Below are 56,941 nucleotides of genomic sequence, written 5' to 3'. Positions count from 1 at the left end.
TGGCGTACCTGGCCTTCAAGTCGTACGACTTCGAGCTGTTCGCCCGGCCCTGGGAGCGGTTGCGAGGTGTCGTCGCATGCGGCGGTGACCTGCACCTCGACTACCCGGTCACACCGGCGTTGCTGCCGCTGACCAAGGTGACCGCCGTGGGGGCGCGGCTGGAGCAGGTGCTTCTCTCGCCCTCCGGGGACACGCTCAAGGTGTCCGGGCACATGGTGATCAACGGGCTGCCGATGCGGGCCCCGCTGGCCACGCCGCTCGGGCTGCGGGTGCGGGGCAGCAACCTGACCGCGCCGGTCACCGTCGAGAGACGGGCCGACCTCAAGGCGGGCGACGACAACCGGGAGTGGAGCGGCTTCTCGGCCGAGCTCCCGGTGGACAAGCTCCGCAGGGGGCAGCACCACCTCCGGCTCGTGTTCCTGACCGAGACCGGCCAGGCCTCCCGGCAGTGCCTGATCTCCGCCGCCTTCCTGCGTGACGCCACGACGAAGGTGGCTGGCGACACCCGGATCCTGCCCACCTTCACCGGGCGGGAGAACGCGGCGCTGCTGGTGCAGCGGGGAGGCGGGACCGCGGGGCGGCGGCGGTGGCGGCGACTCATGGCGCGCAAGGACCTGCGGCACATCGCCTCGCGGGCCCCCTTCTGGAAGCAGCGCCTGCTCCGCCTGCTCACGGCTCCGCTGATGAGCCGGCGCGACGTATGGCTGATCGGCGAGCGCAGGGACACGGCGCAGGACAACTCCGCGCACCTGTTCCGGCACCTCCGCCAGGTGGAGCGCAGGCGGAACGTCTACTACCTGCTGGCGAAGGAGAGCGCTGACCGTCAGCGGCTGCGAGGGCTGGGCAACGTCGTCACCCACGGCTCCTTCCGGCACAAGTTCCTGATGCTGCACGCCACCAAGCTGATCAACTCGTATGACATCGACGCCTACATGTTGCCGGAGCGTTGGGAGCGGTCGCCGTTCCTGAAGCACCTGAACTGGCGGATCGCCTCGTCCCGGGTCTTCCTCCAGCACGGCGTGACCGAGAAGGACGTGAGCGCCGGTCTGCACCGGGGCCGGGGTTCGTTCGACCTCTTCGTGGCCTCGGCGCACCGGGAGGCCGAGTACGTGGCGAAGGAGCTCGACTACGGGGACATGGTGAAGACCACCGGCATGCCCCGGTTCGACGCGCTGGTACCGGACCGGGGCAGGCGGAGGATCCTGTTCATGCCCACCTGGCGCACGTACCTGGTGACCCCGTCGTACAACAGCTCCGCCCGACCTCGGGTCGCCTTCGACGGATCGGCCTACCAGGTCTTCATCGCCGAGCTGTTCGGCAGCGAGCGGCTGCGGCAGGCGCTGCGCCGGCACGGCTACGTGCTGGAGTTCCTTCCGCACTACGAGATGCGCTCGCTGCTGACCGATGTCGTCCCGGCAGACGACTGCTTCGCCATGGCGGACCAGACGACCCGCACGGTGCAGGACGCGCTGCGCCAGTGTGACCTGTTCATCACGGACTACTCGTCCACCGCCTTCGACGTCGCCTACCTCGGCACCCCGCTGATCTACGCGCAGTTCGACGAGGAGGAGTTCTTCACCGTCGGCGGTTACAAGAAGGGCTACTTCGAGGCCCGGGAGGACGGGTTCGGCCCGGTCTGCGAGACCGCGGAGGAGACCGTGAACGCGATCATCAGGTACCTGGAGAACGGGTGCGTCCGCGAGGAGGAGTACTCGCGCCGGGCGGCCGATTTCTTCGCCGTCCAGGACCGCAACAACTGCCAACGGGTCGCCGACGCCATCGCCGCGCTGCCCGGGCCCCAGCAGTGATCCGGCGACACGTCCCCGTACGGCGGTCGGCGGCCGGGGCGGGCGGACCAGGAGGACACCCGTGACCGAGCCCGGGCCGAGGCCGTCCGAGACCCCGCCGGCGCTCGCGGAGCCGTCGGGGCTCGTCGACGTGTACCGCCGGGTGCTGAGCCCGCAGACACGCCGCGCCATCGCGACCAAGGTGAGTCCGCGGACCCGGCACCAGTTGAAGCAGTGGGTCGCCCGAGCGTCGGGCAAGGGCGTGGCCCCCGGACGCCGGGGCGAACGGATCGCGAGGCGGCAGCCGCAGTTGCTGGCCGAAGGCGACCGGGCGGTCGTCACCGCCGACCGCGCACCCCGCATCGCCCAGGTCGACGCCGCCCTCACCCCGCTGCGCGCCCGGGAGGGGAACCTGACCGCCGTCACGGCGGCCCTCGACGAGGCAGGCGTGGCCTACTTCCGGGTCCGCGGCAGGACCGACCGCGCATCGGTGGTCGCCGTCGACGACGCGGACCGGGAACGGGCGTACGCCGCGCTCGCCGCCGCCTGCGCCCGGGTGCCCGGCTACGTCACCGTGCCGCGGGCCCACGCGGAGCGACCTCCGTCGGCCGGCTTCGAGTCGCGCACCTGGGACCGCCTGACCGACGCCCCGGTCATCCGGCTCACCTGGTACCGGACCGACCCCCGGCGCCGGCTCGTGCTCGGCCAGGCCCACGGGTGCGAGGTCGAGTTCTGGACCCGGCAGGACGACGAGCTCGTCGCCCCCCGTCCGAACCAGGTGGCCGAGCGGGTCCAGGTGTCGGCGCCGCCGGTGTTGACGTCCGAGTCGCTCTTCACCGGCCTGGTGCCGTACACCGGCGCGACGACCGCGCGCACCCGGCAGGAGTTCGCCGGACGGCAGCCCGAAGACGTCGCCTTTCCGGTCGACGTCGTCTACACCTGGGTGGACGGTGCGGACCCGGAGTGGCTGCGCCGCCGCGCCGAGATCGCCGGCGTCCCGTACCACGCCGAGGCGGCGAGCGCGGCGCGCTTCCTCAGCCGCGACGAACTGCGTTACTCGCTGCGGTCGCTGCACCAGTTCGCGCCCTGGGTACGCCAGGTCTACCTGGTGACCGACGACCAGGTGCCGGAGTGGTTGGACCGGTCGGCGCCGGGGATCCGGGTGGTCAGCCACCGGGAGATCTTCGCCGACCCGTCCGTGCTACCGACCTACAACTCGCACGCCATCGAGAGCCAGCTGCACCACATCGACGGGCTCTCCGAGCACTTCCTCTACCTGAACGACGACGTCTTCTTCGGCACCGAGGTGCTGCCCCGGGACTTCTTCCTGGCCAACGGCATCTCCCGGTTCTTTCCGTCGCCGGCTCTGGTGCCGCCGGGTGCCCCGACCGCGGAGGACATCCCCTCCTCGGCGGCCGGGAAGAACAACCGTGCCCTGATCGCCGAGCGCTTCGGCACGGTGCTCACCCGGAAGATGAAGCACATGCCCCACGCGCTGCGACGCAGCGTGCTGTACGAGATCGAGGAAACCTTCGCGGCCTCGCACCGGGTCACCGCCGGCAGCCGTTTCCGCAGCATGTCGGACATCTCGATCGCCTCGTCACTGCACCACTACTATGCGTTCCACACGGGCCGGGCGGTGCCGGGGGACCTGCGCTACACCATCGCTGAGTTGTCCCACCCCGACACGCCGGCACGCCTGGCGCACCTGCTCGCCCGCCGGGACCGGCACGTCTTCTGTCTGAACGACGCGTTCTCCACCGAGGAAGACCTGGCGGCCCAGCTTTCGGTCCTCACGCCCTTCCTGGACACCTACTTCCCGGTGCCCAGCCCGTGGGAGAAGGGCTGACCCTGCGTACGCGCAGCGGCGCCGGCCCGCCTCCGGGCGGGCGCCGTTGCGGGCTCTGCGGATCGTGGCGCGCACCCGCAGCAGTCGTTCCAGGTGGAACGGTGATCCCTCACTCCGAGGAGTCCAGGCCTACCTCCGGGAGCGCCTCGACTCGATCCTGCAGCAATCGTCTGGGGCCGTCGAGGTCATGCCGGTCCGGTCCGGATCGGCTTGCGGAGGTCAGGCGCCGGTCGGGTTGGGGTAGAGGTGGTAGCGCGCCGCCAGCAACCGGTGGTCGGAGAGCGGCGCCTGGATCGCATCGCAGCCGAGCGGCTTGAGGCCGGGTCCGGAGAACAGGTAGTCGATCTTGACCTTGCCGAACGTCGCCTGCATCCTGCCCAGGTCGCAGTCGACGCTCTGGTCGTACAGCGGTTGCAGGACGAGCTGGCGCCTGCCGGTCACCGTCGCGGCCGGGGTGGTGTTGAAGTCGCCGCCCACGATGGTCAGATATCCCTGTGCGCGGCCGCGGCGCGCCTCGGCGGCGAGCCGCGCGGCCTGCGCGGCCCGAATCCCACCGTCGGGATCCTGCTCCGGCGTTGACAGGTGGGTGCCACAGACCTGGAGCCGGGGCACGCGCAACCGGACGCACACCGCGAACCGCTGCTCCATCCACCTGCTGTTCCTGGGTTTGGGTGACGGGAGCTGAACCAGCCACGACGCCTGGACGGGCGATGCCGCACGGGCGCCCCGCTCGACCGCCGCCCGCACCGCCACCGCCTGGCCGTACCGGTCTCCGTTGGCCCCGCAGGTGGTCGGTCGGCTGACCCTCGTGCCGCGCTTGACTGCGGCCGTCGTGGCCTGGCGGAACTGCACCGTCCAGTCAGTGCCGAGGCTGCTCCCCAGCGCGGGCAGCAGGTCGGCGCACATCTCCTGCAGCAGCACCACGTCGGCCGAGCGATTCCGTGCCGCCTGACCAATGGCGGCGGCGAGCTGCCGGTGCCGGCTGGCGGCGGGACAGCGCTGTTTGGCGTTGGCGCACGCGTTCCAGGTGAGCACCGTCAACGGAACCAGCGCGGGCGGTGCGGGAGCCGGCGAGGTGGACTGGGTGGGTGCCGCGATCGCGGGGCGGTCGTCGTCCACGGGCCACCGCGCGGCTGCCGTCGCGCCGATGGCGCCGATGAGGGAGCAGGCCAGCGCGAGCACCACCGGCAGGGGTGTTCGGCTCCGCTTCGGCGCCATGCCGCCCCTCTTCCCCGGATATCGGCGGTGCCGTGCTGTCGACCGTGGACAACCATGTCGCAGCCGCCGCTGGGCTGCCAGATTAGCGGTCGGCGGGCCCGGTGGCGGAGGCAGGGGCCATGCCGGACGAGAGGTGCTACCGGTACGACGGCGTACATGACGATGGCCGGCCGCGCCCTCCCCGGCTGCGACCGGCCACCGTGTCCGAGTGGCGGCGGGAGATCAGTACGAGTAGCCGGAGCCGCCCGCGTCCGCGCCGCCCGAGTCGCCGGCCGCCGGCGGAGCGACCGCCTTCGGGGTGCCGGTCGGCAGGCAGGTCAGGTTCTTCTTGCCGTTCGGGTCCACCACGAACCAGGTGCCGCCGACGCCCTGGCCCTTCCACTGGCCCGGCTTCTTGTCACCGATGTAGCGGTAGACCGGCCAGCCCCCGATGGTGATCTGCCGGGTGCCGTCCTGGCGGGTGACGGTGCCGACCTTGTCGTCGGAGACGCCCTGCAGCTGCGGGTTGCCGTCGGTCAGCGCGGGCGGCCACACCTGGGCGCACTTGTCCACGCAGTTCGACGACGGCGGATCGTCGGAGTCCTTGTCGAAGCGGTAGAGGATCCAGCCGTCCTGGTCGGTGACCACGTTGCCCATCCGGGCGACCTTCTTGCCGACCAACTCGTCGGTCAGGCGCACGTCGGCGGGGGGCGGCGCCTGCTCGGCGGCGGGCGCCTCGGCGGAGGCGGAGGCCTCCGGTTCGACCGCCGCGGTGGGCTCGGCCGCGGCGACGGCGACCGGCTCGGCAGCGCTGGAGTTCGCCCCGTCGTAACCCGCGGGAGCGCAGGCCGTAAGTGCGACCATCGCGCTCGCGACGATGACGGTTCGCTTCATCTGTGCCACGTGCCCTCCTCATTCTTGGCAGTTCACCAAGTAGTACGGAGGGTCCACTGTCAAGGTTGAACGATTGACAGTGGGCAATTTCACTCAAGCCCGTTGAACCGTTCCGGGTCCCCGTACGTGTGCAGGCACGTCGGCGTCGCCGCGGCCAAAGCCGAAACGGCGCCGGCCCATGCGGGCCGGCGCCGATCGGGAGTTCGCCGGTCAGGGAACGACGGTCACCAGCGGGCTGGCCACCCCGTTCGCGTCGACCGACTGCACCTGGACCTTGGCGATGTCGCTGGGCGACGCCGAGGTGGACGCCTCCAGCTGGAGGTCCTGCGGGTTCAGGTTGGTGCCGTAGCCGGTGCCCGGCACCGACCAGGTGGAGACCACCTCGGTGGTGGAGTTCTTGCGGAGCACCACCAGCCGGCAGGTGCGCGGACCGGGCAGCCGGGTCAGGTTGAACCCGATCCAGGTGCCGTACTCCTTGCGGGCCAGCCACATGGTGGCCTTCACCCCGGTGCTCGGGTCGGTGGCGTCGTGCTGCTCGCCCTCGATCTCGTTGCCGCCGACGGCCGGCCCGGAGCGGGTCGGCTGCGGGCTCGCCGGCCCGTCCACCGTCGCGGTCACCGTCGGCTCGGCGATCACCTGGTCGCCGCCGCCGTTGCCGTCGAGGACGGCCACCCCCAGGCCGCTCAGCGCGCCGACCGCCACCACCGCGGCGGCGGTGGCGAAGACCCGCCGCAACTGGGCGCGACGCCGGTGGGTGCGGACCGCGACCAACGTACGGTCCAGCAGGGCCGGGTCGGTGGCGGTGTGCTCCATCGCCATCATCGTCTCGCCGTCGATGTCGGAGAGCAGCCCCACCACCGGGACCATCGTCTCCAGCTCCGCGGCGCAGGCCCAGCACGTGGCGAGGTGCTCCTCGAACCGTTCGGTGTCCTGCTCGTCCAGCACGCCGAGCGCGTACGCGGCAACGTCCATGTGGTCTGCCCGGCTCATTCCGTCACCCCCCTCTCCTGCAGAGCCGTGCGCAGCGCGCGCAGCGCGTAGTAGACCCGCGACTTGGCGGTGCCGAGCGGAAGGCCCAGCTCCTCGGCCGCCTCCGGCACAGTGCGACCCCGGAAGTACGTGGCCACCAGGATCTCCCGGTGCGACTGGCTCAGCGTACGCAGCGCGTCGGCCACGGTCATGGTGCGCAGCACCCGGTCGGTGCTGTCCGCCTCGGCGAACGCGGTCAGGTCCCGGTCGTACGTCTCCGCCGGCCGGGCCTGCTCACTGCGGTGCTCGTCGATGGCGATCCTCCGGGCCACGGTCACCAACCAGGGCCGAAGCGAACCCTGGCCCTGCACGCCGAGGCGGTGCGCGTTGCGCCAGGCCCGCAGCAGGGTCTCCTGCACGATGTCCTCGGCGCGCTGCCGGTCACCGCCGGTCAGCCGCATCACGAACATCAGCAGCGGCCCGGCGTGCTCGGCGTAGAGCAGCCGGACGAGCTGGTCGGAATGGCTGGCCTCGGGGGACGCCGCCTGGTGGCGTCCGGGCGCCGGTCGCGGCGTCACCGGGCCATTCTGGCGATCGGCGGGGCCCGCGTCGACCCCCCGGCCCGACCTCGAGGCACGGGACTGGGGCTGGGCCCGGGCGAACATCCACCCTGGCCTGGCCATCTCGCCGTGCAAGCCGGCCGCGACCGCGTGCATGCAGACCTCCTGGTGTCCAACGACATCAGCCGGCCCACGGGGAGGGCCGCCCCGTGATACGTGCGGGTCGGCCCGGCGGATCAACGACGTACCGAAAAAATTCCCGGCGGCGGCGGGGTGGAGTCGGTCGCGTCGGCGTCGCACACCACCGGCGCGCCCCCGGCGAACCGGTCGAGTTCCGCGCCGGCCACCACCCGCCCGGGGAACCAGTCCCCGGCGGCGCGCCGGGTCAGCTCCGGCACCGGCGGCTCGACCCGGCCCGCGACCAGCACCAGGTTGCCGTAGCGGCGCCCGCGCAGCACCGCCGCGTCGCCGACCAGGCAGGCCCGGGGCAGCACCGTGCGGACCGTGGCCACCTGGGCCCGGGCGTGCCGCAGCGGCGGACCGTCGGCGAGATTGGCCAGGTACCAGCCGGACGGGGCCAGCACCCGGGCCACCTCGGCGGCGTACTCGACCGAGGTGAGGTGCGCCGGGGTACGCGCGCCGGCGAAGACGTCGGCCACCACCACGTCGTACGCGGCGTCCCGGGTGGACGCGAGGGTCGCGCGGGCGTCGGCGACCCGCACCTTCAGCCGGGGGTCGGCGGGCCAGGGCAGCGCCCGCCGCACCAGCTCGACGAGCGCGGCGTCCACCTCGGACACCCGTTGGGTGGAGCCGGGGCGGGTGGCCTGCACGTAGCGGGGCAGGGTCAGCGCGCCGCCGCCCAGGTGCAGCACCCGCAGCGGCGCGCCGGCCGGGGCGAGCAGGTCGAGCGCCGCGCCGATCCGGCGGACGTACTCGAACTCCAGGTGGGTCGGGTCGGCCAGGTCCACGTGCGACTGCGGGGCGCCGTCGAGCAGCAGGGTCCACGAGCGGGGCCGGTCCGGGTCCGGCACCAGCTCGACCTCGCCGGTGTCGACCGGCGCCACGACCCGGTCGTCGCCACGGCGGCGCCCCATCAGCGGCCCGCCACGCCGGCCCGGGTGGCCATGGTCAGCGCCCGGTGCAGCAGTCGGGCGTCGCCGAGCAGCCCGCGCAGCCGCCGCTCCAGCCCGGCGATCGGCACCAGGTTCTGCGGGGCGCGCGGATCCTTGTACGGCGAGGAGGCGAACCGGGGCAGCGTCACCAGCGACAGGTCGGCCAGCGCGATCGCCTCCTCCGGTGGCAGCTCCGCCGAGCACTCCATTCGAACGATGCCGGCCCAGGGCGCGCCGAGCGCCACCGGCAGCCGCAGGTACCAGGACCAGCCGCCCCAGGCGGTGCCGAGCCGGAACACCGGGGACCGCTCGCCCGGCGCGAGCCCGGTGACCACCGCGGTGAGCCGGGCGTCGAGGTACTGGCTGTGCTGCGTCTTGATGTAGCCCAGGGTGCGCGGCAGCTGCCGCCGGCTGCGCAGCGGCCCGTCCACCACCAGCAGGTCGCCGTCCACCCGCGCGGCGTCGGAGACCGCCACCTCCAGCGCGGTCAGTGGCGCCTGCACCGCCGCGGGGAGCTTGCTCAGCTCGCCCGTGCCGCCCACCCGGTGCACCGGGTAGCGGACCCGCCCGCAGACCACCTCCTGCGCCGACGGGCTGGCGGTGAACAGCCCGCGCCCGACCTGCGCGCCGGCCAGCTCCGCCGCGCCCCGCTCCAGGTCGCAGCGGACCACCCCGGCCGCGTACGAGGCGGCGATGCCGGGGAACGAGGCGCCGTCGTCCTCGGCCGTCCAGACGCTGGCGTCGATCCGGCGTACCCCGTCGACGAGCAGCACCACGTCCGGCGCGCGCAGGCCCGGGCGGGGGCCGATCGCCCGCCAGTCCACGGCCGGCAGCTCGACGTCCGCCTCGACCTGGGCGCTGCTCTGCGCCGCCGGCCCACCCACCGAGGCCTCGAAGGAGGCCCCGTACGACGGGTCCCAGGCGTCGACGAAGAGCCGCGGCCCGGTCACGCCACGCACCTCGCGCTCACAGGCCGGTCCGTTCGACGCGGGCCGTGCGGGCGTCCTTGCGGACCTCGTAGCGCACCGGGATCCGCTCGGCCAGCGCCGGCACGTGGGTCACCACGCCGACCATCCGGTCGCCCCGGGCGGCCAGGCTCTCCAGGGTGGCGGCCACCGTGTCCAGGGTCGCCGCGTCGAGGGTGCCGAAGCCCTCGTCCAGCACGATCGACTCCAGGCTGGCCGCGGTGGTGGACATCCCGGCGAGCTGCTCGGACAGCGCCAGCGCCAGGGCCAGCGACGCCTGGAACGTCTCCCCGCCGGAGAGGGTGCGCACGCCCCGGCGCAGCCCCGCGTCGTGGTGGTCGACCACGGCGAACTCGCCCTTGTCGTGGACCAGGTCGTACTGGCCGTTGGAGAGGTCGCGCAGGATCCGGGAGGCGCCGTCGACCAGCAGGTCGAGCGCCTCGGCGAGCAGCCACCGCTCGAAGTTGTTGGCCCGCAGGTGACCGGCGAGCGCCCGCGCGACACGGGCCTGCCGCTCGTGCTCGTCCCGCTGCCGGCGCAGCTCACCGGCCTGCTCGCGGCGTTCCTCGATCCGGCGCCGGTCCGCCTCGGCCCGCTCGGCGGCGACCGCGACCGCGTGGACCGGGTCGTCGGCGGGCGGCAGCCCGGCGGCCGACAGCAAAGCGGCCAGCCGTTCCTCCACGGCCTCGGCCGCCGCCTGTGCCTCGGTCACCGCCTCGGCCAGCCCGACCCGTTCCGCCCGCCGCCGCTGCGCCTGCCCGGCCGCCCAGTCGACCAGGGTGGCCCAGGCGGCGGCGACGTCGTCCCGGTCGGTGGCCGGTGGCCCGAAGGGGGCCAGCCCGTCCCGCGCGGCGTCGAAGCCGCGCCAGGCGGCGCGCAGCCGCTCCTGCGCCGCGTCCAGCGCGCCACGGGCCCGCCGGGCGGCGTCCCGGCCGGCGCGTACCGCCCCCGCCGCCTCGTCGAGGGCCCGGCGCAGCCGGGCGTGCTCGTCCAGCGCCGCGCGCAGTGCCGTCGGCGTCGCCGCGTCGGCGAGCTGGACGTCCAGTTCGGACAGTCGGGCCGCGAGCTGGTCGTGCCGGGCGCGGGCGTGCACCAGCACCCGCTCCAGGTCGCGGGCCGCCGCGTCGCGATCCTGCACCAGCGCCTGGGCCGCCTTGCTGGCCGCCCGCGCCGCCTTGCCGGCGGCGGTGGCCGCGGCCACCGCCGAGCCGGCCGGCACCGCCGGCACCCGGGCCACGGTCTGCTCGCACACCGGGCAGGTGCCGCCGTCGGCCAGGTGCGCCCGCAGGGCGACCGCCTGGTCGGTGGCCTTGGCCTCCTCGTGGGCGCGGAACGCCGCCTCCAGCTCGGCCTCGGCCCGGGTCGACGCGTCCCGCGCCGCGGTCAGGGCCGCCACCGCCGCGTCGTGCTCCCGCTGCGCCTCGGCGACCGCCGCGCGGACCGTCTCGGCCTCGCCGGTCAGCCGTTCCCGATCGGTGTACGCCCGCAGCAGCAGCCGCAGCGTGCTCTCGTCGCCGGCCCCGGCCAGCTCGCCGCGCAGCTTCTCCTCGCGCTCCTCGGCCAGCGTCACCGCGGCCGCCGCCTCGTCGGCCGCCGCCCGGGCGGTGGTCACGGCCCGGGCCACCTCGGCCACCCCGTCCGGCGCCCGCACCCCGCTCAGCCCGGCCAGATCCGCGTCGAGGTCGGCCAGCGCCGCCGTCGCCGCCCGGGCCGCCGCCCGCGCGCTCTCCCGCTCGGGTACGGCCGACCCGACCGCCTGAGACAGCTCGCGCATCCGGTCGACCTGCGCGGTCGCGGCGGCCAGCGCCGCGTCGTCGACGTCGGTCAGCCCGGCGAGCACCTTGTCCACCGCGGCCAACCCCGCCTCGGCCTGGCCGGCCCGTTCGGTGGCGCGTTTCTGCACCTCCTCGTAGACGCCGAGGCCGAGCAGGTTGACCAGGATCTGCTGCCGGGTGGCCGGCTTGGCGTGCAGGAAGTCGGCGAACTGCCCCTGCGGCAGCAGCACGCAGGAGGTGAACTGCTCGTACGGCAGCCCGACCGCCGCCAGCACCGCCTGCTCCATCTCGGCCGGCGTCCCGGCGACCACCTCGCCCAGGTCCTCCGGGCTCAGCCCGGTGTCCAGCTTGGTGACGTCGAAGCCGGCCGGCATGAGCTGCAACCCGGCGTTGGCCGTCTTGACGTTGCCCCGGCCGTCCCGGCGGACCACCCGGGTGGCCACGTAGCGGGAACCGGCGGACTCGAAGACCAGCCGGACCCGCGCCTCGGTGGCCGACGGGGCGAGCGCGTTCGCCAGGCCCCGCGTGCCGCCCCAGCGGGGCACCGTGCCGTAGAGGGCGAAGCAGATCGCGTCCAGCACCGTCGACTTGCCCGAGCCGGTCGGGCCGACCAGCGCGAAGAAGTCGGCGTCGGTGAAGTCGACCGTGGTCTCGTCCCGGAAGACGGTGAAGCCCGCCATGTCCAGCCGCATCGGACGCATCAGCGGTCGACCTCCTCGAAGAGCTCGTCGAAGAGCTCCCGCACGCCGTCGTCGTCGTGGCCCCGGCTGTCCAGGTAGTCGGCGAACAGCTCCCGGGGGGAGCGGCCGGCCCGCTGGGCGACCCGGGTGCCGCTGCCCGGGGCCGGGACCAGCTCCGGGTCGATCCGGATCTCCAGCGCCCGGGGGAGCAGTTCCTGCACCTCCTCGCGCAGGCCGGCCCGCGGCTGCTCGCGGACGAACACCCGCAGCCAGCCCTCGGGCGGGGTCAGCTCGGCCAGTTGGGCGAGGGTGCCCCGCACCGTGCGCAGCGGCACCGCCGCCGGCACCGGCACCTCGCGGACCTGCGCGGCGGTCTGCGCGGTGACCTCCACCAGCGTCACCGAGGCGACGTTCTCCTGCTCGCCGAAGTCGACCGCCAGCGGGCTGCCGCTGTAGCGGATCGGGCAGGGCCCGATCACCCGCTGCGAGCGGTGCAGGTGGCCCAGCGCCACGTAGTGGGCGTTGCCGGGGAAGACCGTCGCCGGCACGGCGTAGCCGAGCACGGTGTGCGCGTCCCGCTCGCCGCCGCCGGTGGTCGCGCCGACCACGGTGACGTGGGCGGTGACCAGGTGCACCCGGTCCGGCTCGGTGAAGCCCTCGGTGAGTCGGGCGAGGACCCGGCCCAGGTGGTCGGCGTACGTCTGGGTGGCCTCGGCGGCGGTCAGCTCGTACATCTCCACCGCGCGGACGGCGTACCGCTGGGAGAGGAAGGGCAGCGCGGCGAGCTGCCAGCGCTCGCCGTCACGGGTGGTGCCCTCGATCACGTGCTCGGCCGGGTTCTCCCGGACGCCGCCGCGCAGCGTGATGCCGGCCGCCTCGGCCCACGGGCGCAGCGCGTCCAGGGCCTGGCCGTTGTCGTGGTTGCCGCCGATCGCCACCACGTCGGCGCCGGTGCGCCGCAGCGCGGTCAGCGCCCGGGTGACCAGTCGGGTCGCCTCCGGGCTGGGAGCGGCGGTGTCGTAGAGGTCGCCGGCGACGATCACCAGGTCGGGGCGCTCGTCGCGGGCGATCTCGATGACCCCGGCGAGCACCTGCTTGTGCTCGTCGGCGCGGGACTGCCCCTTGAGCACCTTGCCGACGTGCCAGTCCGAGGTGTGCAGGATCTTCATGGGTGCGCGCTCCCTAGAACGGGATGTCGTCGTCGCCGGCGCCCGAGCCGACCACCGCGAACGGGTCGGCCGACTGGGTGATCGAGCGCAGCGTCTGCGAGGGGGGCCGGCCCGCCTCGGAGACCCGGGTCGCCCAGGCCGGGAAGGGGAACTCCAGGCAGAGCGGGACCGGGATGTCGGGCTGGTTGACGAACATGGTGCCCGGCTTGGCCAGCAGCGCCCGCTGGCGCTGGGCCGGCGGGAGGAAGCCGTACTCGGGGCGGGACGCCTCGGCCGGGTCGAGCCGGCCGACCACCCGGATCGCCGAGTTGGTGACGATCCGCCGTTCCACCTCGCTCGCCGTCTGCTGCGCGCCGATCAGGATCACCCCGAGCGAGCGGCCCCGCTCGGCGATGTCGAGCAGCACCTCCTTGATCGGGGAGGAGCCCTCGCGCGGGGCGTACTTGTTGAGCTCGTCGAGGACGACGAAGAGCAGCGGCTTGGCGGTGCCGGACTTCTCCTTGCGCTCGAACTCGCTCTTGAGCGTCACACCGACCACGAAGCGCTGCGCGCGGTCCGGCAGGTTGTGCAGGTCGACCACGGTGACCTGGGCGCTCTCGGCGGTGTTGATGCTGTGCGGGCGGCGGGTGGCCAGGTCGCCCCGGATCAGCCGGCCCAGGTCCTTCTTGCTGCCGATCAACCGGCGGGCGAAGGCGTTGACCGTGCCGAGGCCGACCGCGCTGCCCGCCCAGTCGCCCCGGGTCTCGTCGTCGTTGAGCTGCTCGACGATGTGGTCGACCAGGTCGCCGTACGAGCCCAGCCGGACCCCGTCGACGCTCACCCCGCCGTCGGCGGGCTGGGCGTACCGGGCCAGGTGGGCGGCGACCGAGTGGACCACCATCGTGTACTGCTGGCGCTCGTCGTCGGCGTCGGCGAAGACGTACGGCAGGAGCCGGTCGGCGCAGAACTCGCTCAGCGTCCAGTAGAAGCTGTCCACGCCGGTGAGCCGGCTGCTCACGTCCGGCGTGCCGGAGGCGTCGCCGACCCGGGGCGGGGCGTAGACCCGCACGTCGGGGAAGGCCCCGGCGTCCAGCCCGAGCTTCGCGTACGCGGCCCGGGTCGGGTCGTCGAGCCGGGCGTTGGGGTGGTCGAGGAAGAGCAGGTCCTCGCCCTTGACGTTGAAGATCAGCGCCTTGGCGTTGACCGCGTCGCCGCCGAGCACCCCGGAGCGGAAGACCGAGTAGAGCAGGAAGGTGGCGAAGCTGGTCTTGGTGGCCACGCCGGAGATGCCGGAGATGGAGACGTGCGCGCCCCGGCTGCCGTCGAGGAAGTCGGCGTTGAGGTAGACCGGCACGCCGTCGCGGCCCATGCCCATCGGGATGCGCCGCTCCATCCGGTCGAAGTGCAGCGCCCGCGCCCGGGCGTCGCCCTCGGCCCGGTAGACCGCCGCGCCCGGCGCGGGCGGCACGTAGAACTCCGGGTCGACCCGGGTCGTGGTGATTTCAGCGGCCTCCTGCACCTGGGCGGGGAGGGTGCCGTCGGCGATGGCGAACACGTCCGAGTCGAACTGGGCGCCCTCGTGCCGGGCCCGGACCTGGGTGACCACCCCGGCGATGGTGACCGGCTCCCGGTCGGGCAGCTCACGGCGGGTGACGACCACGTCGTCGAGCTGGAGGTAGCTGTCGGGGGAGACGGCGGTCCAGAACTGCAGCGGGGTGGCGTCGGCGGTGCCGAGCACCCGGCCGACCGGCTGGCCCGGGCCGTCGAGCAGGTCGTCGGTCATCGGGGGACTCCGGTCAGCTGCTCGTCTGGGTCAGGGCGCACGCCCTGCATCCTGCCCGAGGAGTACGACACGTTGCCACGCGACGCGGCGGACGCCACGCGTCGTCGTCGCGGGCCGTCGCGCTGCGGGACGGCGCGACCACGGTGCGTCCCTCTCGTCCGTGCGATTCCGCCACCGAGGGGCGGGATACGCGAGAGCATCGGAGGGCCGTGAGAGCGAGGAGTGCCGTGGGGACGACACGAGGCCGACTGGTGGGGCTGCTCGGCCTCGCCGCGCTGCCCCCGGTGCTGGAGGAGGCGCTGCTCGTCGGCGTCGGCCTGCACGCCGCCCGGGGCCTGGCCCCGCAGGTCACCGCCGTGTGGCCGTACGACTCGTACCACGACCTGCGCTGGCTGCTGGTCTACCACAACTCCTGGGAGATGTTCCTGGTCGGCCTGCTGCTGCTGACCGTGCTCCGGGGCGTGCTCTCCGCCGGGCTGACCGCGCTGGCCTGGCCCGCCGGGGTGCCCCGGCCCTCCTGGCGCTGGCTGATCCGGCGCAACCTGGAGGTCGCGGTGCTCGCCGCGGTGGTCATCTCGCCGTGGGCCGCGCTCTCCGTCGCCTTCTCGGCGGTGGCGTTGTCGTGGTACCTGTTCGCCTCGCTCGGCCCGATGCTGGTGCTCGCCCCCTTCCTGGTCCGGGCCGGAGTGGTGAGCCGGTGGTGGAAGGGGCTGCCGACCATCGAGCTGTTCGGCTGGGCGTCGCTGAACTTCGTGGTGCTGACCCTGGCCGGCGCGGCGATCTCCACCGCCCCCGGCTGGTGGGCGGTCGTGATGGCCGGCCTGGCCGGCGCGGTGAACGGGCTGCTCTGGCAGCGGACCGTGGCCGCCGCGGCGGCGCCGGTCCGGCGCTGGGGGCGGGTGCCGGTCGGCCCGATCGCGATCGCGCTCACCCTGGCCGGCTCCATCTGGGCCCAGGCGTTCATCGGGTTCGCGGCCGGTGGGGGGCAGGGGCAGTGGCGGCCACCGGTGCTCACCCAGCGGTTGCCCGACCGGGTGCCGCACGCGGTGATCGTCCTGGGCGGGCACAACTCGAGCTGGGACGGGACTCCTGCCGCCGACCCGCGGGTCGAGCGCTTCTCCTACCGTGGCCTGGACGCGCAGGGCCGGCCCCTGCCGTACCCGCCCGAGGCGACCCACCGGTCACTGGACTCCAGCAGCGCCCTGCTCGCCGACCAGGTCGAGTCGGTGCACCGGCGCACCGGACGCCCGGTGGCCCTGGTGGGGCAGAGCGAGGGTTCCATGGTGGCCCGCACCTACCTGGAACGGCTTCCGCGCGGCCCGGTGACCACGGTGGTGATGTTCAGTCCGCTGGTGCAGGCCGGCCGGACCTACTACCCGCCGCCCGGGCACGCCGGCTGGGGAGTGGCGGCCGGTTGGGAGCTGCGCGTCATGTTCTGGCTGGCGAACCTGCCCCTGGCGGTGAAGGACCACCCCGACAGTTCGTTCGTGCGGTCGGTGCTGAGCAACGCGCCGTTCTACCGCAACCGCACCCTCTGCCCGGTACCCGGCGTCCGGATGATCGCCTTCCTGCCGACGATCAGCGCCGCGGAGGCGCCGCCCGGGGAGTACAGCCACGTCCCGGTCTACCAGCAGCCCGCGCTGCACGGCGGCCTAGTGGGCGAGCGGGCGGTGGAGGACCGGGTGGTCGCCTTCCTGGCGGGCGAGCCGGTGGAGATGCCCCGGCGGGAGTACGGCCTGCTCCAACGGCTGGGCGCCGCCTGGCAGGCCCCGCCGCTGGCCCTCATGCTCAATCCGATCTGGTCGGCGACCAGGGAGGGGGATCCGGCGATGACGGGCCGGGTCTGCGAGGCCCGCTGAGCCCATCCGTGACCCGGCCCGTGCGACGGTGTCGCAGCAGCAGTCGCAGGACCGCGGCGTCGAGCCCCACCACCAGCAGCGCGGGGACCGGCGCGTACGGGAACAGCAGCAGGTCGACGGCGGCGCTCACGGTGGCGCAGCCGAGGGCGACCGCCGTCGTGCCCCGGCGTCCGGTGGCCGCGGCCAGGCCGGCGAGCGTGACCGCCGCGCCGATCGCGACGTGCAGCCAGGCCCAGCCGGTGATGTCGACGAGGTACATGCCCCGGGCGGTCTGCACGACGAACGGGTCGTCGGTCGTGTTGGCCCACGAGGACAGCAGGTCCACCAGGCCGCTGGTGGTCAGCAGGGCGCCGGCCAGCAGCGGTGGTCCGGATCGCTGCGCCCGGGCGGTGTCGACCGGCTGCGGAAAGCCCATCTGCCCAGGTTAGGGCCGGCACGTGAGTTCGCCGCCGCGAACGGCAGGGACCCGCGCCCGTCGTCGTGGCCGGGGCGGACTGTCCGCGTACCCCCGTTGGTGGCGGCCGGGGGACGGCCCGGCGCGGCCGGGGCGCGCCCGATGGCCGGCGGACCCGGCAGTTCAGGGCGGCCGCTAGGCGGGCGGGGCGGCTCCGGCGGGCGGCGGCGCGGCGGCGTCCCGGGCGTGGCGCAGCATCAGCACGCCGTCGTCGGCGGCGAGCACGTGCCGCAGCGGCAGCTCCCGGGGCGCGCCCGGGTCGCCGGCGGTGATCCGGCCGGGACCCGCCCCGGCGAGCAGCGGGGCGACGGTCAGGCAGAGCTCGTCGACCAGGTCGGCGGCGGTGAGCGCGCCGAACAGGTGCGGGCCGCCCTCGCAGAGCACCTGGCCCAGCCCCCGCCGGCGCAGCTCGGCCAGGCCGGCGGCGACGTCCACCCGCTCGTCGCCGCAGCGGACCAGCTCGGCGACGTCGGTCAGCCCCGGGGGCGGCGCGGCGCCGGCGTGGGTCAGCACGACGGGTCGCACCGGCGCGTCGGCGAACGCGGCCTGCGCCGGGTCGAGGTCCAGCGACCCGGAGACGACCACCAGGGTGGGGTACTCGGGCAGCCCCCGCTCGCGCCGCCAGGCCCGGCGCGGCTCGCTCAGCCGCACCGCGCGGTAGCCCTCGTGCCGCAGCGTGCCGGCGGCCACCAGCAACCCGTCGCAGAGCATCCGGAGCAGCCCGAAGACCCGCTTGTCGGGCCCGCCCGACAGCCCGGCGGAGTAGCCGTCCAGGGTGACCGCGCCGTCGAGGCTGGCCACGAAGTTGACCCGCAGGTGCGGGCGGTCGGCGCGACCGTAGAGCGCGGTCAGCTCGGCGTCGTTCAGGGGCGGGGTGGCCGGCGTCGGCCAGATCCGGCGGATCGGGATTCCGACGGTCATTCGCCGGCCGGACCGGTGACCGGAGGGATGGGTCCGGGGGTACGGTGCTGGCAGTCGCACCACTTCCGGCCGGGACAGTCGTCGTGCCGCCGCTCCCGGCAGGCTCGGCAGATCATGTCGGCAGCCTATGCGGTGGGAGGAGGGGGCAGCATGCCACGTCAGATCTTCCAGCTGAAGATGTCCCTCGCCGGGGTCCCGCCGGTCTGGCGGCGGGTGCTGGTGCCCGGTGGTTACACCCTGGACCGGCTGCACCGCGTGGTGCAGCACGCGATGGGCTGGCGCGACTGCCACCTGCACTCGTTCGAGATCGACGGGGTGCAGTACGGCGAGCCGGACCCGGACGGCGAGCTGTCGCTCCGCGACGAGCTGGACGTCCGGCTCGACGCGGTCCTCGGCAAGGGCAGCAGGTTCCGCTACACCTACGACTTCGGCGACTGGTGGGAGCACGACCTGGTGGTGGAGGACGCCTTCACCGCCGACCCGGTGGAGCGGTACCCGTCCTGCCTGGACGGCGAGCGCGCCTGCCCGCCGGAGGACGTCGGCGGCCCGTCCGGCTACCTGCTCCTGCTCGCCGCGCTCGCCGACCCGCGGCACCGCGAGCACGCGGCGATGCGGGAGTGGGCGGGCGGCGGCTTCGATCCCACCCGGTTCGACCCGGGGCGGGCCAGCACGCTGCTGCGTCGCCTCTGCTGATCCCCTCCGTCCGCTGAGGACCGGTCGAGGGCATCGGCCGTAACGATATGGGAACGCTCCCATCGGTCTATTGACACCCCTGACACCTCCCGGCAACCTCATGGGAGCGTTCCCAGGGCGTGGCGCGGATCACCCACGTACACCGCCCGGGCCGACCGGTCCGCCGGCCGGCGGGAGCGCGCAGATCACCCCCCCACCACACCCAAACCCAGCCTCACCACTGAAAGAGGGGTCAGGATGAGCGTCACCACGCGGCGTACCCGCCTCGCGGCTGCCGCCCTGGCCGCGGTGACCGCACTCGGCGGTCTCGCGGCCTGCGGCAAGGACGACGACGACGCCACGGCGTCCGGCGGGAAGCCCGCCAAGCTGGTCGTGGACACCTTCGGCGAATTCGGCTACGACGAGATCGTCAAGCAGTACGAGAAGGACACCGGCATCAAGGTCGAGCTGCGCAAGACCGCGCAGCTCAACGAGTACCGGCCGAAGATCGTCCGGGCGCTGGCCACCGGCAAGGGCGCCGCCGACGTGGTCGCCCTGGAGGAGGGCATCCTCAACGAGTTCAAGGCGAACCCGGCGAACTGGGCCGACCTCGGCAAGCTGGTCGCCAAGGACCACAGCGGCGAGTACCTGCCCTGGAAGTGGGAGCTGGGCAAGGCGCCGGACGGCCGGCTGATCGGCCTGCCCACCGACGTCGGCAGCCTCGCCGTCTGCTACCGGCGGGACCTCTTCCAGGCCGCCAAGCTGCCCGTCGAGCGCGACCAGGTCGCGGCCCTCTGGCCGGACTGGAACGCCTTCATCGAGACCGGCAAGAAGTATCGGGCCGCCACCGGCAAGGGCATGCTCGACTCGGTGACCACCGCCTCCAGCGCGGTGATGTTCCAGCAGGGCGGCGACCTGTTCTACGACAAGGACGACAACGTCGTCGCCGACAGCAGCGCCTCGGTGAAGAGCGCCTGGGACACCGCGATCGCGATGGCCGACGCCAACATCACCGCCGAGACAGCCACCTGGTCGCCGGAGTGGTCGGCCGGCTTCAAGCAGGGCACCTTCGCCGCGACCTTCTGCCCGTCCTGGATGCTCGGCATCGTGCAGGAGAACTCCGGCCCGGAGAACAAGGGCAAATGGGACGTGGCGCCGGTCCCCGGCGGCGCGGGCAACTGGGGCGGCTCCTGGCTCGCCGTGCCGACCCAGAGCAAGTACCTCAAGGAGGCGGCGAAGCTCGCCGAGTACCTGACCAACGCGCAGAGCCAGGTGGCGGCCTTCAAGGCCAAGGGCCCGCTGCCGACCAACCTGGAGGCGCTGAAGAACCCGGAGTTCCTCGCCTACACCAACGAGTACTTCAACAACGCCCCGACCGGCAAGATCTTCGGTGACAGCGTCTCCAAGATCCAGCCGCTGCACCTCGGTCCGAAGCACCAGGCCGTGAAGGAGAACGCCTTCGAGCCGGCGCTGCGGTCGTACGAGAGCGGGCAGTCGACCAAGGACAAGGCCTGGGAGCAGTACGTCAAGGACGCCAAGACCCAGGGCGCCTTCTGAGCACTGACCCACCACGGCGGGTGGCGTCCGGGTCTCCCGGGCGCCACCGGCCGCGTCCCGTTGCACGTACCGCCCGCCTCACCGGCCCCGCCGGCGCCGGGAAAGGATCCCGCATGAGCCTGTCGGCCACGACCGCGCCGCCGTCACCCACGGCGTCGCCGCCCCCACCCACCCGGCGCCGCAGCCGGGCGCTGTCGCTCAACCGCCTCGACCTCAAGCTCTCCCCGTACCTCTACATCGCCCCGTTCTTCGTCATCTTCGGCATCTTCGGGTTCTACCCGATGCTGCGCACCGCGTGGATGTCGCTGCACGACTGGAACCTGATCGGCGAGCACAGCTTCATCGGCGTGGACAACTACACCCGGCTGTTCACCGACGAGTACTTCTGGAACGCCACGGTCAACACCTTCGGCATCTTCCTGCTCTCGACGATCCCGCAGCTGCTGCTCGCGCTCTTCCTGGCGACCCTGCTCAACCGCACGTTCCTGCGCGCCCGGACGTTCTTCCGGATGGCCATCTTCATGCCGAACGTGGTGTCGGTCGCCGCCGTGGCGATCGTCTTCGGCATGCTCTTCCAGCGCGACTTCGGGCTGATCAACTGGTTGCTCGGCCTGGTCGGGATCGACGCGGTGGACTGGGACGCGCAGCGGTGGAGCTCCTGGACCGCCATCGCCTCCATGGTCAACTGGCGGTGGACCGGCTACAACACGCTCATCCTGCTGGCCGGCATGCAGGCCATCCCCAAGGACCTCTACGAGGCGGCGGCCATCGACGGCGCCAACCAGTGGAAGCAGTTCTGGCGGATCACCCTGCCGATGCTCACGCCGACCTTCGTCTTCGTGGTCACCCTCTCCACCATCGGCGGGCTCCAGCTCTTCACCGAGCCGCTCGTCTTCGCCAACGGCAACATCATCGGTGGCGACCAGCGCGAGTTCCAGACCCTGGCCATGTACATGTACGAACTGGGTATCGAGAACCTCAACACCGCCGGGTACGGCGCCGCCGTGGCCTGGGCGATGTTCGTGATGATCGCCCTGGTCTCGCTGGTCAACTTCCTGCTCGTCCGCCGTACGGTCAAGTGAGGAGCGACCGAGTGAACTCCGCGTCCCAGCGCCTCTGGCGCACCAGCCCGCTGATGTACGTCGCCCTCGTGCTGGCGGTGCTCTTCTCGATCTACCCCTTCTACTACATGGTCGTCATCGCCACCCGCAGCCTTGACTCGATCAACGACGTGCCGCCGCCGGTCACCCCGGGCGGCTCGTTCGGCGACAACTTCGACCGGGTGCTCGCCAACGACGCGGCGAACTTCCTCACCGGCCTGCTCAACTCGGTGATCGTGTCCGGCGTGGTGACCGTCTCGGTGGTGATCACCGGGTCGCTGGCCGGCTTCGCCTTCGCCAAGCTGCGCTTCCGGGGCCGCAACGTCCTGCTGCTGTCGATCATCGTGACCATGATGATCCCGACCCAGCTGGGCCTCATCCCGCTCTGGGGCATGATCCAGGACCTCGGCTGGTACGACACCCTCTACGCGGTGACCGTGCCCTTCCTGGTCAGCGCCTTCGGCGTGTTCATGATGCGGCAGTACGCCACCCAGGCCATCTCCGACGAGCTGATCGAGGCGGGCCGGGTCGACGGGGCCAGCACCTTCCGGATCTACTGGAACATCGTGCTGCCCGCGCTGCGCCCGGCCGCGGCCGTGCTCGGCCTGCTCACCTTCATGGAGACCTGGAACTCCTACCTGTGGCCGTACGCCGTGCTCACCCCGGAGAATCCGACCCTGCAGGTGTCCCTGGCGTTCCTCTCGTACGCCTACTACACCGACTACTCGCAGGTGTTCGCCGCGACCGCCATCGGTACCGTGCCGTTGGTGCTCGTGTTCGCCCTGTTCGGCCGCCAGATCATTGGCGGGATCATGGAAGGTGCCGTCAAGTCGTGAGCAACCCATACCACCCGCCCGCAGTCGGCGTACTCGACCAGGGGCCGGAACTGATCTTCCCGCCCGGCTTCCTGTGGGGCGCGGCGACCGCCGCGTACCAGATCGAGGGGGCGGCCACCGAGGGTGGCCGGACCCCGTCGATCTGGGACACGTTCAGCCACACCGAGGGGCGGGTGGTCGCCGGGCACACCGGTGACGTGGCCTGCGACCACTACCACCGGATGCCGTCGGACGTCCGGCTGATGGCCGAGCTGGGCCTGAAGTCGTACCGGTTCTCGGTGTCCTGGCCGCGGGTGCAGCCGGGCGGCTCGGGCCCGGCCAACGCCGCGGGCCTGGACTTCTACCGGCGGCTCGTCGACGAGCTGCTGGGGCACGGCATCGAGCCCTGGCTGACCCTCTACCACTGGGACCTGCCCCAGCCGCTGGAGGACGCCGGCGGCTGGCCGGCCCGGGACACCGCCGGGCGGTTCGCCGAATACGCCGAACTCGTCGCGGACGCCCTCGGCGACCGGGTGACGTACTGGACGACGCTGAACGAGCCCTGGTGCTCGGCGTTCCTCGGCTACGGCTCGGGCGTGCACGCGCCCGGCCGCTCCGACGGGGCGGACGCCGTCCGCGCCGGGCACCACCTGATGCTCGGCCACGGGCTGGCGGTGCAGGCGCTGCGGGCGTCCCGGCCGCAGGCCCAGCTCGGCATCACCGTCAACCTCTACCCGGTCACCCCGGCCAGCGACGCGCCCGCCGACGTCGACGCGGCCCGGCGGATCGACGCGCTGGCCAACCGGTTCTTCCTCGACCCGGTGCTGCGCGGGTCGTACCCGACCGACCTCGCCGCCGACCTGCGCGAGGTCACCGACTTCGGGCACGTGCGCGACGGCGACCTCGCGGTCATCTCCACCCCGCTGGACCTGGTCGGCGTCAACTACTACAGCCGGCACGTGGTCGCCGCCCCGGTCGAGGGCGCCGAGCCGGAGCCGTACTGGCGGGCGCCGTCGTGCTGGCCGGGCAGCGAGGACGTCCGGTTCGTCACCCGGGGCGTGCCGGTCACCGACATGAACTGGGAGATCGACGCCCCCGGCCTGACCGAGACGCTGCGCCGGGTCCACGAGGAGTACACCGACCTGCCGCTCTACGTCACCGAGAACGGCTCCGCCTTCGTCGACGCGGTGGTCGACGGGCAGGTCGACGACGTCGACCGGCTGGCGTACTTCGACGCCCACCTGCGGGCGGCGCACGAGGCGATCAACGCCGGGGTGCCCCTGCGCGGCTACTTCGCCTGGTCGCTGATGGATAATTTCGAATGGGCCTGGGGCTACACCAAGCGGTTCGGGATGGTCTGGATCGACTACGACAGCCAGGCCCGTATCCCCAAGTCCAGCGCCAGGTGGTACGCCGAGGTGATCCGACGTAACGGTCTGGCCGCACAATAGGCGAAGGCCAGCCAGTTCTCGGGCGGCTCCGCGCCCACCCGCTCCCCACGGGTGGCGCGGATCCGCCCGACGTCGGAGGAGCAGACGATGACAACGCAGCGCACCCGGTCGCTCGGGCGCCCGACCCTCGACGCGGTCGCCGCCCGCGCGGGCGTCGGGCGCGGCACGGTCTCCCGGGTCGTCAACGGCTCGCCGCAGGTCAGTCCGGAGGCCCGGGCCGCCGTCCAGCAGGCCATCGCGGAACTGGGGTACGTGCCGAACCGGGCCGCCCGGGCGCTGGTCACCCAGCGGACCGACTCGGTGGCCCTGGTGGTCTCCGAGTCCGGCGACCGGGTCTTCACCGAGCCGTTCTTCGCCGGCATCGTCCGGGGCGTCAGCTCCGGGCTGCTGGAGACGCCGTTGCAGCTCTGGCTGGCCATGGTGCAGTCCCCGATCGAGCGGGAACGGGTCGAGCACCACCTGACCAACCAGCACGTGGACGGGGTGCTGCTGCTGTCGCTGCACGACTCCGACCCGCTGCCCACGCTGCTCGAGGAGCGCGAGCTGCCGACCGTGCTCGGCGGCCGGCCCGCGCGGATGCTCCAGCCCGGGGCGCGGCCGTCCTGGTTCGTCGACGTGGACAACGTCGGCGGCGCCCGGCAGGCGGTGGAGCACCTGGCCCAGCGGGGCCGGCGCCGGATCGCCACCATCGCCGGCCCACAGGACATGGGTGCCGGCCTGGCCCGTCTCGCCGGCTACCGGGACGCCGTCCGGGCCGCCGGGGCCGAGGTCGACCCCCGCATGATCGCGTACGGGGACTTCAGCGAGGGCAGCGGCGCGGCGGGGATGCGCCGGCTGCTGGAGGTCTGCCCCGACCTGGACGCGGTCTTCGTCGCCTCCGACCTGATGGCGTTCGGCGCGCTGCGTACCCTGCGCGAGGCGGGGCGTCGGGTGCCCGAGGACGTCGCCGTCATCGGCTTCGACGACGCCCCGATCGCCCGCCAGGCCGACCCGCCGCTGACCACCGTCTTCCAGCCGGTCGAGGAGATGGGCCGCCAGATGGCGCGGCTGCTGGTCGCCCGCATCCGCGGCGATGAGATCCCCGCCCCCCACATCCTCCTCGACACCCAACTCATCCACCGCGCCTCCGCCTGACCCACCCCCGGCGCTCCGCGCCCCCCACCATCCGACCCCGCCCCGTCACCCGCGCGCCGCACTTCCTACCTGCGGGCACTTTCAGAGAAAGCGTGGCTGTTCGGCCGTGAATAGCCACGCTTTCTCTGAAGTTGCAGGCGCGTGGCGCGTGGCGCGTGGCGCTGGCGCGGGGCGCGGGTGACGCGGGGTGGGGGAATGCGGGGCTCCGGTGGCCGAGCTTGCCGCTTGGTGCGGGATGTCCCGGGGGCCTCGTCGGGGCGGTCGTGCAGGCGGAGCTGCGGCCTGGGCCGGCGTCCGGCGGCTCGGCGGGGCGGGCGGCGAACCCGCCGTCGTCACCTCTCGCGGGCTGCGCGTAGGCCGTGCGCTACCAGCGGGGCCACCATGTCGCCGATGCGGTCGAAGCCGGGGCCGAGCGTCTGCCCGAGGGTGTGCCGGTAGTGGATGCCCTCGCAGATCACCGCGAGCTTGAAGCAGCCGAGCGCGACGTGCCAGTGCAGCGGCCCGACGTCGACGTCGCTGCGGCCGGCGTACCGCTCGATCAGCTCGGCGCCGGTGGGGAAGCCGGCGCGCGGGCCGAGGCCGTCGGCGACCGGGTTGCCGGCGGCGAGGTCGCTGTCGCCCAGCACGTCCCAGTAGGTCAGCAGCAGGCCGAGGTCGGCCAGCGGGTCGCCGAGGGTGGCCATCTCCCAGTCGAGCACGGCGCGCACCGACACCGGGTCGACGGTGGCGAGGAGGTTGTCCAGCCGGTAGTCGCCGTGCACGATCCGCCCGGCGTTGGCGCCCTCCGGAACGGTGCCGCCGAGCAGGTCGCGCAGCTCGTCGATGCCGGGCAGCGGACGGCTGCGGGACCGGTCGAGCTGGCCGGCCCAGCGGCGTACCTGCCGGCCGAGGTAGCCCTCGGGGCGGCCGAAGTCGGCCAGCCCGACCGTGGCCGGGTCGACGGTGTGCAGGGCGGCGAGGGTGTCCATCATCGCCAGGGCCAGCTCGCGCCGCTGCTCGGGGCGGAGCGGGTCGGTCTGGGCGCGGCTGCGGAACACCTCGCCGCGGACCCGCTCCATCAGGTAGAACGGCGCGCCGAGCACGTCGGTGTCGGCGCAGTGCAGCAGCGCCGCCGGGACCGGCACGTCGGTGGGCGCGAGGGCGGAGATCACCCGGAACTCGCGGGCCATGTCGTGCGCGGTGGCCAGCACGTGCCCCAGCGGGGGTCGGCGCAGCACCAGCTCCCGCTCGCCGACGCGCAGCAGGTAGGTCAGGTTCGACTTGCCCCCGGCGATCAGGGTGGCCGACAGCGGCGCGTCGGCCAGCTCGGGCCGGTGGGTGGCCAGGTAGCCGGCGAGCCGGTCGAGGTCCAGCCCCCGGGGGGACCCGTTCCGTGCGGCGGCGGTGGGCGGGGTGTCGGGGGCGGCCGGAGAACTTCCCGGCCGGAGCGCGTCGACGGCCGGATCGGTCATCCGAATAGTTGATGGCAGCTCAGCTTTCTTGTCAAGCCGGGGATTTCCCCCTGGGACATGCCGCTGCAACAGGGGCGAAATGGTCAACCGGCAGGCTGGTGCCCAGCCTGCCGGCCGCCACGGTCGGCCCGCCGAGCGGAGGGACAGACATGTTGCTGAGAGTTCGGGTGACCCTGCCGGACCGTCCCGGCACGCTCGGCCAGGTGGCCCGGACGCTCGGCGTCTCCGGCGCCGACATCGTCCAGGTGGTCGTCCTGGAACGGCTCGGCGGGCGGGCGGTGGACGACTTCACCGTGGTCTGGCCGGGCGCCGCCCGGCTGGAGCGGTTGATGGCGGGTCTGGCCGCCATCCCGGGGGTACGGGTGGACGGGGTCTGGCGGGCGATCGGCGCGCCGACCACCACCGGCCAGGACGCCGAGCTGCTGGCCCAGGTCGCCGCGAACCCCGCCGACGGGGTGGCCACCCTGGTCGACGCGGTGCCCGGGCTGCTCGCCGCCGACTGGGCGGTGGCCGCGGTCGTCCCGATGGACTGGGCCTCGCGGGCCGGCGGAGGGACGGCGACGGTGGGGCACGCGAGCTGGCGGGCGCCCCAGCCGCCGCTGCTGCCCGAGGTGACCCCGCTCCGGGCGCGGGCACTGACCGGCGCCGACGGCAGCCACTACGCGATCGCGCCGTTCGGCCGCAACGGCCTGGTGCTGGTGGTCGCGCGCGAGCACACCGAGCCGCTCACCGCGGCCGCCTTCCACTCCACCGAGGTGGACCGGCTGGCCCAGCTGGTCCGGGCCAGCGCGGTGATCCTCGGCGACCGGCTCGACCTGGTCGGGGCGCCCTCGGTGACCAGCGTCACCTGATCACGCGCAACGGTTCCCGGGGTGTCACCGCCGGGCAACGGCGTGGCAACAGCCCTCCGGCAGTCTCATAGGTGGGGAAGGGAGCAGACATGGTGCTGTGGCGGATTCGAGCCACCGTGGACGACCGGCCGGGCTACCTGTCGGTGCTCACGGCGAGTCTCGCGTTGCGGGGGGTCAACATCCTCACCGTGCAGGTGCACACGACCGAGGCCGGGGCGGTCGACGACTTCCTCGTCGACGCGCCGGCCGCGGTGGGCGAGGCGGAGCTGGTGGCCGCCGTGGAACGGGGCCGGGGACGGGACTGCTGGGTGGCGCGCAGCGAGGCGCGGGGCCTGGTGGACCAGCCGACCCGGGTGCTCGGGCTGGCCACCCGGCTGGTCCGGGACCCGGACGCGACCGGGGAGATGCTGCGTGCCCTGCTCGGCGCGGACGAGGTGACCTGGCGACCGGCGCCGGCCGTCCCGCACGGCGGCGTCGGCGCGGCGAGCATGCTGGTGACCGACCCGTGCGGCGGGTCGTACGAGCTGCGCCGACGGGCGCCCAGCTTCACCCCGGCGGAGTACGCCCGGGCGCAGGCGCTGGTCGAGCTGGCGGCCACCGCGGCCCGCCGGGCGGCCGACCGGGTGACCCTGGTGCTGCCCGACGGCGGGGAGCTGGTGGTTCGCCCGGCCACCGTCGACGACCTGGCCGGCGTGGTGGACCTGCACGAGGCGTGCTCGGCGCGCAGCCGCCAGCGCCGCTATCTCGGTGGGGGCGCGTTGCCGTCGCCGAGCCGGATGCGCCGGCTGCTGGAGCCGAGGCGGGGGACCACGCTGGTGGCGACGACCGGCTCCGGTGCGGGGGAGTCGGTGGTCGCGATGGCCAACCTGCTCGGTGAGGGCGACGAGGCCGAGGTGGCCCTGCTGGTGCGCGACGACTGGCAGCACCGTGGCCTCGGGTCGGCGCTGCTGCGCCGGCTGCTCGGGCAGGCCGGCCGGTCCGGGTACGCGGCCGTGGTGCTGCACGTCCAGGCGGAGAACACCCCGATGCTGCGCACCGTACGCCGGCTCGGGCGGCCGACGCCGATCGAGCGGGACGGTGCGCTGCTCACCGTGACGGTGCCGCTGGCCGCCCGCCCCGCGGGGCCGGCGCGGCATGCCCTGCCCCGGCAGGCGGACGCGACCACCCGCCGAGACCGGGCGGGCTGAGACAACGGTCGTGGCCGCGCCGGCCCGGGTGCCAGCACCCGGCGGCGGCGCGGGGCGACCCTCACCGGCGCCGGGTGGCGTACCCACGTCGCCCGGCGCCACCGGGCCGACCTCCGGTGCGGAGGACGGTGAATCGGCAGGGCCCCCGGTGCGGGGGCCCTGCCCATTTCCGGCGGTCGGCGGCGGCCCCGCCACGGCAACCCAGGGACGCCGTCACGGCGGGCCGTACAGGAACTGTCACGGCGGGCCGTACAGGAACCCGTCACGGCGGGCCGCACAGGACGGCCGCTACGGCGAGCCGCGGAGGAACCCGCCACGGCGAGCCGCGGAGGAACCGCCGCGGCGAGCCGCACAGGAACGGCGTCAGGGTCAGCCGAAGAAGAACCCGGCCCGGCGGTGACCCGAGACGCAGAACCGGTTCCCCTCGGTGTCGGCGAGCACGACGTAGGGCAGCTGGCCCGGTTCCGGCTCGGCCGGGTAGTGCCGCCAGTCGACCCGTTGCGCGCCGAGCGCGACCAGCCGCGCCACCTCGTCGTCGAGGTCGCGGTCCCCCGCGTCCAGGTCGAGGTGGACGCGGGGGAAGTCAGCCACCGGGCTGTCGCTGACGTCCATCGCGATCGCCGCGCCGGGGACTCCGGGTGGCGGCTCGACCACGATCCAGTCGTCGCCGTCGTGGCGCGGCGGTCGACGCACGTAGCCCAGGGCCGCGGCCCAGAACCGGCCGGCGCGGCGGTCGTCGGTCACGCCCAGCGAGATCTGCTCGATCCGTGCCATCGACCGAGGCTGGCGCCGCCTCAGGTGGTCGGGTAGCTGCTGTAGTCCGGGAAGTTGCCGTAGAGCCGGCCGTCGCCGCCCTGGGTGACCGCCTGCACCAGCAGGTCGCCGCCGACGAAGGCGCCCTTCCAGGAGGCGCCCCGGCCGCCGAACGGCTCCTCCCGGTCGCCCCGGGACCGCGGCTTGTTGATGCCCACCTTGAACGCCTGGAGGTCCACCGCGAGCTTGCCGGCCAGTTCCTCGTCGTCGCAGGCCAGCGAGGCCACCAGCGCGCCGTTGGAGGCGTTCATGGCGGCCAGCAGCTCGTCGGTGGTATCCACCACGACGATGGTGTCGACCGGGCCGAAGGGCTCGGCGTGCATCAGCCGGGACCGGCCGGGCGGGGCGAGCAGCACCGCCGGCGCCACGTACGCGGAGGTGTCCTGCCCGTCGAGGAAGGGCGCGCCGTCGAGCTTGCCGCGGTGCAGCGGCACGGCGCCGCCGCGTACCGCCTCGTCGACCTTGCGGCGCAGCTCGTCAGCCTTGGCGCCGCTGATCAGCGGGCCGAAGTCCAGCTCCGGCAGCGGGTCGCCGGCCTGCCAGGTCTCGTCCACCGCGAGCGGGTGTCCGAACCGGACGGAGCGGACCACCGGCAGGTACATGTCGAGGAACTCGTCGACCAGGTCACGCTGGACCACGAACCGCGGGTACGCGGTGCAGCGCTGCTTGCCGTACTCGAAGCCCTTCTTCAGGTGCGCGGCGAGCAGGTCCCACTGGGAGAAGTTCCAGACGCCCCAGGCGTTGAGTCCCTCCTGCTCGATGAAGTGCCGCTTGTCGGTGTCGAGCAGCGCGGCGGCCACCTTGCCGCCGTTGGACCGCCCGCCGACGAACGCGACGGCGCCGATCTCGGGCGCCCGGACGAGCACCTCGGAGAGTTCCTCGCCGCTGCCGGAGAGGAGGGTGGCGGGGAGCCCGGCGCGGCGCATCAGCGCGTGCGCCACGGTCAGGCAGACCGCGCCGCCCTGCGACGGGGTCTTGGCGATGACCGCGTTGCCGGCGAGCAGCTGTACCAGCTCCGCGTGGACCAGCACGCTCATCGGGTAGTTCCAGGAGGCGATGTTGCTGACCGGGCCGGGCAGCGGCTCACGGCCGCCGGCCAGCATCCGGTCGATCTCCTCGACGTACCAGCGGACGCCGTCCAGGGCGCGGTCGACGTCGGCGCAGGCGAGCCGCCAGGGCTTGCCGATCTCCCAGACCAGCAGCATGGCCAGCAGGTCGCGGTGCGCGGTGAGGGCGTCGACCGCCTCGCCGACCCGCGCCTTGCGCTCGGCGAGCGGGGTCGCCGCCCAGTCGCGGTGCGCGGTGGCGGCGTGGGCGACCGCCGCGCGCGCGGTGTCGGCGTCCAACCGGGGCAGGTTGACCAGCACGGTGTTGTCGACCGGCGTGCGTACGGCGCTCGGCGTACCCACCGCCTGCCACTGCCCGGAGACCAGGTTGTGCAGGGTGGTGACGCCGTCGACCTCGGGCCCGAAGGCCTCCGGTGCGGCGGCTGCCGCGCGGGCGAGCGTGTCGGACCAGGCGGTTCCGTCGGCGAGTCGTAGAGCCATCGCATTCTCCTCAGGGTCGACCGGGGGAGCGGCGGCGTCGACGGCACCGCTGGTGTGGCGTACTGTCCCGCGCCGGAAAGCGGCGCGGCAACAGTACGTTCGTATGGCGGAACGCGAGGCCCGCGCCGGACCGGTCCTGACGCGACCGTCCGGCCCGCGCAGCGGGCCTTGACCTGCGCGTACGCGGACAATGCATTCACATGTCTCGATGATGTGATGAATCTCCGGGCGACGTCGACCGGGTTACCCGTCAGTACGCGCGGACGCCTCGGACGGATCAACGCCCGGCGGAACCGGTGCGTAAACGGCGACCGGCCGCCGGACGAGGAGTCCGGCGGCCGGTCGGGCGCTGAATGAGATCAGCTGGTGAAGGTGATGTTGTCGCGTCGGCGGCGCAGCATCAGCAGCACGCCGCCACCGATCAGGACGAGGCCGCCCAGCGCGATGCTGCCGGTGGCCACGCCGGTCATCGGCAGGCTGCCCCCGTTGCTGCCGCCGCTGCCGCCCGTGCCCTCCGACGGGGAGCCGGAGGTCGACGGCGAGCCCGACTCCGACGGGGAGCCCGACTCCGTCGGGGTGACCGAGCTGGTCGGCGAGGTCGACTCCGACGGCGAGCCCGACGGCTGCGGCGACTCGGAGGTCGTCGGCGAGGGGCTCGGCGACTGCGTCGGGGCGGTGCCGGCGCAGGCGTGGCTCAGGTTGAACTGGTCGGCCTCGCCGCTGATCGTGGCGCTGCCGTCGACCAGCGTCCACCCGGCCGGGGTGAAGAGGTAGGCGTGGATCATCCGGTCGGTGTTCCCGGCCGGGTAGAGGTGGTCCGGGTAGGCGTCGGTGCTGTCGGGCACCTTCACCGTCACCGTGTTGGTGCCGTCGCTGAAGGTCAGGGTCAGCGTCTCGAAGCCGCCGGACTCGGCGCCGCCGGGAAGCACGAAGTGCCAGCCGTCCTGCCCGGACGTCCGGCCGGCAAAGCGCTCGTCCTTGCACTGCTGCTCGGCATCGGCCGCCGTCGAGCCCTTGTGGGCGGGGTTGAGCGGGGCCGTGCTGCTCGCCCAGGCCGGGGTGGCGAAGGCGAGGCAGGCCGTGGCGGCAGTCGCGGTGAGAGCCGCGCGCGCCACGTACCGACGCTGGGGCATGAGTATTCCTCCGGGATCGGTAGAGGGGACGGCACATGATCTCATGCACGGCATCGAAGTGCGACATCGGGCGAACGGTCTGAGCTGGGACGACGTGGCGGATCGGATTCGGGAATCCGGCCAAACGGCGGGGATTTCGCGGCGTGTCGATGTAACGCGGACGAGACTGTGGACGCTCCGCCTGCCGCCGTCCGGCCTTCCCAAGGACCTGACCGGCAGTTTACATTGTCGCTCATCCATGGGAGCGCTCCCGCACCCTCGATGGCCACCCCACCACCACAGCCGCCGGCGGCGCCCACAACCCCCGACAGCCGTCCCCGTCGGGCGTGCGCCGCCGGTGGCGCCCACCGACAGGAGTACCGCCATGCAGCACCCGTACCGGCCCCGCCGGCCGGTCCGCGGCCGGCTCCGCCGCCTGCTCGCCGTCGGCGCCGCGCTGACCACCGGGCTGGCCCTGGCCGTCGGCGCACCGGCACCCGCCCCGTCCGCCGCCGCGCCGCTCGGCCCGGACGCCGCCGCGCCCGCCTCCAACTACGGCGCGGCCCCCGCCGGCGCGGACGTGCGGACCAGGAGCCTCGCCGCCGCGCCCGCCTTCAACTATTCCGAGGCGTTGCAGAAGTCGCTGTTCTTCTACGAGGCGCAGCAGTCCGGGAGGAAGCCGTCCTGGAACCGGGTCTCCTGGCGGGGCGACTCCGCCCTCACCGACGGCGCCGACGTCGGCCTGGACCTCACCGGCGGCTGGTACGACGCGGGCGACCACGTGAAGTTCGGCTTCCCGATGGCGTTCAGCGCCACCATGCTCGCCTGGGGTGCGGTCGAGTACCGCGACGGCTACGTCGCCTCCGGCCAGCTCCCGCACCTGCTGAACAACCTGCGCTTCGTCAACGACTGGTTCGTCAAGGCGCACCCCGCGCCGAACGTCCTCTACGGACAGGTCGGCAAGGGCGACGACGACCACACGTGGTGGGGTCCGGCCGAGGTCATGCCGATGGCGCGGCCCGCGTACAAAATCGATGCGAGCTGTGGCGGCGCGGACCTGGCGGGGGAGACGGCGGCCGCGATGGCCGCGTCGTCGATGGTCTTCCGGCCCACCGACGCCGCCTACGCCGACAAGCTGCTCGGCCACGCGAAGCAGCTCTACACGTTCGCCGACACGGTGCGGAAGAGCTACCACGAGTGCATCACCGACGCGACCAGCTTCTACCGCTCCTGGAGCGGGTGGCAGGACGAGCTGGTCTGGGCCGCGATCTGGCTGCACCGGGCCACCGGCGACCCCGCCTACCTGGCCAAGGCCGAGAGCGAGTACGACCGGCTCGGCACCGAGAACCAGAGCACCACCCGCTCCTACCGGTGGACCATCGCCTGGGACAACAAGCAGTTCGGCGCGTACGTGCTGCTGGCCAACCTGACCGGCAAGCAGAAGTACGTCGACGACGCCAACCGCTGGCTCGACTACTGGACGGTCGGCGTCAACGGGCAGCGGGTGCCCTACTCGCCGGGCGGGATGGCGGTGCTCGACTCCTGGGGCGCTCTGCGCTACGCCGCCAACACCGCGTTCGCCGCGCTGGTCTACGGCGACCGGACCACCGACGCGACCCGCAAGGCGCGCTACCACGACTTCGCCGTCCGGCAGATCAACTACGCGCTGGGCGACAACCCGCGCAACTCCAGCTACGTCATCGGGTTCGGCGCCAATTCACCACGGAATCCGCACCACCGCACCGCGCACGGCTCCTGGTGGGACAGCCAGACGGTGCCCACCGAGACCCGGCACGTGCTCTACGGCGCGCTGGTCGGCGGCCCGTCGTCGGCCAACGACGCCTACACCGACAATCGGTCGGACTACGTGATGAACGAGGTCGCCACCGACTACAACGCCGGCTTCACCTCCGCGCTGGCCCGGCTCGCCAAGGAGTACGGCGGCAGCCCGCTCGCCGGCTTCCCGGTCGCCGAACAACCCGACCTGGACGAGCTGACCGTGGAGACCACGGTGATGCAGGCCGAGGCGCGCGCCACCGGGCTGAAGGTGATCGTCTACAACAGGTCGGCCTTCCCGGCCCGCGCGCTGACCACCGCTAAGTTCCGCTACTACTTCCGCCCCGACGGCACCGGCCCGGTGCAGGTCACCCCCGGCTACACCCAGGGCTGCCCGGCACCGGCCACCGCGAAGCAGTTCTCCGGCGACATCTGGTACGTCGAGGTCGACTGCACCGGGTACACCATCGCCCCGGCCGGGCAGTCGCAGCACCGGATGGAGGTCCAGTTCAAGATCGGCGTACCGGAGGGTGGCACCTGGGACCCGACGAACGACCCGTCGTACCAGCCGACTGCCGGGCCGAACCGGAAGGTGCCGCTCTACTCCGCCGGCACCCGGGTCTGGGGTGAGGAACCCGGACCGGCCACCCCGGACACGACCGCGCCGACCACCCCCGGCACCCCGGTCGCCTCGGCGGTCACCTCGACCGGGTTGACCCTCGCCTGGGGACCGGCCACCGACCACGTCGGGGTTACCGGGTACCGGGTGTACCGGGAGGCCGGAGCGACCGACGCGCTGGTCGGCTCGCCCGCCGGCGCCACGCTCACCCTCACCGGGCTGACCGCGTCGACCGCGTACACCTTCTACGTCGTCGCGGTGGACGCGGCCGGCAACGTCTCCGCGGCGTCCGCGCCGATCACCGTGACCACCGCGGACCCGCCCGCCGCCGGGGCCTGCACGGTCGGGTACGTCACCAGCGACTGGAGCACCGGCTTCACCGCGAACATCACCATCACCAACACCGGTACGAGCACCCTGACCGGCTGGACGCTCGGGTTCAGCTTCCCGTCCAGCGGGCAGCAGGTCGGCCAGGGCTGGTCGGCGACGTACCGCCAGACCGGCACGGCGGTGACCGCGACGAACCTCTCCTACAACGGCACGCTGGCGCCCGGGGCGTCGACCAGCCTCGGCTTCAACGGCACCCACACCGGCAGCAACCCCAGGCCCGCCACCTTCACCCTCAACGGCGTCACCTGCGCGACCGCCTGACGGCTGCCGCGTGTCGAGATCTTGGACAGTTGCCGTTCGCACCGGACGGCAACTGTCCAAGATTCATCTCGGCGGACGCCAGCCGGCGGCGGTCAGTGCGCGGTGGAGAGTGGCGGCGACCTCGTCGGGGCGGGCGCGGACCAGCCACGCCGGGAAGCGCAGGATGCGATCGCCGGACGCCCAGACGTCGTTCTGCCGCGCCATGTCCGCCGCCCAGTGCCGGACATCCATGTGGTGCGACCCGTCGACCTCGACGTGCACCCCCCACTTCCGCCAGTACGCGTCCAGCCAGCGGGCCCGTCCGGCCGCGTCCTTGCGACGATGTTGCAGCTCGGGTCGGGGGAGGCCGTACCGGCGGCAGAGCCGGAGGAAGTCGATCTCCGACAGCGCCTCCGCCCCACCGGCGATGTCGGCGACGGTCTCCCGGATCAGTTGCCGACGCGGGGTGCGGGGCAGGGCGTCGACCACCGCCCGGATCTCCTCCGGAGTGACCCGGCGCTGCTGGCAGCCGGCGGCCAGCGTCGACTGCGCCTCGTCGACGTCACGCGCCCAGCCGGCCGCGTCCACCAGGGCCCGGGCGGTGGTGGTGCGGGTGGGGCGGGCGAGTTGCAGATGCGCGTCGGGCAGCACCGACGTGCGGTGCACGATGACCGCGGCCATGTCGATGGGCAGCCGTCGCCGCACCGTCCGGGCGGCGCGGCGCGCTGCGGGGACCAGTACGTGCAGAGGCTCTCGGCGTAGCCCCCGCACGCCCGCTTCGGTGGCGGCGGTCGCACCGGCCAGCACCGCGCCCGGGCCGGCGGCGAGCACGGCCACCCACAACTGCTGGTCCCGCGTCAGCCGGCCGTTGCCGGTGAGCAGAACGCCTCGGCAGAGGGCCGCCAGCGTCCCGACCGGACCATGCCGCGTACCACGCCCTCGGTGAGCAGCCGGGTCGCCTGGGCGGTGGTGACGACGCCGGCCTGCTCGAAGGTGAGCCAGTCCAGCGCGTCGGCCTCGTCGCCAGGAAAAGTGAGCACCACCCCACCGACCCTGTCCGGCGAGCCGGGACCACGCCACCAGATCTTGGACACTTACCGTTCGGTCCGAACGGTAACTGTCCAAGATTCAGAGCCGGCGGCGGCTCCGGGTGAACCGCTCCGCCGGGCGGAAGGGGCTGGCTAGGCTCGACGGCGTGCGGGCCGCGGAACGCAGTGACACCGTGCTCTTCGTCGTCTACGACGGGGTACGGCTGCTCGACGTCACCGGGCCGCTGGAGGTCTTCACCGTCGCCAACGAGCACGGCGGGACGTACCGGCTGGTGCTCGCCTCCCCCGACGGCCAGGACGTGGTGAGCAGCGCCGGGGTCCGGCTCGGCGCCGACGTGGCGCTGCCGGAGGTGACCGGGCCGATCGGCACGCTGGTGGTGCCCGGTGCGCCGGACTGGCAGGCCACGGCCGCCGACCGTCCCTTGCTCGACCAGGTCCGCCGGCTGGCGGCCGGCTCGTCGCGCACCGCGTCGGTCTGCGCGGGGGCGTTTACCCTCGCCGCCGCCGGGCTCCTCGACGGCCGCCGGGTGACCACCCACTGGGACCTGGCCGACCAGCTCGCCGCGCACTTCCCGGCGGTCACCGTCGACGCCGACCCGATCTTCATCGCCGACGGGCGGGTGATCACCTCGGCCGGCATCACCGCCGGCATCGACCTGACCCTCGCCCTGGTCGAGGCGGACCTCGGGCCGGAGACGGCACGCACGGTCGCCCGGCAGCTCGTCGTCTTCATGCAGCGCCCCGGCGGGCAGTCCCAGTTCAGCGTCCGGGCCGCCACCCCGAGCACCCGGCACGACCTGCTGCGGCGGGTGCTGGACACCATCGCCGCCGACCCGGCGCAGCCGTACGACCTGCCGGGGCTGGCAGCCCTGGCCGGGGTGAGCCCGCGTCACCTGGGCCGGTTGTTCCGCACCGAGCTGGGCACCACACCGGCCGGGTACCTCGACCGGGTCCGGGTGGAGGCGGCCCAGGGGCTGCTGGAACGCGGTGACGACACCCTCGACGTGGTGGCCCGCCGGGTCGGCTTCGGCTCGCCGGAGACGATGCGCCGGACGTTCCTGCGGGAGCTGGGCATCACCCCGGGCGCCTACCGGTCCCGCTTCCGCACCACCGGGATCGACGAGCAGCGGTCACCGCCCGTCACCGGCGGGCGGGTCGTCCCCGACGACGTCGCGTCGGGGACGGCCCCCGCCTGACCCGGTCGCTACGGGGCCGGCCCGCGCGTGACCGGGCCCGGTCAGCGGCCGGCGGCCGACGCCGGCTCGGCGCTGCCCGACCCGACGGCCAGCGCCGGCTCGGCGGTGCCCGGCGCGGCAGCCGGGGCGGGGTCGCGCTGGCGCAACGCGACCAGCCCGGCGGCGGCGAGCAGCCCGACCGACAGCCAGAGCCCGACCTCCACCCCGCCGGAGTCGGCGAGCAGGCCCGAGAGCAGCGGGCCGACCGCCTGGCCCACCGAGAAGGCCACCGTCAGCAGGGCGATGCCGGCGGTCCAGCCGCTCGCCGGCAGGGCCCGGCGGGCGAGCATCGTGGCCGCCGTCGGACCGGCCATGAAGGAGCTGCCGAAGACCACCGCCGACACCACCGCCGCGGGCAGCCCGGCCGGCAGCAGCAGCACCGGCAGCACGCCGAGCAGCACCAGCAGGGAGACCAGCGCCGGGGCCCGGCCGCCCGCCAGCCGGCCGACCACCCGCCCCCACACGGTGAGGGTGGCGACCGCCGAGGCGAGACCCAACACCACGAAGAACGTGGCGACGCCGGGGGTGCCGAGGCCCCGGTCGCGCAGCAGCGCGATGACGAAGGTCAGGTAGCTCACGTAGCCGGCGCCGAAGAGCACGTACCAGCCGAACGTCGGGGCGAGCCGGGCCAGGTCCGCGCGGGGCAGCCCGGCCCGGGTGATCCCGGTCACCGGCGCGACCCGCCGCACCGCGAACAGCGCCGGGCCGACCGCCAGCACCGCGACCACGCCCAGCAGCAGCCAGCCGGACCGCCAGCCGGCGTCCCCGACCACGGTGAGCGCCGCCGGCACCAGCAGCCCCGAGAGCGCCACGCCGACGCCCACCCCGGCCATGTAGATCGCGACCAGCAGCGCGCCCCGGCGCTGCCCGTCGCCGGTGGCGACCCGGGTGGCCAGCGCCGAGCCGAGGACGAAGGCGACCGCGGTGGTCACGCCGCCGACGAACCGCAGGAGGTTCAACACCGGGTAGTCGGCGGTGGTCGCGGTGAGCAGCAGGGCCAGCGCGCCCACCGCCAGGGTGCCGACGAAGGCGGCGCGGTCACCGAACCGGCGGGCCCAGAACACCGCCGTGCCGGCGCCGATGACGTAACCCGCGGCGTTCGCCGTGTTCAGGCCCCCGGCCTGGGCGTACGTCCAGTGCAGGTCGTCGCGCATGGCCGGCAGCAGCAGCGCGTACGCGAAGCGGGTGAAGCCGAGCGCGACGACCGGCCCGGCGGCCAGGCCGAGCGCGGTCAGCGGGTCCCGCCAGCGCGGGGATCGGGACATGGTTCCTCCTTGGTCGGCGGGCTCGTCGACCCGCTGATCAGGTGGAACCGGGTGGGGTGGGTGGGTGATGGCCGGCGTTGCGGACAGCCGACCCTCGGATCGGGACATGCCGGGTCGCGGCCCGGATGACCGGAATGTGGCTCAGTCGGCCAGTTCGTCGGCGAGCAGCTCCATCAGCAGCGCGTCGTGCCAGGTGCCGTCCTCGCCGCGCTCGTACCGGCGCATGATGCCGACCGGCCGGAAACCGACCTTCGCGTACGCCCGGATCGCGGCGGTGTTCGCCGCCGCCGGGTCGATGGTGAGCCGGTGGTGGCCGTGCGCGGCGACCAGGTGCCGGGCCAGGGTGCGGATCGCGTCCCCGCCCAGCCCCGAGCCGTGCACCGCCGGGTCGAGGTAGATGTCCAGCGCGGCGTGCCGGTAGTCCGGGTCCGGCTCGGCGTAGTACTGGACCAGGCCGACCACCCGCCCGTCGTGCTCGACGGCGTACGCGATCAGGTCGTCGTCGGCCAGCTCGGCGCGGACCGCCGCGGCCAGGTCGTCGCCGCCGCGCCACCACCGGCGCACCTCGGCGGTGGCCCGGATCGCCGCGAGGGCGGGCACGTCCGCGTCCGTCACCGGTCGCAGGATCACGCTCCGCCCCCGCAGCATCGCCTCAGCCCCGGATCTTGCCGTGCTCGACGCAGGTCGCCGACCAGCCGACCGGCAGCACCTGCACCTTCATCCGGCGGCGGCAGCGCGCGCAGTAGCGCGGCGGCTCCAGCGCCCGGGCCGCCGCGCAGGCCGCGTGCGGACCGGCCGTGGCGTCCTCGCCGCAGCGGTCGCACCAGGTCACCGCCGGCTGCACAACGTCGGTCACGGTCGGCCTCACAGCGTGGCGGAGAGCGCCTTGACGGGCATCTTCAGGTCGTCGAGCAGCTGCAGGTCGGCGGTCGCCGGCCGGCCCAGGGTGGTCAGGTAGTTGCCGACGATCACCGCGTTGATGCCGCCCAGCAGGCCGTCCCGGGTGCCCAGGTCACCGAGGGTGATCTCGCGGCCGCCCGCGTACCGGAGGATGGTGCGCGGCATGGCCAGCCGGAACGCGGCGATGGCCCGCAGCGCGTCCTTGCCCTCCACCACCGGCCGGTCACCCAGCGGGGTGCCGGGGCGGGGGTTGAGGAAGTTCAGCGGCACCTCGTGCGGGTCCAGCTCGGCGAGCTGCGCGGCGAACTCGGCCCGCTGCTCCACCGTCTCGCCCAGGCCCAGGATGCCGCCGCAGCAGACCTCCATGCCGGATTCGCGGACCATCCGCAGCGTCTCCCAGCGCTCCTCCCAGGAGTGCGTGGTGACCACGTTCGGGAAGTAGGAGCGGCAGGTCTCCAGGTTGTGGTTGTAGCGGTGCACGCCCATGTCGACCAGCTCGTCGACCTGCTCCTGGCTGAGCATGCCGAGCGACGCGGCGACCTGGATGTCGACCTCCGCCTTGATGGCGGCGACACCCTCGCGCATCTGCTTCATCAGTCGGGCGTCCGGGCCGCGCACGGCGGCCACGATGCAGAACTCCGTCGCCCCGGTCGCCGCGGTCTGCTTCGCCGCCTCGACCAGCGAGGGGATGTCCAGCCAGACCGACCGGACCGGCGAGGTGAACAGACCGGACTGCGAGCAGAAGTGGCAGTCCTCCGGGCAGCCGCCGGTCTTCAGCGACACGATGCCCTCGACCTCGACCTCCGGGCCGCACCAGCGCATCCGCACCTCGTGGGCGAGCTGGAGGGCGGCGGGCAGGTGCTCGTCGGGCAGGTTCAGCACGGCGAGGACTCCGGCCTCGTCGAGGCCGACGCCGTTCTCCAGCACCTGAGTACGGGCCTGGTCGAGGATCTCTGGCATGGCTCGTACCCTACAAGGCCGCCCCGGGGCGGAAAAATGACCGAGGTCGCACCCTCGCCGAGCGTCACCGGCACCGCGGTGCGGCGGCCCGCGCCACGCCGGTGCCGGCCGGGCGGGTGGTAATTTCGCCCGGCGGCGCGTTGCTCGCCGACGACCTCCTCCGCGTCGGATGCCGGGGGAGGCGAGCTGCGCGGCGGAGGGAGACGGTGACGGTGGCGGACTGGCTGGCGGCCCTGGAGCGCCGCGCCGAGCTGCGGGCCAAGGCGGGGCTCACCCGCACGCTGCGCCCGCGCGCCGCCGACGACGCCGTGGTCGACCTCGCCGGCAACGACTACCTCGGTCTGGCCACCCACCCCGAGGTCACCGCCGCCGCCGCGCGGGCGCTGTCCGCGTACGGGCTGGGCGCCACCGGGTCGCGGCTGGTGCGCGGCTCCACCGACGCCCACCACGCGCTGGAGGACACCCTCGCCGAGTGGCTCGGCACCGACCGGGCGCTGGTCTTCTCCTCCGGCTACCTGGCCAACCTCGGCGCGGTCCGGGCCCTGGTGCAGCCCCGTACGCTGCTCGTCTCCGACGCCCACAACCACGCCTCGCTGATCGACGGCTGCCGGATCTCCGGCGCCGAGACGGTGGTGACCGCGCACGCCGACGTCGACGCGGTGGCCGCCGCGCTCGCCGCCGCCCCCGGCCGCCCGGCCGTCGTGGTGACCGAGTCGGTCTTCTCCGTCGACGGCGATCTCGCCCCGCTGGCCCGGCTGCACGCCGTCGCCCGGGCGCACGGCGCACTGCTGCTGGTCGACGACGCGCACGCGCTCGGCGTCACCGGCCCGGGCGGCGCCGGCGGGGTGGCCGCCGCCGGCCTGGCCGGCCAGCCGGACGTAGTGATCACCGCCACCCTGTCCAAGGCGCTCGGCGGGTCCGGCGGGGTGGTCGCCGGCCCGGCCGAGTTCGTCCGGCACCTGGTCGAGACCGGACGCACGTTCATCTTCGACACCGCGCTGCCCCCGGCGGTGGCGGCCGGCGTGCGGGCCGCCGTGGCGCTGGCCCGCGCCGGTGACGACCTGCGGGCGGAGCTGGCCGACCGGGCCGCGCTGGCGGTCCGCCGGCTCGGCGCGGCGGGGCTGACCGTCTCTGCCCCCGACGCGGCCGTGGTGTCGGTGACCGCCCCCGGCCCGGAGGCCGCCACCACCTGGGCCGCCGACTGCCGCGACCGCGGCGTCGCGGTCGGCTGCTTCCGGCCGCCCTCCACCCCGGACAGCCGCTCCCGGCTGCGGCTCACCATCTCGGCCGGGGTGCCGCGAGCGGACTTCGAACGGGCCCTGGAGGTCATCGTGGAGTGTGCGCCTTGACCGAACCGTGGAAGGGCGCGGTGCTGGTCACCGGCACCGACACCGAGGTGGGCAAGACGGTGGTGACCGCGGCGGTCACGGCCGCCGCGCAGGCCGCTGGCCTGCGGGTCGCGGTGGTCAAGCCCGGCCAGACGGGTACGGCCACCGGCGAGCCCGGCGACGTCGACTCGGTGACCCGGCTGGCCGCCCCGCTGACCGGGCGGACCCTGGCCAGCTACCCGGACCCGCTCGCCCCGCTCGCCGCGGCCCGGGTCGCCGAGCTGGAGCCGCTGGAGCTGTACACCGCCGTCGACGCCATCCGCGAGGAGGTCGACAAGCACGACCTGGTGCTCATCGAGGGGGCCGGCGGGCTGCTCGTACCGATGGGGTTGCGGCCCTCCGGCGAGCCGTGGACGGTCGCGGACCTCGCGGTCTCCCTCGGCGCTCCGGCGGTGGTGGTGGCCCGGGCCGGCCTCGGCACGCTCAACCACACCGCGCTGACCCTCGAGGCGCTGGAGCGGCGCGCCATCCCGGCCGGCGTGGTGATCGGCGCTTGGCCGACGGAGCCGGAGCTGGTGCACTGGGCCAACCTCACCGACCTGGTGCCGCACCTGCTCGGCGCGCTGCCGGCCGGCGCCGGGGCGATGGACCCAGGCGTCTTCCGCCGCTCCGCCCCCGGCTGGCTCACCCCCGCCCTCTACGGGGTGCTGGACGACTGGCGCGCCTGGGCCGAGGACATCAGCTGACCACCTGACCTTCGTCGGTGCCCGGGGCCGCCGGGCGTCGGTAGCCTGGCCGACGTGCGCGAACGCGAGATCTGGCGCCGGGTGGACCGCCGGGTGGCCGGCGACGTGGCGCTCTGGGCCGGGCTCGCCGCCCCGGTGGCGTACGCCCGGCTGACCCCGCCCTACGAGCGGTACGTCGTACCCCTGCTGGTCGGCTCGGTGCTGCTGCTGGCCGCGGCGGTGGTGGTGGGCCGGCGGTTGCCGGCCGTGGCCGTGCTGCTGGTGCTGCTCGGCTCGGTGGTGGACGGCAACTTCGTCTTCGCCCTGCTGGTGTTCAGCTATCTGGCCGGGCGGCGCGGGGAACGAGCCGCCCCCGCCGGGGTGCTCTTCGCCGTGGTGGCGGCCGGTGGCACGGTGCTGCACCTGGTGCTGCTGGACACCGGCATGGCGACCTGGTTCCTGCTCAGCTGCGTGCTGCTGGGCGCCGGGGTGTTCCCCTGGCTGGTGGGCCGCTACCGGCGGCAGCAGCAGGCGCTGGTGCTGGCCGGCTGGGAGCACGCCGAGGCGGTGCAACGCGAGCAGCGGGGCGCCGCCGAGCGGATCCGGCTGCGGGAACGGGCCCGGATCGCCCAGGAGATGCACGACTCCCTCGGCCACGAGCTGAGCCTGATCGCACTCCGTGCCGCCGCCCTGGAGGTCGCCGGTGACCTGGACCCGCGGCACCGGGTGGCGGCCGGCGAGCTGCGGGCCAGCGTGGCGGGGGCCACCGAGCGGCTGCACCGGATCATCGGGGTGCTCCGCGAGGCGGACGTCCCGGCCAGCACCCGCCCCGCTGGCGAAAGCGTCGCCGACCTGGTCGACGGCGCCCGCGAGGCGGGGATGGCGGTGCGCCTGCACCACTCGCCGGACGCCGCCGACCTGCCGGAGCTGACCGCGCACGCCGCGCACCGGGTGGTCCGCGAGACGCTGACCAACGCCGCCCGGTACGCCCCCGGCGCCCCGGTCACCGTCACCCTCACCGGCCTCGGCGACCGGGTCGAGGTGCGGGTGGTCAACGCGCCGCCGCCGGCCGGTCCGCTGCCCGGGCCACCGTCGCACGGCTCGGGCCTGCTGGCGCTCCGCGAACGGGTCCGGCTGGCCGGCGGCGTCCTCGACGCCGGCCCGACCGACGACGGGGGATTCGCCGTGGTGGCCCGGCTGCCGGTGGCCGACGCCGCCCCGCGCCCCGACCCCGGCGACGGCGGACGGGCCGGGGAGCTGCCCGGGCGGCTGCGCGACGCCCGGCGCGGGGTGCGGCGCAGCCTGCTCGCCGCGCTCGCCGCGCCGCCGGCCGTCGCGCTGCTGCTGTCGCTGGTCTACTACCCGGTCGTCACCACCGGCGCGGTGCTGGACGGCCCGGCGTTCGACCGGATGCGGATCGGCACGCCCCGCTCCGAGCTGACCGGGCTGCCCCGCCGCCAGGTCGAGCCGCCGCTCGACGCGCCGGCCGCGACCGCCGGCGTGACCTGCGAGTACTACACCGACGGCAACTTCCCGCTCGCCCAGCCGACCTGGCGGCTCTGCTTCGCCGACGGCCGCCTGACCAGCAAGGGACGGACCACGACGTGACCGCCCACGACGTGCCGGTGACGGTGCTGCTCGCCGACGACGAGGCGATGGTCCGGGCCGGGGTGCGGGCCATCCTCGCCGCCGACCCCGGCATCGAGGTGGTCGCCGAGGCCGGCGACGGCCGGGCCGCGGTGGAGCTGACCCGGGCGCACCGGCCCCGGGTCGCGCTGCTGGACATCCGGATGCCGAAGCTGGACGGGCTCGCCGCCGCCGCCGAGATCCGCCGGCTGGTGCCGGCGACGGCCACCGTCATGCTCACCACGTTCGGCGAGGACGAGCACGTGGCCCGGGCGCTCGGCCACGGCGCCAGCGGCTTCCTGCTCAAGGCTGGTGACCCCCGCGAGCTGCTCGCCGGGGTGCGGGCCGTCGCCGAGGGCGGGGCGTACCTGTCGCCGCGGGTGGCCCGCCGGGTGATCGAGCTCAACGGCGACCGGATGGCCCGGGTGCCGGCGGCCCGGGACCGTACGGCCGGGCTGACCGACCGGGAGCGGGAGGTGCTCGGCCTGGTCGGGGCGGGGCTGTCCAACGCGGAGATCGCCCGCCGGCTCTTCCTCACCGAGGGCACCGTGAAGGGCTACCTGACCAGCATCTTCACCCGGCTGGACGTGCGCAACCGGGTGCAGGCGGCGATCATCGCGTACGAGGCGGGGCTGGCCGGCTGACCGGCCCGCCCCGCCCCGGGCCGCTCAGGCGTCGCGGCGGCGCAGCGCGGCCCGGCCGACCGCCAGCGCCGCGCCGGCCCAGCCGGCCAGCAGCATCAGACCCACCACCGGCGGGTACGGGTCGGTGTCCCCGGCCAGGAAGTGCCCCCCGGCCACCCCCGGGAACGCGTCGGAGATCCTGGTGAGCACGGCGATGTCCGGCTCCCGCAACGACAGCGGCACGATCATCAGCACGCCGAAGAGCACGGTCAGGGTGAGCACCGCGCTGCGCAGCGCCGCCCCCAGCCCGAGGGCCAGCACCCCCACCAGCGCCAGGTACGTCGCCGTCGCCAGCACGTCGCCGAGCGTTCCGGCCAGCGGCGCCCGCCCCCACTCGCCGAGCAGGGGCCGGGCCGCGAGCACCCCGACCAGGCCGAGCAGCAGCCCGAAGGCGAACGTCACCGCGCCGGCCATCACCGCCTTGGCCAGCAGCATCCGGCCCCGCGACGGGGTGCCCTGCAGGGTGGTGCGGATGGTGCCGGTGGCGTACTCGCCGGTGATGGCGAGCAGGCCGAGCGCCAGCACCGCGTACTGGGTGAGTTCCAGCGCGCCGACCAGCACGCTGCCGGCGGTGACCACGCCCCGGTCGTCGGCCGGGTCGTCGTTGGTGTTGGCGTTGGCCGCGTAGATCGCCAGTTGGGCCGAGGTGGCGGCCATCAGCAGCACCCCGGCCAGCAGGGTCCACCAGGTGGCCCGCACCGACCAGAGCCGGGTCCACTCGGCGGCCACCGCGCCGGCGAGACCACCGCCCCGGGCGGCCGGGCGGGTGGGGGAGAGGGCGGTCACCGGCCACCTCCCGCGGCGTACTCGACCGCGTCGCCGGTCAACCGCATGAACGCCTGTTCCAGCGTCACGGCCACCGGGCTCAGCTCGTGCAGCGACACCCCCAGCTCGTACGCCAGGTCGCCGACCCGGTCGGCGGTGGCCCCGGTGACGGCCAGGCGGCGCGGGCCCTCGGCCGTGACCGCGTACCCCTCGGCGGTGAGCCGTCCGGCCAGCGCGGCCAGCCCCTCCGGGTGCGGCCCGCGGACCCGCACGGCGGCGGTGGCGCCCGTGGCGAGCACCTCCGTGACGGGCGCGTCGGCGATCAGCCGGCCCTTGCCGATCACCACCAGGTGGGCGGCGGTCTGCTCCATCTCGCTCATCAGGTGGCTGGAGAGCAGCACGGTCCGTCCCTCGGCGGCGAGGCCGGCGGTGAGCTGCCTGATCCAGCGCACCCCGTCCGGGTCGAGGCCGTTGACCGGTTCGTCGAACATCAGCACCGGCGGGTCGCCGAGCAGCGCGGCGGCGATGCCGAGCCGCTGCGCCATGCCGAGCGACATGGTCCGTCCCGGCTTGGCGGCGGCCCGGTCGTCCAGGCCGGCCACGGCGAGCACCTCGTCGACCCGCCGGGCCGGGATGCCGTTGCTGCGGGCCATCGCCAGCAGGTGCGCCCGGCCCGCCCGCGCCGGGTGGATCGCCCGGGCGTCGAGCAGCGCCCCCACCTCCCGCAGCGGATGGCGCAGCTCCCGGTACGCCCGCCCGGCGACCAGGGCCCGGCCGGCGGTGGGCCGGTCCAGGCCGAGCACCATCCGCATGGTGGTGGACTTGCCCGCGCCGTTGGGGCCGAGGAACCCGGTGACCCGCCCGGGTGCGATGTCGACGGTCAGGTCGTCGACGGCCGTCACCGCCCCGAACCGCTTCGTCAACCCACGTAATGTGATCATGCGTTGACGGTAGGAACCGACGGGCCGGCGCCGCCGCTGCCGATCGGCGTCCGCCGGACCCGACCTTCGTCAGGTACTCCGGCCGTTTTCGCCGTGCGCCCGCGCGGTGAAGTCGCGGTCGCGGAGCGGTCCGCCATCCCCGTCGGCCGTGGTGCTCATGCGCTGTCGAGCTGATGTCACAAACGACTCATGGGCCGGGGCGGGGCAGCCTGAATCGTTTGCGACATCAGGTCGACAGGACGCGGGGGAGGTGGTGTGGGGCTCGGCCACGGGCGCGGCACCGGACCCGAGCCGCCCGGCTGGCCGACGGAGGCGACCCTACGAGCCGGCCACGACACCAGCCCCGGGGGACGTGGTGCGGGCCCGGCCACGAGCGCGGCACCGGACCGAATGGCTCGGCTGGCCGACGGAGGCGACCCTGTGCGCCGGCCGCGACAGCAGCCCCAAGGGACGTGGGAGGTGGTGCCGGCCCCGGTCACGAACGCGGCAACCGAGTCGACCGCCGGGGCCGGCGCGGCCATCCCGTCAGCCGGCCGCGTCGCCCCGTGGGAGGGCGTGGAGGTCAGGACCGGCGGACCATGAACGCGTCCGGCATCCGGAAGGTCAGGTTGTCCGGGCACCAGGGCGGGCGGACCACGGTCACCCCGTCGAGCAGCGGGGCCGCCTCGGCCACCACCACCGCCGCCTCCATCCGGGCCAGCTGCGCGCCGACGCAGCGGTGCGCACCCGCGCCGAAGGCCAGGTGCCGGCGCGACCCGCGCTGCCCGGGCCGGAACGCCTCCGGTGCGGCCACCACCGCCGGATCGCGTCCCGCGCGGGCCAGCCAGAGCACCACGCTGGTGCCCGCCGCCACCGCCGTCCCGCCCAGCGTGGTGTCCACGGCCGCCACCCGCCGCCAGGTCACGATCGGCGGTTCCAGCCGCAGCCCCTCCTCCACCACGTCGGCGACCGCGACCGTGCCGGCGCGCAGCCCGGCGCGTACCTCGGGCTCGGCGGTGAGCCGGTGCAGCAGCAGGGTGAGGAACTGCGAGGTGGTCTCCTGGCCGGCCACCAGCAGGAAGAACAGCGCGCCGACCACCACGTCGGGGGAGTGCCCGTCGGCGCGCAGCGCGGCGGCCAGCCCGCCGCCGGTGGCGGCGAAGTCGCGCAGCACGGTGTGGAACCGGCCCACCTCGGCGGCGAGGGCGAGCTGACGGTCGGCGTCCAGCGGCGCCCAGAACAGCTCCAGCGCGGCCCGGGCGAAGTCCTTCACCGCGCCGACCGGGGCGTCCGGCAGCTCGACGAGCCGGGCCAGCACCAGCAGCGGCAGGTCGGCGGCGAGCTCGGCGTACAGGTCGACCGGTTCACCCGTGTCGAGCGCGGCGGCCAGCCCGGTCACCCGCCGCCGGACCAGCCCGGTCAGCCAGGGCTGCTGCGCGGCCACCCGGGTCGGGTGCAGGGCCTCCGCCACGATTCCCCGGATCGCCGGGTGGCTGGGGGTGGAGTTGTTCGCCAGCGTCGGCGGCAACCGGAACCGGTGCCCGGCGAGCACCCGCAGCGCGGCCACCGGGACCGGGGTCACCGCGTCCAGGGCGTTGTCCGGCCGCCAGGTGTCCGGGTCGGCGAGGACCTGCCGCACCAGCGCGTGCCGGGTGACCACCAGGTGGTCCACGCCGACGTGGTCGGCGACGGTGGCCACGTCCGGCCACCGCTCGTCGACGGACTCCCCCCAGCCCCGGAACAGCACGCCGACACGCTAGCGGGCGGCTCCCGGCGGGGCCGGGTCCAGCTCCCAGACGGTGGTGCGCTTCACCCGTACGCTCTCCAGCGCCTCCGGCACCGGCACGTCGTAGACGGCCAGCTCGCGGAACCGCTCGCGGGGCAGGAAGGCCCGCCCCGGGTCGCCGACCAGCACCCGGGCACCGGAGCGGGCGGCCCGCAGCAGGAAGCGCAGCACCCGCCGGGCCATCGCCTCGCTGTAGAAGACGTCCCCGGCGAGCACCACCTCGGCGTCCCCGGCGTCGGCGTCGAGGATGTCGCCGAGCTCGGCGTCGACGCGTACCCCGTTGGCCTCGGCGTTGAGCGCGACGGCGGCCACCGCCCGTTCGTCGACCTCGACGGCGCGGACGGTGGTCGCGCCGGCCCGGGCGGCGGCGATGGCGACCAGGCCGGAGCCCGACGCCAGGTCCAGCACCCGGCGGCCGGCCACCAGCTCCGGATGGTCGGTGACGTAGCGGGCCAGCGCCTGGCCACCGGCCCAGGCGAAGGCCCAGAACGGCGGCGGCTGGGAGCTGCGGAACTCGCCCTCGGTCAGCTCCCAGAGCCCGATCGGCTCGTCGGCCTGGTGCAGCCGCACCTCCGGGACGAAGGCCACCGGGGTGAGGCGGGCGTGCAGCCGGACGAAGGCCGCGGAGAGATCGGACACCCGGGAATTGTCTCCCGGGGCGGTTCCCGGGCGTGTCGCGGGTCGGGCGTGACCGGTTCACCACGCAGCGTGATAACCCGACCTGTACTTCACGATTCGTGCGAACACGCCCGTCTACCGGCTACCCGGCACCCCTCATAGCGTTGCCAGGTGGATGCGACCGACGGGAGGGCGAGGCGGTGGTGACGGTGTGGCGGAACGCGCTGCGGGCCGGGGTGGTGCTGGCCTGCCTGTCCGTGGTGGGGCTGGCCGCGCCCGCGCCGGCCACGGCGGCGGCCGGCTTCGCCACCGAGCTGAGCGGCCTGCCGGACGAGTTCAGTGCCGGCGACCAGGTGAGCACCCTCTCCGCAGTGGTGTCGCGCAACGACGGCGGCCGGTGCGTGAAGGTCCGCTGGTCGATGGTGCTCAGCGTGCGGGGCCTGCGACTGGACCAGGTGAAGGTGGACCGGGTGGAGGACTCGGGCAGCTTCCCGTTGCAGATCCAGACCGAGGGGGACATCGCCCGGCTCACCGACCGTCAGCTCGACCCGGGCACGCTCTGCCCGGACCGGACGGTCACCGCCCGCTACCGGGTGGCCTTCGCCGAGGACGTCGACCGGGGACGGGTGACGCTGGCTGCCGAGGCGTACGACGCCGACCTGCGGCTGCTCGCCCGGCAGAGCGCCACCCGCGACGTGGTCGGCCTGCTCGCCGCCGAGGCGTCCGCCACGCCGGAGCCGAGCGGCTCGGCCGTGGCCGTCGACCCGACCGAGCCCGTCGACGCGTCGACCGAACCGACCGAGGAGGCGGTGGCGGAGGTGCCGCCGGCGGCCGGGCGTCCGGTGGCCGGTGCCACCCGAGGGGGATTCGGTCTGGTGCAGGCCGCCTTCCTCCTCGGCGGGCTGCTGCTCTTCCTCGGCGCCGGGCTGCTGCTCAGGTTGCGGCAGCTGACCCGCGCGGCACGCGGGGGCGAAGCGGACCGCGGCGGGCCGGCGTACGAACGGGCCCGCCGGACCGGGCGCTGGGCGGCGACGCGCCGCTGATCGGGGGCCGCCGGGGCCGGGCGGCGACGCCACCCGACCCCGGCGGGGTTCACTTCGAGAACACCTGGAACTCGGCGATCCGGACCTGGTCGCGCGCCGGGCTGGCGGTCGCGCAGTCGGTGCTGGTGGCCGGGTCGTCGTCCTGCTCACCGGCGTACGCCGGACCGCCGGTGCACTGGCTGGCCAGCACCTCCAGCCGCACGTGGGTGGCGAGCGTGGTCGGCACCGGGAACGACCGCAGGTTGATGTCCCGGGTGTACGCCCGGTACTTCCCACCCGGGAACGCGTCGCCGGCGCTGGTGTAGATCCGCTCCCAGCGCGCCGGGTCGGCGCAGTCGGTGGTGGTCGCGTTGCAGGTGAGCACGGCGAAGGATCGCAGTGCGGTCAACGCGTTCTGCCCGCCCGCGTCAGGGTCCCCGGCGATCGCCGGGCGCAGCATGGCGCTGACGTTGACCCGCTTGACCACCTGCGGGGTGCCACCTGGCAGCGCCACCGTGACGCCCCGGCCGGCCACCCCGGTCAGCGACGCCCAGTTGGTGCTCTCGGTGTCGTCGCCGACCCGCTGCAGGTTCACCCCGTCGCCGGTGATGACCGCGCCGGAGGTGGTGGACGCCAGGTTGCGGCTCAGCCGCAGGTCGACGTACCCCTCCTGGCCGGCGCGGGCGACGACGCTGAGCCGCTGGTGGCCGAAGCCGGGCGCCACCGCGAGCAGCTGGTGCGTACCGGCGACCGCCTCGAAGGTGTCCGGCAGGGCGGTGGCCGGGTCGGTGTCGGCGATCGGGGTGGCCCGGGCCTCGTAGTCGCCCACGTACAGCCGGATCGGCGCCTCGGCGCTGTCCCCCTTCGGCCGCAGGGTGAGCGTGGCGTTGTCGCCGTACGGGCTGGCGAAGCTCGGCGTCGGGTCGGTGTCGGTGGCGCCGTTGGTGGCGGCGTCCCGGCCCATCCCGGAGCGGGCGAACTCGGCCCAGATCAGCTCCTGGTTGGCCCCGCCGAAGCGGAGCCGGTCGGCGGTGAGCAGGTTGTCCCGCATGTCGAGCATGCTGACCTGGCTGGCCGCCTGGAGCAGGAACGAGTCGAAGACCAGCTGCGCCCAGCGCCGGTTGCCCGGGCAGCTGTCCGCGGCGACCTTCCCCTGCGCGCAGTCGAGCTGCCGCTGCGGGGTGCCCGACCCGTACCGCTGCACCAGCGCGGAGCGGATCCGGTAGTTGGTGGCGCTCCAGATCTCCCCGTCGGCGTGCACCGCCGGGCCGGCGGTGTTGTAGCCGACGTCGGAGTAGTTGAGCGGGCTGCGGCTGAAGTCGTGGTTGCGGATGCCGCTGATCAGGTTGCCGGTGACGTACCCGCCGGTGACGAAGGGCGTCTGGCCGGGGGCGCGCAGGTTGTGCTCGTAGAGGTACTCGGCGGCGAGCAGGTCGCTCCACGACTCACCCATCGCGCCGCCCTGGTGGCCGCCGATGCCGCTGTCCGGACCGGCGATCATGCGGTTGGTGATGGCGTGCGTGTACTCGTGCCCGATCACCGTCATGTCGTAGTCGCCGTCCACGCACGGCGGGTACGGCCCGCCGGCCTGCGGCTGCCACAGGTACATGTTGGTGGTGGGCGGCAGGCCGTCGCGCGGCGTGCCCTGGTTGGCGTTGTTCCGGTTGCCGGACAGCGCGCCCTGCTGGGCGCGGCCCTGCTCGGCGTCGCCGCCGAGGCCGGCCCCGCTCACGTTGACCGCCTGCAGGTTCCAGGTGGCCTCGGTGAAGCCGAGGTGCCAGGCCCAGTCGTGCATCCGGTTGTGCATGGCGAAGAGGTTGGCGATGGCGGCGTCGGCGTCGTTGCGCTGCGCGGAGGTGAACACCGCCGGGTTGCAGCGGGCCTGGTGCCACTGGTCGGTGAACGGGTACTCGTAGCGGCGCTCCGGGCTGGCGGTGGCCGGCAGCAGCGGGCTGCCCGCGCCCCAGGAGACCACCGTGTTGGCGGAGTTGCCGCGCGAGGTGCCGGTCGGCAGGCCGGTGGCTTTGTCGACGTCCCAGGCGTTGCCGGTGGCCGGGTCGCGGAACGCGGCGGCGCAGCCTGGAGCGGGGTCGGCGCACCAGCGCACCCGGGGGTCCTGCCCGGGGGCGAGGTCCTGCGGCGGGGTGGCCGGGTAGACCGCCCAGCTCGGGTTGTCCGAGTCGAAGTCGACGAGGTCCTCGCGGACCAGCACCGCACCGGTGATGCCGTCGACATAGGTGGTGAAGGCGGCCGGATGGTCGCTGTCCGCGCCGATCAGGGTCACCTCGTACGCGGCCCGGGTGCCGTCGAGCGGGGTGGGCACCGCGACCGGGCGGACACTGTGGCTGGCCACCCGGGCGGCGTCCAGGCCGGCGTCGGCGAGCGCGGCCGCGTACGCCTGCTCGCCGCTGAGGGTGGCGGGGGCGGGCGCGGCGGCGTCCCGGGCGAGCGAGGAGCTGACCGAGATGACGGCGCCGTCGGCGACCGCCACGGTGACCAGCCCGTCGTGGCCGGCGGGCAGGTCGCCGAAGCGCTGCCGCAGGGTGACCACCGCGCCGTCGCCGATCGACCGGACCAGCAGCCGGTCCATCGCGGCGACGGAGGCGGCGTCGAGGCCGAACAGGTCCCGGTTGTCGGTGAGGTAGCGCCGGGCGGCCGCCTCCGGGTCGGCGGGCAGGCCGGTGGCGAGCGGCGTCCGGGTCGGGCCGAGCGCGTGCGGGGTGCCGAGCCGGTTCCACCGCACGTCGGCGTCGACCCGTCGGGCGAGGCCGCGCTGCCGGGCGTCGGGCGCGGCCGTACCGGTGCGGTTGTCGAGGTCGGCGGCCTGGTGGCTGTCGTCGGCGAACGAGCCGGAGCGGCCCGGTGTCGCGGTCGCGGCGTCGCCCGGCGTGGCGGCGGCGGTGGCGCCGCCGGGCAGCAGGGCGGCGACCACGGCGGCGGTCGCCAGTACGGGGACGAGCCGGCGGCGGGGCCGGCTCGTCGGAAGTGTCCACTCCGGTCTGGGCACGGGACCTCCTCGTGGGAGCGGGGGCCGACGCTGCGCCGGCCCGGTGCAGGCGCTGTTACGCATGCGCATCTGTGAATACCAGGCAGATCGGGCGAGGGCAAGGTCATCCGTGACGGTGGGTGCGGCAGCGATCACCGTGGTCGCTTTACAAAAACTTGCCTCTTGTAAAAAGGAGTGGCCGGTGCCACAGTCAGGACAGCCCGCGAGATCGGAGGTCGGCGATGGCCATCAGCCCCGACGCGACGGTTCCTCCCGTCGCCTGGCGCGACACCCGCAAGCCGCTCTGGCCGCTGGCCCTGCTCGTCCCGGTGCTGCCCTTCCTGGGCTGGCTGGGCTGGCGGGACAGCGGCGGCGCCTGGGCCTGGTGGCTCACCCCGGTGGTGGTCTTCGGGCTCATCCCGGTGGTGGACCTGCTGATCGGCGACGACCGGCGCAACCCGCCCGAGGAGGCGGTGCCCCGGCTGTCCGCCGACGGCTACTACCGCTGGCTCACCTACCTCTACCTGCCCACCCAGTACGCCGCCCTGGTGCTCTGCTGCGCCGTCTGGGCGCGCGGCGACCTGTCCTGGGCGGCTGCGGCCGGGCTGGTCGCCACCGTCGGGGTGGTCAACGGCATCGCCATCAACACCGCCCACGAACTGGGCCACAAGCGGGAGACCGCGGAGCGCTGGCTCTCCAAGGTCGCCCTCGCGCCGACCGGCTACGGGCACTTCTACGTGGAGCACAACCGGGGCCACCACACCCGGGTGGCCACCCCGGAGGACCCGGCCAGCTCACGGCTGGGGGAGAGCTTCTGGGCGTTCTGGCCGCGTACCGTCTGGGGCAGCCTGCGGTCGGCCTGGCGGCTGGAGACCAGCCGGTTCCGGCTCCGGGGCCGCAGCCCGTGGACGTGGCGCAACGACATCCTCAACGCCTGGGCGATGACACTGGTGCTCTACGCCGCGCTGATGCTCGCCTTCGGCCCCCGCGTACTGGTGTTCCTGCTGCTCCAGGCGGTGGTCGGCTTCAGCCTGCTCGAGGTGGTCAACTACCTGGAGCACTACGGGCTGGCCCGGCAGCGCACCGCCGCCGGCCGCTACGAGAAGGTCGACCCCCGGCACAGCTGGAACAGCGACCGCACGGTCACCAACGTCTTCCTCTTCCAGCTCCAGCGGCACAGCGACCACCACGCCAACCCGCTGCGCCGCTACCAGACGCTGCGCAGCTTCGACACCTCGCCGCAGCTGCCGGCCGGCTACGCCACCATGGTGGTCGCCGCGCTGGTGCCCCCGCTCTGGCGACGGGTGATGGACCACCGGGTGATCGCCCACTACGGCGGCGACCTCGACCTGGCCAACGTCCACCCGCCGGCCCGGCGCCGGCTGCGGGAGCGCCAGCGCCGCCGCCCCGCGGCCCCCGGACAGGGGTACGCCGGCTGACCCCGCTGACCGCGTCGGTCGGACGCCGGACCCCCCTCGGCGCCGGCGCACCCCCTCGACCGCGCCGGGTCGTTCCGGTCCGACACCCTGCGCCAACTCCTGACCGGTAACGCGGTCCGGTCGTCCGCCGGCCTCGGTGACCGGTCAGGCCGGCGGCGTCCAGTCCGGGTCGCGGCCGAAGGCGGCGATCAGCCGGTCCTGCGCGTCGGCGCCGGCCCGCACGTCGAGCCCGGGCCGGACCAGGTCGCCGCTGCGGTGGTCGGCGACGCGGGCCTCGAACCACCGGGTGCAGGCGGCGACCACGTCGCCGTCCAGGCGCGGGTCCGCCCCGATCGCCACCGCCAGGTCCCATCCGTGTACGAGGTGCTCGGCGACGAGCTGGTACAGGTACTCACCCGCCGGCGTCGCCCCGGCCGTGAGGTGCACCGTGGTGTCGAGCGCGCCCGGGTGGCTGGCCGCCACCTCGGCCTGGGACGCCACCTGCCGGACCGCCCCGACCGGGTCGTCGCCGAGCTGGTCACCGTCGAACCGGTCGCCGATCTCCTCGACGGTCCGGCCGGCGAGCAGCGGCGCGGTCCACCGGTCCTCGGTGACCACGTGGTTGACCAGCGCGCGGACGTCCCAGTCGGGGCAGGGCGTCGGGTCCGACCACTGCCCGGGCGCGACCTGCTCGACCCGGTCGACGAACTCAGCCAGGCTCCGTCGGTACGTCTCCAGCAGGTCCATGCCGCCGATTGTCGCGGCTGTCCGTGGCTGTCCGGGCGGTTTTGCCCGGTCGTCCGGCCCTCGGGCGGCCGGTGCCGCGGCTCCCGGGTCGCTGCCCCCTGGCCACCGGGTCGGCCCCGGGCGGGGTAGGGCGGTCAGTCGAGCTGGGCGGGGTCGAGGCCCAGCTCCCGGGCGGTGATCAGCCGGATCCAGTCGGCGAACTGCCGCCGGGTGATCACCCGCTCGTGCACCGCGAGCTGGACGGCCAGCCCGTCCATCACCGCGTTGATCCGCCAGGCGGCGGCCGTCGGGTCGGCGCAGACGAAGGTGCCGTCGGTCACCCCGTCGGCGATCACCGCGGCGAGGTCCTGCCGCCACCGCAGGTCGAGCCGGCGGGAGACCCTCTCCAACTCCGGGGTGCGCAGCGACTCGGCCCAGCCGTCGATCCACATGGACCAGGAGATCGACCGCCCGGGCGGGGTGTAGAGGCGCAGCAGCTTGCGCAGCTTGGTCAGCGGTGGGGCGGAGGAGCGGACCACCACGTCCAGCCGGGCCAGGTCCTGCTCCACCGCGTACGCGAAGGCCTGTGCCAGCAGGCGTTCCTTGGTGGCGAAGTGGTAGAAGACGAGCGCCTGGCTGACCCCGGCGGCCTGCGCCACGTCGGCCGTCCGGGTGTTGGCGAGCCCCCGCTCGACGATCACGTCGCAGGCTGTACGCAGCAGGGAATCCAGGCGGACATCGGCGGCACGTCTCGTCACGCGGTTACCGTAACCCATCGATATGAGCACAGCGCGTTACCGAGCCGGCCGGTCGGGCGTGCCACAGTCGGAACCCGGACAGCTCTTCTTCGGCGCGTCGCGTCGCCCCCGACCTGGCCCTTCGGCTGACCCCCCGCAATCCCTTCGACCACCCCACCCAGTCTCCTAGGAAGCTTTAGGGGGAGCCCCCGGTTTCTCGCCCGGGAACCCGCCAGGGACGCGCCGAGGGCACCCCCGAGTTGGCAACTCTTCCGAGCCTCGGCTAAAGTTCTCATCCGTCGCCGGGAACGCCGGAGACAAGCGGACGTAGCGCAGCTGGTAGCGCATCACCTTGCCAAGGTGAGGGTCGCGGGTTCGAATCCCGTCGTCCGCTCGGAGCTGCCGCCACGCATGACGGGGGCAACCTCGGTGGGGTGGCCGAGAGGCGAGGCAACGGCCTGCAAAGCCGTGTACGCGGGTTCAAATCCCGTCCCCACCTCGGTATGAGCACGGGCGATTGGCGCAGTGGGAGCGCGCTTCCTTGACACGGAAGAGGTCACTGGTTCAAACCCAGTATCGCCCACAGAATGATCAGGCTGGTCACCGGAACTTCGGTGGCCAGCCTTTTCGTTTCCCCGTCCTTCCCTGGGCTCTGCATGCGAAGGCGCCGGTCACCCGTGGGTGACCGGCGCCCCGTCGTACGCCCGCGACCGATCAGCCCCGTCGGCCGGGTAGTGATGCGCCCTACAGCGGCGGAGCGATGTCCCGGCGCTCCTCCACCCGCCGGTACTCGACCGGCTCGGTGGTGGTGACCACCTGGCGGCGGCGACCCCAGACCAGCGCGGTCATGATGAGACCGAGCAGGCCGGCCGCCATCAGGATCCAGCCGATCACGTCCAGGTCGACGCCGCCGACGCTCGCGTCCAGGGCGAAGGTCAGGATCGCGCCGGCGGCGAGCAGGAAAATACTCGTTCCGATACCCACGACAGCCTCCTTCAGGGGATGCGGTGTGCTGTCGAGGTGAATCAGTACCCCGTGGGTGACCAGCGCAATCACCGGCGGTGGAGCGGGCGGGGCGGGGCGGCGGAGTCGGCGATCTTGCCATCGGGTAGAGTTCAACCTGTCGCCGGGGAGACCGGGTGGCACGCGGACGTAGCGCAGCTGGTAGCGCATCACCTTGCCAAGGTGAGGGTCGCGGGTTCGAATCCCGTCGTCCGCTCTCGACCACGGGCGATTGGCGCAGTGGGAGCGCGCTTCCTTGACACGGAAGAGGTCACTGGTTCAAACCCAGTATCGCCCACCAGGCATTTGCTCGACGTACGGAGCCCCGGCTGATGAGCCGGGGCTTCTGCCGTTCTTCCCCCTGCGGCTGCTGCTTTCTGGTCTGCCGCTTTCCTTGACCGCGCCGGTGTCTCTTGCTGTCGGTCCGTGGGTTGCGCTGGTCGGTGGTGGGGTGTGGCCCGCCGTGCCCGGCTCCGGGCGGTCAGGCTTGATCCCTGCGCCGGTCACGGCGGGCCACACCCC

48 protein-coding genes and 5 tRNA genes (1 of these 53 cut by a window edge) are annotated in these 56,941 nt (G+C 74.1%); 24 read left to right on the top strand and 29 right to left on the bottom strand.

Annotated features, from left to right (window positions below; translation table 11 throughout):
* Positions 1-1,808, top strand: the 3' portion of a protein-coding gene (locus ACTMTB_RS09175) for a bifunctional glycosyltransferase/CDP-glycerol:glycerophosphate glycerophosphotransferase (RefSeq protein ID WP_441144129.1). It extends 922 nt beyond the left edge of the window; 1,808 of the gene's 2,730 nt are visible here — the last part of the coding sequence; its start codon lies beyond the left edge, outside the window; the stop codon is at positions 1,806-1,808.
* 61 nt (positions 1,809-1,869) lie between these two features.
* Complete coding sequence (locus ACTMTB_RS09170; RefSeq protein ID WP_441144127.1) at positions 1,870-3,636, top strand: stealth family protein; 1,767 nt, start codon at positions 1,870-1,872, stop codon at positions 3,634-3,636.
* A 219-nt stretch (positions 3,637-3,855) separates the two neighbouring features.
* Here the strand turns inward: ACTMTB_RS09170 and ACTMTB_RS09165 are convergent, their stop codons facing one another.
* The 9 genes from ACTMTB_RS09165 to ACTMTB_RS09125 all read right to left on the bottom strand — a co-directional run bounded on the left by ACTMTB_RS09165 (position 3,856) and on the right by ACTMTB_RS09125 (position 14,719).
* Positions 3,856-4,821: an endonuclease/exonuclease/phosphatase family protein gene (locus ACTMTB_RS09165; RefSeq protein ID WP_441144125.1), complete on the bottom strand. Its 966-nt coding sequence runs from the start codon at positions 4,819-4,821 to the stop codon at positions 3,856-3,858.
* Positions 4,822-5,076: 255 nt separating this feature from the next.
* Positions 5,077-5,736 (bottom strand): COG4315 family predicted lipoprotein, encoded by a 660-nt coding sequence (locus ACTMTB_RS09160; protein ID WP_441144124.1) that lies wholly within the window; start codon positions 5,734-5,736, stop codon positions 5,077-5,079.
* A gap of 201 nt (positions 5,737-5,937) precedes the next feature.
* Positions 5,938-6,717, bottom strand: a complete 780-nt coding sequence (locus ACTMTB_RS09155) for an anti-sigma factor family protein (protein WP_441144122.1) — start codon at positions 6,715-6,717, stop codon at positions 5,938-5,940.
* On the bottom strand, positions 6,714-7,412 hold the full coding sequence (locus ACTMTB_RS09150; RefSeq protein ID WP_334575042.1) for a sigma-70 family RNA polymerase sigma factor: 699 nt from the start codon (positions 7,410-7,412) through the stop codon (positions 6,714-6,716). Before ACTMTB_RS09150 ends, ACTMTB_RS09155 begins: the two co-directional genes overlap by 4 nt.
* A gap of 80 nt (positions 7,413-7,492) precedes the next feature.
* The gene (locus ACTMTB_RS09145; RefSeq protein ID WP_441144120.1) at positions 7,493-8,350 is read right to left on the bottom strand and encodes a spermidine synthase; all 858 of its coding nucleotides are present in this window, start codon (positions 8,348-8,350) and stop codon (positions 7,493-7,495) included.
* On the bottom strand, positions 8,350-9,318 hold the full coding sequence (locus ACTMTB_RS09140; protein WP_441144118.1) for a hypothetical protein: 969 nt from the start codon (positions 9,316-9,318) through the stop codon (positions 8,350-8,352). The genes ACTMTB_RS09145 and ACTMTB_RS09140 overlap by 1 nt, the downstream gene beginning before the upstream one ends.
* A 16-nt stretch (positions 9,319-9,334) precedes the next feature.
* Positions 9,335-11,809, bottom strand: a complete 2,475-nt coding sequence (locus ACTMTB_RS09135) for an AAA family ATPase (protein WP_441144116.1) — start codon at positions 11,807-11,809, stop codon at positions 9,335-9,337.
* Positions 11,809-12,957 (bottom strand): exonuclease SbcCD subunit D, encoded by a 1,149-nt coding sequence (locus ACTMTB_RS09130; RefSeq protein ID WP_441144115.1) that lies wholly within the window; start codon positions 12,955-12,957, stop codon positions 11,809-11,811. The genes ACTMTB_RS09135 and ACTMTB_RS09130 overlap by 1 nt, the downstream gene beginning before the upstream one ends.
* A gap of 13 nt (positions 12,958-12,970) precedes the next feature.
* Positions 12,971-14,719, bottom strand: a complete 1,749-nt coding sequence (locus tag ACTMTB_RS09125; RefSeq protein WP_441144113.1) for an ATP-binding protein — start codon at positions 14,717-14,719, stop codon at positions 12,971-12,973.
* 227 nt (positions 14,720-14,946) lie between these two features.
* On the opposite strand from ACTMTB_RS09125, the gene ACTMTB_RS09120 reads away from it, so the two are divergent.
* On the top strand, positions 14,947-16,578 hold the full coding sequence (locus ACTMTB_RS09120) for an esterase/lipase family protein (RefSeq protein WP_441144111.1): 1,632 nt from the start codon (positions 14,947-14,949) through the stop codon (positions 16,576-16,578).
* On the opposite strand, the gene ACTMTB_RS09115 is transcribed toward ACTMTB_RS09120, so the two are convergent.
* Positions 16,508-16,993, bottom strand: a complete 486-nt coding sequence (locus ACTMTB_RS09115) for a DUF7144 family membrane protein (RefSeq protein WP_441144109.1) — start codon at positions 16,991-16,993, stop codon at positions 16,508-16,510. The two genes, ACTMTB_RS09120 and ACTMTB_RS09115, sit on opposite strands and share 71 nt — an antisense overlap.
* A 174-nt stretch (positions 16,994-17,167) precedes the next feature.
* The gene (locus tag ACTMTB_RS09110) at positions 17,168-17,953 is read right to left on the bottom strand and encodes a pyrimidine reductase family protein (RefSeq protein WP_441144107.1); all 786 of its coding nucleotides are present in this window, start codon (positions 17,951-17,953) and stop codon (positions 17,168-17,170) included.
* A 150-nt stretch (positions 17,954-18,103) separates the two neighbouring features.
* Between ACTMTB_RS09110 and ACTMTB_RS09105 the strand changes: the two genes are divergently transcribed.
* From ACTMTB_RS09105 to ACTMTB_RS09080, 6 genes are all read left to right on the top strand, one after another.
* The gene (locus ACTMTB_RS09105; protein ID WP_441144105.1) at positions 18,104-18,646 is read left to right on the top strand and encodes a plasmid pRiA4b ORF-3 family protein; all 543 of its coding nucleotides are present in this window, start codon (positions 18,104-18,106) and stop codon (positions 18,644-18,646) included.
* Positions 18,647-18,883: 237 nt separating this feature from the next.
* Positions 18,884-20,182, top strand: coding sequence for an ABC transporter substrate-binding protein (locus ACTMTB_RS09100; protein ID WP_441144103.1), 1,299 nt, complete (start codon positions 18,884-18,886; stop codon positions 20,180-20,182).
* A gap of 113 nt (positions 20,183-20,295) precedes the next feature.
* Positions 20,296-21,264: a carbohydrate ABC transporter permease gene (locus tag ACTMTB_RS09095; RefSeq protein WP_238449727.1), complete on the top strand. Its 969-nt coding sequence runs from the start codon at positions 20,296-20,298 to the stop codon at positions 21,262-21,264.
* An 11-nt stretch (positions 21,265-21,275) separates the two neighbouring features.
* On the top strand, positions 21,276-22,118 hold the full coding sequence (locus tag ACTMTB_RS09090) for a carbohydrate ABC transporter permease (RefSeq protein ID WP_441144100.1): 843 nt from the start codon (positions 21,276-21,278) through the stop codon (positions 22,116-22,118).
* Entirely contained in the window at positions 22,115-23,548 is a 1,434-nt protein-coding gene (locus ACTMTB_RS09085) for a GH1 family beta-glucosidase (RefSeq protein WP_441144098.1), read from the top strand. Before ACTMTB_RS09090 ends, ACTMTB_RS09085 begins: the two co-directional genes overlap by 4 nt.
* A gap of 87 nt (positions 23,549-23,635) precedes the next feature.
* Positions 23,636-24,682: a LacI family DNA-binding transcriptional regulator gene (locus ACTMTB_RS09080; protein WP_441144096.1), complete on the top strand. Its 1,047-nt coding sequence runs from the start codon at positions 23,636-23,638 to the stop codon at positions 24,680-24,682.
* A gap of 332 nt (positions 24,683-25,014) precedes the next feature.
* On the opposite strand, the gene ACTMTB_RS09075 is transcribed toward ACTMTB_RS09080, so the two are convergent.
* Complete coding sequence (locus ACTMTB_RS09075; RefSeq protein WP_441144094.1) at positions 25,015-26,133, bottom strand: phosphotransferase family protein; 1,119 nt, start codon at positions 26,131-26,133, stop codon at positions 25,015-25,017.
* Between the two features lie 149 nt (positions 26,134-26,282).
* Between ACTMTB_RS09075 and ACTMTB_RS09070 the strand changes: the two genes are divergently transcribed.
* On the top strand, positions 26,283-26,984 hold the full coding sequence (locus ACTMTB_RS09070) for an amino acid-binding protein (protein ID WP_441144092.1): 702 nt from the start codon (positions 26,283-26,285) through the stop codon (positions 26,982-26,984).
* A gap of 89 nt (positions 26,985-27,073) precedes the next feature.
* On the top strand, positions 27,074-28,171 hold the full coding sequence (locus ACTMTB_RS09065; RefSeq protein WP_441144090.1) for a GNAT family N-acetyltransferase: 1,098 nt from the start codon (positions 27,074-27,076) through the stop codon (positions 28,169-28,171).
* Positions 28,172-28,540: 369 nt separating this feature from the next.
* On the opposite strand, the gene ACTMTB_RS09060 is transcribed toward ACTMTB_RS09065, so the two are convergent.
* The 3 genes from ACTMTB_RS09060 to ACTMTB_RS09050 form a co-directional block, all read right to left on the bottom strand.
* Positions 28,541-28,945 carry a VOC family protein gene (locus ACTMTB_RS09060; protein ID WP_441144088.1) on the bottom strand — a complete coding sequence of 135 codons (405 nt, stop codon included), beginning with the start codon at positions 28,943-28,945 and terminating at the stop codon, positions 28,541-28,543.
* A 20-nt stretch (positions 28,946-28,965) separates the two neighbouring features.
* Positions 28,966-30,531, bottom strand: coding sequence for an aldehyde dehydrogenase family protein (locus tag ACTMTB_RS09055; protein ID WP_441144086.1), 1,566 nt, complete (start codon positions 30,529-30,531; stop codon positions 28,966-28,968).
* A gap of 359 nt (positions 30,532-30,890) precedes the next feature.
* Positions 30,891-31,664: an LPXTG cell wall anchor domain-containing protein gene (locus ACTMTB_RS09050; protein WP_441144085.1), complete on the bottom strand. Its 774-nt coding sequence runs from the start codon at positions 31,662-31,664 to the stop codon at positions 30,891-30,893.
* Positions 31,665-32,028: 364 nt separating this feature from the next.
* Between ACTMTB_RS09050 and ACTMTB_RS09045 the strand changes: the two genes are divergently transcribed.
* Entirely contained in the window at positions 32,029-34,689 is a 2,661-nt protein-coding gene (locus tag ACTMTB_RS09045) for a glycoside hydrolase family 9 protein (protein ID WP_441144083.1), read from the top strand.
* 63 nt (positions 34,690-34,752) lie between these two features.
* Here ACTMTB_RS09045 and ACTMTB_RS09040 read toward each other — a convergent pair whose 3' ends face one another.
* Positions 34,753-35,505, bottom strand: coding sequence for a hypothetical protein (locus ACTMTB_RS09040; RefSeq protein ID WP_441144081.1), 753 nt, complete (start codon positions 35,503-35,505; stop codon positions 34,753-34,755).
* Positions 35,506-35,525: 20 nt separating this feature from the next.
* The gene (locus ACTMTB_RS09035; protein ID WP_441144079.1) at positions 35,526-35,708 is read right to left on the bottom strand and encodes a hypothetical protein; all 183 of its coding nucleotides are present in this window, start codon (positions 35,706-35,708) and stop codon (positions 35,526-35,528) included.
* A 155-nt stretch (positions 35,709-35,863) separates the two neighbouring features.
* On the opposite strand from ACTMTB_RS09035, the gene ACTMTB_RS09030 reads away from it, so the two are divergent.
* A complete protein-coding gene (locus tag ACTMTB_RS09030) occupies positions 35,864-36,913 on the top strand; it encodes a GlxA family transcriptional regulator (RefSeq protein WP_441144077.1) in 1,050 nt (349 codons plus the stop codon).
* A 41-nt stretch (positions 36,914-36,954) separates the two neighbouring features.
* On the opposite strand, the gene ACTMTB_RS09025 is transcribed toward ACTMTB_RS09030, so the two are convergent.
* The 4 genes from ACTMTB_RS09025 to bioB all read right to left on the bottom strand — a co-directional run bounded on the left by ACTMTB_RS09025 (position 36,955) and on the right by bioB (position 40,077).
* The gene (locus ACTMTB_RS09025; protein WP_441144075.1) at positions 36,955-38,217 is read right to left on the bottom strand and encodes a YbfB/YjiJ family MFS transporter; all 1,263 of its coding nucleotides are present in this window, start codon (positions 38,215-38,217) and stop codon (positions 36,955-36,957) included.
* 141 nt (positions 38,218-38,358) lie between these two features.
* On the bottom strand, positions 38,359-38,865 hold the full coding sequence (locus ACTMTB_RS09020; RefSeq protein WP_088963257.1) for a GNAT family N-acetyltransferase: 507 nt from the start codon (positions 38,863-38,865) through the stop codon (positions 38,359-38,361).
* 4 nt (positions 38,866-38,869) lie between these two features.
* Positions 38,870-39,085, bottom strand: a complete 216-nt coding sequence (bsaP, locus tag ACTMTB_RS09015) for a biotin synthase auxiliary protein BsaP (protein WP_441144072.1) — start codon at positions 39,083-39,085, stop codon at positions 38,870-38,872.
* Positions 39,082-40,077, bottom strand: a complete 996-nt coding sequence (gene bioB, locus ACTMTB_RS09010) for a biotin synthase BioB (RefSeq protein ID WP_357614809.1) — start codon at positions 40,075-40,077, stop codon at positions 39,082-39,084. The genes bsaP and bioB overlap by 4 nt, the downstream gene beginning before the upstream one ends.
* Positions 40,078-40,289: 212 nt before the next feature.
* Between bioB and ACTMTB_RS09005 the strand changes: the two genes are divergently transcribed.
* From ACTMTB_RS09005 to ACTMTB_RS08990, 4 genes are read left to right on the top strand one after another with little or no spacing between them, the layout of a single operon-like run.
* Positions 40,290-41,426 (top strand): 8-amino-7-oxononanoate synthase, encoded by a 1,137-nt coding sequence (locus tag ACTMTB_RS09005; RefSeq protein ID WP_441144070.1) that lies wholly within the window; start codon positions 40,290-40,292, stop codon positions 41,424-41,426.
* A gap of 20 nt (positions 41,427-41,446) precedes the next feature.
* Positions 41,447-42,151 (top strand): dethiobiotin synthase, encoded by a 705-nt coding sequence (gene bioD, locus ACTMTB_RS09000; protein WP_441144970.1) that lies wholly within the window; start codon positions 41,447-41,449, stop codon positions 42,149-42,151.
* 54 nt (positions 42,152-42,205) lie between these two features.
* Positions 42,206-43,738 (top strand): sensor histidine kinase, encoded by a 1,533-nt coding sequence (locus ACTMTB_RS08995; RefSeq protein WP_441144068.1) that lies wholly within the window; start codon positions 42,206-42,208, stop codon positions 43,736-43,738.
* Between the two features lie 11 nt (positions 43,739-43,749).
* Positions 43,750-44,400 carry a response regulator transcription factor gene (locus ACTMTB_RS08990; RefSeq protein ID WP_346540104.1) on the top strand — a complete coding sequence of 217 codons (651 nt, stop codon included), beginning with the start codon at positions 43,750-43,752 and terminating at the stop codon, positions 44,398-44,400.
* A gap of 24 nt (positions 44,401-44,424) precedes the next feature.
* Here the strand turns inward: ACTMTB_RS08990 and ACTMTB_RS08985 are convergent, their stop codons facing one another.
* From ACTMTB_RS08985 to ACTMTB_RS08970, 4 genes are all read right to left on the bottom strand, one after another.
* The gene (locus tag ACTMTB_RS08985; RefSeq protein WP_441144067.1) at positions 44,425-45,225 is read right to left on the bottom strand and encodes an ABC transporter permease subunit; all 801 of its coding nucleotides are present in this window, start codon (positions 45,223-45,225) and stop codon (positions 44,425-44,427) included.
* Positions 45,222-46,145 carry an ATP-binding cassette domain-containing protein gene (locus ACTMTB_RS08980; RefSeq protein WP_441144065.1) on the bottom strand — a complete coding sequence of 308 codons (924 nt, stop codon included), beginning with the start codon at positions 46,143-46,145 and terminating at the stop codon, positions 45,222-45,224. The genes ACTMTB_RS08985 and ACTMTB_RS08980 overlap by 4 nt, the downstream gene beginning before the upstream one ends.
* Before the next feature lie 562 nt (positions 46,146-46,707).
* Positions 46,708-47,871 carry a cytochrome P450 gene (locus tag ACTMTB_RS08975; protein WP_441144063.1) on the bottom strand — a complete coding sequence of 388 codons (1,164 nt, stop codon included), beginning with the start codon at positions 47,869-47,871 and terminating at the stop codon, positions 46,708-46,710.
* A 9-nt stretch (positions 47,872-47,880) separates the two neighbouring features.
* A complete protein-coding gene (locus tag ACTMTB_RS08970; protein ID WP_441144061.1) occupies positions 47,881-48,549 on the bottom strand; it encodes a class I SAM-dependent methyltransferase in 669 nt (222 codons plus the stop codon).
* A gap of 182 nt (positions 48,550-48,731) precedes the next feature.
* Between ACTMTB_RS08970 and ACTMTB_RS08965 the strand changes: the two genes are divergently transcribed.
* On the top strand, positions 48,732-49,571 hold the full coding sequence (locus ACTMTB_RS08965) for a hypothetical protein (RefSeq protein WP_441144059.1): 840 nt from the start codon (positions 48,732-48,734) through the stop codon (positions 49,569-49,571).
* A gap of 49 nt (positions 49,572-49,620) precedes the next feature.
* Here ACTMTB_RS08965 and ACTMTB_RS08960 read toward each other — a convergent pair whose 3' ends face one another.
* Positions 49,621-52,557, bottom strand: coding sequence for a M36 family metallopeptidase (locus ACTMTB_RS08960; RefSeq protein WP_441144057.1), 2,937 nt, complete (start codon positions 52,555-52,557; stop codon positions 49,621-49,623).
* 221 nt (positions 52,558-52,778) lie between these two features.
* Here ACTMTB_RS08960 and ACTMTB_RS08955 point away from each other — a divergent pair, with 221 nt between their 5' ends.
* Entirely contained in the window at positions 52,779-53,975 is a 1,197-nt protein-coding gene (locus ACTMTB_RS08955; RefSeq protein WP_441144055.1) for an alkane 1-monooxygenase, read from the top strand.
* A gap of 144 nt (positions 53,976-54,119) precedes the next feature.
* On the opposite strand, the gene ACTMTB_RS08950 is transcribed toward ACTMTB_RS08955, so the two are convergent.
* Positions 54,120-54,701 (bottom strand): TIGR03086 family metal-binding protein, encoded by a 582-nt coding sequence (locus ACTMTB_RS08950; protein WP_441144053.1) that lies wholly within the window; start codon positions 54,699-54,701, stop codon positions 54,120-54,122.
* Positions 54,702-54,835: 134 nt separating this feature from the next.
* On the bottom strand, positions 54,836-55,438 hold the full coding sequence (locus ACTMTB_RS08945) for a TetR/AcrR family transcriptional regulator (protein WP_441144051.1): 603 nt from the start codon (positions 55,436-55,438) through the stop codon (positions 54,836-54,838).
* 300 nt (positions 55,439-55,738) lie between these two features.
* Between ACTMTB_RS08945 and ACTMTB_RS08940 the strand changes: the two genes are divergently transcribed.
* From ACTMTB_RS08940 to ACTMTB_RS08930, 3 genes are all read left to right on the top strand, one after another.
* A tRNA-Gly gene (locus ACTMTB_RS08940) sits at positions 55,739-55,811 on the top strand.
* Between the two features lie 34 nt (positions 55,812-55,845).
* A tRNA-Cys gene (locus ACTMTB_RS08935) sits at positions 55,846-55,916 on the top strand.
* Positions 55,917-55,928: 12 nt separating this feature from the next.
* A tRNA-Val gene (locus ACTMTB_RS08930) sits at positions 55,929-56,000 on the top strand.
* Between the two features lie 161 nt (positions 56,001-56,161).
* On the opposite strand, the gene ACTMTB_RS08925 is transcribed toward ACTMTB_RS08930, so the two are convergent.
* On the bottom strand, positions 56,162-56,401 hold the full coding sequence (locus ACTMTB_RS08925; RefSeq protein ID WP_280836300.1) for a DUF6458 family protein: 240 nt from the start codon (positions 56,399-56,401) through the stop codon (positions 56,162-56,164).
* A gap of 162 nt (positions 56,402-56,563) precedes the next feature.
* Between ACTMTB_RS08925 and ACTMTB_RS08920 the strand changes: the two genes are divergently transcribed.
* Positions 56,564-56,636 (top strand) — tRNA-Gly (locus tag ACTMTB_RS08920).
* A 9-nt stretch (positions 56,637-56,645) separates the two neighbouring features.
* Positions 56,646-56,720 (top strand) — tRNA-Val (locus ACTMTB_RS08915).
* Positions 56,721-56,941 lie beyond the last annotated feature (221 nt).

It is taken from the genome of Micromonospora sp. L32, from assembly GCF_052068055.1.
Classification (GTDB): Bacteria; Actinomycetota; Actinomycetes; order Mycobacteriales; family Micromonosporaceae; genus Micromonospora; species Micromonospora purpureochromogenes.
The sequence above is the reverse complement of the archived record's forward strand: the minus strand, read 5'-3'. Positions and strand labels throughout refer to the sequence as shown.

What these genes read in the sequence shown, in the direction of transcription:
- ACTMTB_RS09155 (WP_441144122.1), bottom strand. Translation starts at nt 6,717, where the DNA reads ATGAGCCGGGCAGACCACATGGACGTTGCCGCGTACGCGCTCGGCGTG.
- ACTMTB_RS09150 (WP_334575042.1), bottom strand. Translation starts at nt 7,412, where the DNA reads ATGCACGCGGTCGCGGCCGGCTTGCACGGCGAGATGGCCAGGCCAGGG.
- ACTMTB_RS09145 (WP_441144120.1), bottom strand. Translation starts at nt 8,350, where the DNA reads ATGGGGCGCCGCCGTGGCGACGACCGGGTCGTGGCGCCGGTCGACACC.
- ACTMTB_RS09135 (WP_441144116.1), bottom strand. Translation starts at nt 11,809, where the DNA reads ATGCGTCCGATGCGGCTGGACATGGCGGGCTTCACCGTCTTCCGGGAC.
- ACTMTB_RS09130 (WP_441144115.1), bottom strand. Translation starts at nt 12,957, where the DNA reads ATGAAGATCCTGCACACCTCGGACTGGCACGTCGGCAAGGTGCTCAAG.
- ACTMTB_RS09125 (WP_441144113.1), bottom strand. Translation starts at nt 14,719, where the DNA reads ATGACCGACGACCTGCTCGACGGCCCGGGCCAGCCGGTCGGCCGGGTG.
- ACTMTB_RS09115 (WP_441144109.1), bottom strand. Translation starts at nt 16,993, where the DNA reads ATGGGCTTTCCGCAGCCGGTCGACACCGCCCGGGCGCAGCGATCCGGA.
- ACTMTB_RS09110 (WP_441144107.1), bottom strand. Translation starts at nt 17,953, where the DNA reads ATGACCGTCGGAATCCCGATCCGCCGGATCTGGCCGACGCCGGCCACC.
- ACTMTB_RS09105 (WP_441144105.1), top strand. Translation starts at nt 18,104, where the DNA reads ATGCCACGTCAGATCTTCCAGCTGAAGATGTCCCTCGCCGGGGTCCCG.
- ACTMTB_RS09100 (WP_441144103.1), top strand. Translation starts at nt 18,884, where the DNA reads ATGAGCGTCACCACGCGGCGTACCCGCCTCGCGGCTGCCGCCCTGGCC.
- ACTMTB_RS09095 (WP_238449727.1), top strand. Translation starts at nt 20,296, where the DNA reads ATGAGCCTGTCGGCCACGACCGCGCCGCCGTCACCCACGGCGTCGCCG.
- ACTMTB_RS09080 (WP_441144096.1), top strand. Translation starts at nt 23,636, where the DNA reads ATGACAACGCAGCGCACCCGGTCGCTCGGGCGCCCGACCCTCGACGCG.
- ACTMTB_RS09075 (WP_441144094.1), bottom strand. Translation starts at nt 26,133, where the DNA reads ATGACCGATCCGGCCGTCGACGCGCTCCGGCCGGGAAGTTCTCCGGCC.
- ACTMTB_RS09070 (WP_441144092.1), top strand. Translation starts at nt 26,283, where the DNA reads ATGTTGCTGAGAGTTCGGGTGACCCTGCCGGACCGTCCCGGCACGCTC.
- ACTMTB_RS09065 (WP_441144090.1), top strand. Translation starts at nt 27,074, where the DNA reads ATGGTGCTGTGGCGGATTCGAGCCACCGTGGACGACCGGCCGGGCTAC.
- ACTMTB_RS09060 (WP_441144088.1), bottom strand. Translation starts at nt 28,945, where the DNA reads ATGGCACGGATCGAGCAGATCTCGCTGGGCGTGACCGACGACCGCCGC.
- ACTMTB_RS09055 (WP_441144086.1), bottom strand. Translation starts at nt 30,531, where the DNA reads ATGGCTCTACGACTCGCCGACGGAACCGCCTGGTCCGACACGCTCGCC.
- ACTMTB_RS09050 (WP_441144085.1), bottom strand. Translation starts at nt 31,664, where the DNA reads ATGCCCCAGCGTCGGTACGTGGCGCGCGCGGCTCTCACCGCGACTGCC.
- ACTMTB_RS09045 (WP_441144083.1), top strand. Translation starts at nt 32,029, where the DNA reads ATGCAGCACCCGTACCGGCCCCGCCGGCCGGTCCGCGGCCGGCTCCGC.
- ACTMTB_RS09025 (WP_441144075.1), bottom strand. Translation starts at nt 38,217, where the DNA reads ATGTCCCGATCCCCGCGCTGGCGGGACCCGCTGACCGCGCTCGGCCTG.
- ACTMTB_RS09020 (WP_088963257.1), bottom strand. Translation starts at nt 38,865, where the DNA reads ATGCTGCGGGGGCGGAGCGTGATCCTGCGACCGGTGACGGACGCGGAC.
- bioB (WP_357614809.1), bottom strand. Translation starts at nt 40,077, where the DNA reads ATGCCAGAGATCCTCGACCAGGCCCGTACTCAGGTGCTGGAGAACGGC.
- ACTMTB_RS08980 (WP_441144065.1), bottom strand. Translation starts at nt 46,145, where the DNA reads ATGATCACATTACGTGGGTTGACGAAGCGGTTCGGGGCGGTGACGGCC.
- ACTMTB_RS08955 (WP_441144055.1), top strand. Translation starts at nt 52,779, where the DNA reads ATGGCCATCAGCCCCGACGCGACGGTTCCTCCCGTCGCCTGGCGCGAC.
- ACTMTB_RS08950 (WP_441144053.1), bottom strand. Translation starts at nt 54,701, where the DNA reads ATGGACCTGCTGGAGACGTACCGACGGAGCCTGGCTGAGTTCGTCGAC.